The 57671-nt window shown below is 44.5% G+C and carries 48 protein-coding genes, 3 tRNA genes and 1 pseudogene (1 of these 52 running past the window's edge); 20 read left to right on the top strand and 32 right to left on the bottom strand.

Features of this window, described 5'->3' with window-relative positions; genetic code table 11:
* The 5 genes from earP to DVO77_RS07530 form a co-directional block, all read right to left on the bottom strand.
* Positions 1-1119, bottom strand: a 1119-nt coding sequence (gene earP, locus DVO77_RS07510) for an elongation factor P maturation arginine rhamnosyltransferase EarP (protein WP_119977912.1), incomplete at its 3' end; no start/stop codon positions are given.
* A gap of 129 nt (positions 1120-1248) precedes the next feature.
* A complete protein-coding gene (gene fldA / locus DVO77_RS07515) occupies positions 1249-1776 on the bottom strand; it encodes a flavodoxin FldA (RefSeq protein ID WP_119977913.1) in 528 nt (175 codons plus the stop codon).
* Positions 1777-1828: 52 nt separating this feature from the next.
* Entirely contained in the window at positions 1829-2101 is a 273-nt protein-coding gene (gene ybfE, locus DVO77_RS07520) for a LexA regulated protein (RefSeq protein WP_110457905.1), read from the bottom strand.
* Positions 2102-2113: 12 nt separating this feature from the next.
* Positions 2114-2335 carry a DUF2788 domain-containing protein gene (locus tag DVO77_RS07525; protein WP_110457904.1) on the bottom strand — a complete coding sequence of 74 codons (222 nt, stop codon included), beginning with the start codon at positions 2333-2335 and terminating at the stop codon, positions 2114-2116.
* A gap of 147 nt (positions 2336-2482) precedes the next feature.
* On the bottom strand, positions 2483-3277 hold the full coding sequence (locus DVO77_RS07530) for an alpha/beta fold hydrolase (RefSeq protein ID WP_119977914.1): 795 nt from the start codon (positions 3275-3277) through the stop codon (positions 2483-2485).
* Positions 3278-3553: 276 nt separating this feature from the next.
* Between DVO77_RS07530 and seqA the strand changes: the two genes are divergently transcribed.
* Positions 3554-4138, top strand: a complete 585-nt coding sequence (gene seqA / locus DVO77_RS07535) for a replication initiation negative regulator SeqA (RefSeq protein ID WP_119977915.1) — start codon at positions 3554-3556, stop codon at positions 4136-4138.
* Between the two features lie 210 nt (positions 4139-4348).
* Positions 4349-6016, top strand: coding sequence for a phosphoglucomutase (alpha-D-glucose-1,6-bisphosphate-dependent) (gene pgm / locus DVO77_RS07540; protein ID WP_119977916.1), 1668 nt, complete (start codon positions 4349-4351; stop codon positions 6014-6016).
* A gap of 108 nt (positions 6017-6124) precedes the next feature.
* On the opposite strand, the pseudogene DVO77_RS07545 reads toward pgm, so the two are convergent.
* The 3 genes and pseudogenes from DVO77_RS07545 to DVO77_RS07555 all read right to left on the bottom strand — a co-directional run bounded on the left by DVO77_RS07545 (position 6125) and on the right by DVO77_RS07555 (position 11796).
* Positions 6125-9317, bottom strand: a pseudogene (locus tag DVO77_RS07545) (efflux RND transporter permease subunit).
* Positions 9318-9322: 5 nt separating this feature from the next.
* The gene (locus DVO77_RS07550) at positions 9323-10510 is read right to left on the bottom strand and encodes an efflux RND transporter periplasmic adaptor subunit (RefSeq protein WP_119977917.1); all 1188 of its coding nucleotides are present in this window, start codon (positions 10508-10510) and stop codon (positions 9323-9325) included.
* Between the two features lie 263 nt (positions 10511-10773).
* Positions 10774-11796 (bottom strand): phosphotransferase, encoded by a 1023-nt coding sequence (locus DVO77_RS07555; RefSeq protein ID WP_119977918.1) that lies wholly within the window; start codon positions 11794-11796, stop codon positions 10774-10776.
* Between the two features lie 166 nt (positions 11797-11962).
* Here DVO77_RS07555 and DVO77_RS19370 point away from each other — a divergent pair, with 166 nt between their 5' ends.
* The 3 genes from DVO77_RS19370 to DVO77_RS07565 all read left to right on the top strand — a co-directional run bounded on the left by DVO77_RS19370 (position 11963) and on the right by DVO77_RS07565 (position 13192).
* Positions 11963-12157, top strand: coding sequence for an SDR family NAD(P)-dependent oxidoreductase (locus DVO77_RS19370; protein ID WP_308444038.1), 195 nt, complete (start codon positions 11963-11965; stop codon positions 12155-12157).
* Positions 12096-12668, top strand: coding sequence for an SDR family oxidoreductase (locus DVO77_RS07560; RefSeq protein ID WP_308444039.1), 573 nt, complete (start codon positions 12096-12098; stop codon positions 12666-12668). The genes DVO77_RS19370 and DVO77_RS07560 overlap by 62 nt, the downstream gene beginning before the upstream one ends.
* Positions 12669-12916: 248 nt before the next feature.
* Positions 12917-13192: a hypothetical protein gene (locus DVO77_RS07565; protein ID WP_110457898.1), complete on the top strand. Its 276-nt coding sequence runs from the start codon at positions 12917-12919 to the stop codon at positions 13190-13192.
* Positions 13193-13654: 462 nt separating this feature from the next.
* Here the strand turns inward: DVO77_RS07565 and gap are convergent, their stop codons facing one another.
* Both gap and DVO77_RS07575 read right to left on the bottom strand, forming a co-directional pair.
* Entirely contained in the window at positions 13655-14665 is a 1011-nt protein-coding gene (gap, locus tag DVO77_RS07570) for a type I glyceraldehyde-3-phosphate dehydrogenase (RefSeq protein ID WP_110457897.1), read from the bottom strand.
* A 230-nt stretch (positions 14666-14895) separates the two neighbouring features.
* Positions 14896-15738, bottom strand: a complete 843-nt coding sequence (locus DVO77_RS07575) for a DUF2989 domain-containing protein (RefSeq protein ID WP_239473302.1) — start codon at positions 15736-15738, stop codon at positions 14896-14898.
* A gap of 204 nt (positions 15739-15942) precedes the next feature.
* Between DVO77_RS07575 and DVO77_RS07580 the strand changes: the two genes are divergently transcribed.
* From DVO77_RS07580 to DVO77_RS07600, 5 genes are all read left to right on the top strand, one after another.
* A complete protein-coding gene (locus DVO77_RS07580; RefSeq protein WP_110457896.1) occupies positions 15943-17379 on the top strand; it encodes a glyceraldehyde-3-phosphate dehydrogenase in 1437 nt (478 codons plus the stop codon).
* Between the two features lie 242 nt (positions 17380-17621).
* Positions 17622-17697, top strand: a tRNA-Gly gene (locus DVO77_RS07585).
* A 34-nt stretch (positions 17698-17731) separates the two neighbouring features.
* Positions 17732-17805 (top strand) — tRNA-Cys (locus DVO77_RS07590).
* A 39-nt stretch (positions 17806-17844) separates the two neighbouring features.
* Positions 17845-17930: transfer RNA gene (locus DVO77_RS07595), tRNA-Leu, on the top strand.
* Positions 17931-18227: 297 nt separating this feature from the next.
* Positions 18228-19421: an amino acid aminotransferase gene (locus DVO77_RS07600; RefSeq protein WP_119977919.1), complete on the top strand. Its 1194-nt coding sequence runs from the start codon at positions 18228-18230 to the stop codon at positions 19419-19421.
* Positions 19422-19545: 124 nt separating this feature from the next.
* Here DVO77_RS07600 and yvcK read toward each other — a convergent pair whose 3' ends face one another.
* Positions 19546-20451, bottom strand: a complete 906-nt coding sequence (gene yvcK, locus DVO77_RS07605; RefSeq protein ID WP_110457894.1) for a uridine diphosphate-N-acetylglucosamine-binding protein YvcK — start codon at positions 20449-20451, stop codon at positions 19546-19548.
* A gap of 133 nt (positions 20452-20584) precedes the next feature.
* On the opposite strand from yvcK, the gene DVO77_RS07610 reads away from it, so the two are divergent.
* Together DVO77_RS07610 and DVO77_RS07615 are read left to right on the top strand one after the other, a co-directional pair.
* Positions 20585-21412 (top strand): glucosaminidase domain-containing protein, encoded by an 828-nt coding sequence (locus DVO77_RS07610; protein ID WP_119977920.1) that lies wholly within the window; start codon positions 20585-20587, stop codon positions 21410-21412.
* Entirely contained in the window at positions 21390-22019 is a 630-nt protein-coding gene (locus DVO77_RS07615) for a DUF2987 domain-containing protein (RefSeq protein WP_119977921.1), read from the top strand. Before DVO77_RS07610 ends, DVO77_RS07615 begins: the two co-directional genes overlap by 23 nt.
* A 130-nt stretch (positions 22020-22149) precedes the next feature.
* On the opposite strand, the gene ttcA is transcribed toward DVO77_RS07615, so the two are convergent.
* From ttcA to ccoN, 11 genes are all read right to left on the bottom strand, one after another.
* Positions 22150-23103, bottom strand: a complete 954-nt coding sequence (ttcA, locus tag DVO77_RS07620; RefSeq protein WP_119977922.1) for a tRNA 2-thiocytidine(32) synthetase TtcA — start codon at positions 23101-23103, stop codon at positions 22150-22152.
* A gap of 84 nt (positions 23104-23187) precedes the next feature.
* Positions 23188-24120: a universal stress protein UspE gene (gene uspE, locus DVO77_RS07625; protein WP_110457890.1), complete on the bottom strand. Its 933-nt coding sequence runs from the start codon at positions 24118-24120 to the stop codon at positions 23188-23190.
* A 94-nt stretch (positions 24121-24214) separates the two neighbouring features.
* Positions 24215-24964 carry an electron transport transcriptional regulator EtrA gene (gene etrA / locus DVO77_RS07630; protein WP_110457889.1) on the bottom strand — a complete coding sequence of 250 codons (750 nt, stop codon included), beginning with the start codon at positions 24962-24964 and terminating at the stop codon, positions 24215-24217.
* 55 nt (positions 24965-25019) lie between these two features.
* Entirely contained in the window at positions 25020-25712 is a 693-nt protein-coding gene (locus DVO77_RS07635; protein ID WP_119977923.1) for a sulfite exporter TauE/SafE family protein, read from the bottom strand.
* On the bottom strand, positions 25709-25891 hold the full coding sequence (gene ccoS, locus DVO77_RS07640; RefSeq protein ID WP_110457887.1) for a cbb3-type cytochrome oxidase assembly protein CcoS: 183 nt from the start codon (positions 25889-25891) through the stop codon (positions 25709-25711). The genes DVO77_RS07635 and ccoS overlap by 4 nt, the downstream gene beginning before the upstream one ends.
* Positions 25888-28287, bottom strand: coding sequence for a heavy metal translocating P-type ATPase (locus DVO77_RS07645; RefSeq protein ID WP_119977924.1), 2400 nt, complete (start codon positions 28285-28287; stop codon positions 25888-25890). The genes ccoS and DVO77_RS07645 overlap by 4 nt, the downstream gene beginning before the upstream one ends.
* Positions 28288-28294: 7 nt before the next feature.
* Positions 28295-28774 (bottom strand): FixH family protein, encoded by a 480-nt coding sequence (locus DVO77_RS07650; protein ID WP_110457885.1) that lies wholly within the window; start codon positions 28772-28774, stop codon positions 28295-28297.
* Between the two features lie 109 nt (positions 28775-28883).
* Positions 28884-29852: a cytochrome-c oxidase, cbb3-type subunit III gene (gene ccoP, locus DVO77_RS07655; protein ID WP_119978033.1), complete on the bottom strand. Its 969-nt coding sequence runs from the start codon at positions 29850-29852 to the stop codon at positions 28884-28886.
* A gap of 2 nt (positions 29853-29854) precedes the next feature.
* Positions 29855-30022, bottom strand: coding sequence for a cbb3-type cytochrome oxidase subunit 3 (locus DVO77_RS07660; protein WP_110457884.1), 168 nt, complete (start codon positions 30020-30022; stop codon positions 29855-29857).
* A gap of 15 nt (positions 30023-30037) precedes the next feature.
* Positions 30038-30643: a cytochrome-c oxidase, cbb3-type subunit II gene (ccoO, locus tag DVO77_RS07665; RefSeq protein WP_110457883.1), complete on the bottom strand. Its 606-nt coding sequence runs from the start codon at positions 30641-30643 to the stop codon at positions 30038-30040.
* Between the two features lie 12 nt (positions 30644-30655).
* Entirely contained in the window at positions 30656-32083 is a 1428-nt protein-coding gene (gene ccoN, locus DVO77_RS07670; protein WP_119977925.1) for a cytochrome-c oxidase, cbb3-type subunit I, read from the bottom strand.
* 266 nt (positions 32084-32349) lie between these two features.
* Here ccoN and DVO77_RS07675 point away from each other — a divergent pair, with 266 nt between their 5' ends.
* Together DVO77_RS07675 and DVO77_RS07680 are read left to right on the top strand one after the other, a co-directional pair.
* Positions 32350-32853 (top strand): hypothetical protein, encoded by a 504-nt coding sequence (locus DVO77_RS07675; protein WP_119977926.1) that lies wholly within the window; start codon positions 32350-32352, stop codon positions 32851-32853.
* A gap of 276 nt (positions 32854-33129) precedes the next feature.
* On the top strand, positions 33130-34446 hold the full coding sequence (locus tag DVO77_RS07680; protein WP_119977927.1) for a tyrosine-type recombinase/integrase: 1317 nt from the start codon (positions 33130-33132) through the stop codon (positions 34444-34446).
* A 2451-nt stretch (positions 34447-36897) separates the two neighbouring features.
* On the opposite strand, the gene DVO77_RS07685 is transcribed toward DVO77_RS07680, so the two are convergent.
* The 3 genes from DVO77_RS07685 to DVO77_RS07695 all read right to left on the bottom strand — a co-directional run bounded on the left by DVO77_RS07685 (position 36898) and on the right by DVO77_RS07695 (position 39589).
* On the bottom strand, positions 36898-37233 hold the full coding sequence (locus DVO77_RS07685) for a hypothetical protein (RefSeq protein WP_119977928.1): 336 nt from the start codon (positions 37231-37233) through the stop codon (positions 36898-36900).
* Positions 37234-37897: 664 nt separating this feature from the next.
* The gene (locus DVO77_RS07690) at positions 37898-39169 is read right to left on the bottom strand and encodes a Y-family DNA polymerase (protein ID WP_119977929.1); all 1272 of its coding nucleotides are present in this window, start codon (positions 39167-39169) and stop codon (positions 37898-37900) included.
* 12 nt (positions 39170-39181) lie between these two features.
* Positions 39182-39589 carry a LexA family protein gene (locus tag DVO77_RS07695; protein WP_110457635.1) on the bottom strand — a complete coding sequence of 136 codons (408 nt, stop codon included), beginning with the start codon at positions 39587-39589 and terminating at the stop codon, positions 39182-39184.
* Between the two features lie 373 nt (positions 39590-39962).
* Here DVO77_RS07695 and DVO77_RS07700 point away from each other — a divergent pair, with 373 nt between their 5' ends.
* A complete protein-coding gene (locus DVO77_RS07700) occupies positions 39963-42365 on the top strand; it encodes a Lon protease family protein (RefSeq protein ID WP_119977930.1) in 2403 nt (800 codons plus the stop codon).
* Between the two features lie 96 nt (positions 42366-42461).
* Here DVO77_RS07700 and DVO77_RS07705 read toward each other — a convergent pair whose 3' ends face one another.
* The 3 genes from DVO77_RS07705 to DVO77_RS07715 form a co-directional block, all read right to left on the bottom strand.
* Complete coding sequence (locus tag DVO77_RS07705; protein WP_119978034.1) at positions 42462-43382, bottom strand: manganese-dependent inorganic pyrophosphatase; 921 nt, start codon at positions 43380-43382, stop codon at positions 42462-42464.
* A 239-nt stretch (positions 43383-43621) separates the two neighbouring features.
* Positions 43622-46201: a M1 family metallopeptidase gene (locus tag DVO77_RS07710; RefSeq protein ID WP_119977931.1), complete on the bottom strand. Its 2580-nt coding sequence runs from the start codon at positions 46199-46201 to the stop codon at positions 43622-43624.
* A gap of 367 nt (positions 46202-46568) precedes the next feature.
* A complete protein-coding gene (locus tag DVO77_RS07715; RefSeq protein ID WP_110457638.1) occupies positions 46569-47123 on the bottom strand; it encodes a GNAT family N-acetyltransferase in 555 nt (184 codons plus the stop codon).
* Positions 47124-47310: 187 nt separating this feature from the next.
* Between DVO77_RS07715 and DVO77_RS07720 the strand changes: the two genes are divergently transcribed.
* Positions 47311-47754 carry an HNH endonuclease gene (locus DVO77_RS07720; protein ID WP_204165120.1) on the top strand — a complete coding sequence of 148 codons (444 nt, stop codon included), beginning with the start codon at positions 47311-47313 and terminating at the stop codon, positions 47752-47754.
* Positions 47755-47834: 80 nt separating this feature from the next.
* Here DVO77_RS07720 and DVO77_RS07725 read toward each other — a convergent pair whose 3' ends face one another.
* Both DVO77_RS07725 and DVO77_RS07730 read right to left on the bottom strand, forming a co-directional pair.
* On the bottom strand, positions 47835-48875 hold the full coding sequence (locus tag DVO77_RS07725; RefSeq protein ID WP_162924163.1) for a porin: 1041 nt from the start codon (positions 48873-48875) through the stop codon (positions 47835-47837).
* Positions 48876-48906: 31 nt separating this feature from the next.
* Positions 48907-50259 carry an FMN-binding protein gene (locus DVO77_RS07730; protein WP_119977933.1) on the bottom strand — a complete coding sequence of 451 codons (1353 nt, stop codon included), beginning with the start codon at positions 50257-50259 and terminating at the stop codon, positions 48907-48909.
* Positions 50260-50460: 201 nt separating this feature from the next.
* Here DVO77_RS07730 and DVO77_RS07735 point away from each other — a divergent pair, with 201 nt between their 5' ends.
* From DVO77_RS07735 to DVO77_RS07750, 4 genes are all read left to right on the top strand, one after another.
* Positions 50461-51657: an FAD:protein FMN transferase gene (locus tag DVO77_RS07735; protein ID WP_119977934.1), complete on the top strand. Its 1197-nt coding sequence runs from the start codon at positions 50461-50463 to the stop codon at positions 51655-51657.
* A gap of 717 nt (positions 51658-52374) precedes the next feature.
* Positions 52375-54231, top strand: coding sequence for a sensor histidine kinase (locus DVO77_RS07740; RefSeq protein WP_249038131.1), 1857 nt, complete (start codon positions 52375-52377; stop codon positions 54229-54231).
* Complete coding sequence (locus DVO77_RS07745) at positions 54224-54853, top strand: response regulator transcription factor (RefSeq protein WP_119977935.1); 630 nt, start codon at positions 54224-54226, stop codon at positions 54851-54853. The genes DVO77_RS07740 and DVO77_RS07745 overlap by 8 nt, the downstream gene beginning before the upstream one ends.
* 9 nt (positions 54854-54862) lie before the next feature.
* Positions 54863-56065: a serine hydrolase domain-containing protein gene (locus tag DVO77_RS07750; RefSeq protein WP_249038132.1), complete on the top strand. Its 1203-nt coding sequence runs from the start codon at positions 54863-54865 to the stop codon at positions 56063-56065.
* A gap of 172 nt (positions 56066-56237) precedes the next feature.
* On the opposite strand, the gene DVO77_RS07755 is transcribed toward DVO77_RS07750, so the two are convergent.
* Together DVO77_RS07755 and pssA are read right to left on the bottom strand one after the other, a co-directional pair.
* A complete protein-coding gene (locus tag DVO77_RS07755; RefSeq protein ID WP_119977936.1) occupies positions 56238-57002 on the bottom strand; it encodes a tRNA-uridine aminocarboxypropyltransferase in 765 nt (254 codons plus the stop codon).
* A gap of 144 nt (positions 57003-57146) precedes the next feature.
* Positions 57147-57671 carry the final stretch of a CDP-diacylglycerol--serine O-phosphatidyltransferase gene (gene pssA / locus DVO77_RS07760; protein ID WP_119977937.1) on the bottom strand. The gene runs 789 nt beyond the window's last position, so only the last 525 of its 1314 coding nucleotides appear in the window; its start codon lies off the right edge, out of view; the stop codon is at positions 57147-57149.

Here is a 57671-nt window from a genome sequence, read left to right on the forward strand (position 1 = left end):
GTCAATAGGCCATTGTTTTGCGTGTCGCATCATCGGCCTATTGGCTAAATTAAGTGTTTGCCACTGTTCAATCAATGTGGTGGTGTCGTCTTGATTGAAGGCCAAATTCAATGCTGTATAGCCCTTGGCTATTTCAGGGGGCAGATTATGACAATAAAGTTGCAAAAAGGCTCGTAATTTTATTAGGTGATAATCATCTTCTTGGGCATAAATATGCCATATGAAGGGTTTTGCCGCCCATTGAGCCCGCAAAAACGAGTCTTCGCCGCGAACGATGTTGATGTCGCAGCTCCATAACAAGCGATCGAAGCCGGTTTGATCTGTCATCGGCAGGATATGCAGGGTTAAATTACCTAATTCAAATTGCTGGCCAGCACGGGCGTTTGCCAATGCAGGTAACAATTGACTAAGACTGTTTAAACTGCGCCCTAGGGGGATAAGCGCATGGATCTTTTGTGCCGATGTCTGCCATAACTTGCATAAGGCATTGAGGCAGGGTGTCTCGTAGCTAAAGATACTCACCACAGTGTCTTGCGCTGCAATGCCGCTGAGTCCCAGTTGGTTAAACAAATCCAGTTTATTTTGTGGATCTGCCTGCCACTCATCTCTTTGTGTGAATAAGCTGCGCTCACAGATAAGCCCACCAGTTTTAGCGGTAAAGCCTGGGAAGTAGAAATACTTTTTTAAACCACTATGTTGCAGAGATGGCAGCCCATGACAGCCTTCGACCCAATCTTCTGCGCTTAAGTATTCAAGATTAAGCCAAACTGGCGGTCTTTGTTGGCTACTGCGATGGCAAGCTGTGATCGTATCAATCACCGTATCGGGCAGCTCGCAGGCAAAGGCTTCAATCAGTACTGCGCCGCAGCGATACTCAAGCACCAAGGGTTGATGCCATTGCTTGATGGTGACGCCATTAAAAGATTGTATCGCCAGAGTTGGGTTTAGACTGGGTAAAATATGCGAAAAACTGTGCAGATCATCGACCCACAAATTAATTTCAAGTTGATATTCTGCCGCCAATTGCTTAGCAAGGCGCCAAGTGACACCTATGTCACCATAGTTATCGACTACAGCGCAAAAAATATCCCAATGTTGAGGTGTGCTATTGTTATCCATCTTACCGTTGTCTTAGCTATCTACCAGAAAATGTGTCGGTTGAAATTGCAGTTGTTATCAATAGTCATGCACAAAAAAGCGGCTATAAGCCGCTTTTTACATATCTACCGTTATCCCGCTAGAGCAAAATTAATCTTCTAATTCAGCCAGGCACATCTCTTCGTAAATCTGCTTAACCCAAGCATCAACACGCTCTTCGGTTAATTCAGGCTGACGGTCTTCATCGATGCCAAGGCCGACAAAATGTTTATCATCGGCTAAGCCCTTAGAGGCTTCAAAGTTATAGGTGTCGGTTGGCCAATGACCAATGACTACAGCGCCACGCGCTTCAACAATGTCGTTAACCATGCCCATCGCATCAAGGAAATATTCGGCGTAGTCTTCTTGATCGCCACAACCAAAAATGGCCACCAGCTTACCATCAAAGTCAATTTGCTCTAATTCGGGGAAAAAGTCATCCCAGTCACATTGTGCTTCGCCGTAATACCAGGTGGGAATACCAAAAATGAGGAGATCGTAATCGGCGATCTGCTCTTTAGTACTCTTGGCGATATCTTTAACATCGACCATTTTTTTACCCAGTTTCTTCTGGATCATTTTGGCGACGGCTTCGGTGTTACCTGTGTCACTGCCGAAAAAAAGACCTACAGTTGCCATTGTCTTTCCTTTATCTAGTTCATTAATTTATTGATGCAAATTTGCAATGTATTCAGCGATCAACCTGCTGCTGCAAAATTGACTCGATTAACTGGCTGCGGCTGATGTTACTGGCCAATGCCTTTTCATTCAAGGCGTCATACAAATCTTGTGACACCTTTAACTCTATACGTTTTAAACCATTAGCCCTGTCGCGCTGAATTTGATTGCGCTTATTGACCTTTAACTGTTGCTCTCTGGATAACGGATTACTGCGAGGACGACCTCGACGCTTTTCAGTAGCAAACAGGTCTATCGTTGTTCTGTCTGATGATTCTTTTGCCATTGAAACTACATGTTAACCAATGCCTGAGCCTTCCCAGGACATCTGTATTAATCCTTTTGCTATAAATCCGGCGCAGCCGAGAAACAAAACCAGCCATACAATATAACGGCCAAACTTCGGGACCTTTCCCTGTTTTAGCACATCATGTATCGCCATACCTATGAAGAAAAATATCGCTGCAAAGAACAGATTTAAGCCTAAAGCCTCTATCTGTTCCATATACTGAGATAACATTGCTGCGTTCCCTCAGGTTAAAAAAAGAGGCGCGAATATACCATAGTTAATGACGGCCTGCTATACGATTTACGCAACGCCATTTGAAAATTATTACTGGCTTCTTAATTTACAATCATCGCAGTTATGTGGTTAATGCTCTTATGATTAGTGATCATTTTGAGTAATAAACTCACTAACAATACGGTTAAAAATGGCCGGTTTTTGTGCATGTAACCAATGCCCCGTCCCCGCGATAGTTTTGGCTTGAATTGCAGGGAACTGATTGAGAAAGGCTTGCCTGTGTTCGGCTAAAACATAATCTGAATCTGCGCCGCGAATACACAGACTTGGCCCAGTGTAGGGGACGGGCAGAGTATTTGCTGATGCAGAGTCATTAAAGGGCCAGCCAATAAGCTCCGCGTAACAGGCTTGCAGTCCGGCAAGGTTCATCTTCCAACTAAATCCAACATCAGACTTTTGTAAGTTTTTCAGTAAAAACAGTGCGGTACCTTCGTCAATACCAGCCTCTGTCAATTGCCCCAACGCCTGGGCCCGATTGGTTAATTGGCTTACATCTAGGCTTGTTAAGCCGGCAAACACGCTCTGATGTCGAGGTTGATAGGCCACAGGGGCAATGTCGGCCGCGGTCATACTGATCACGCGTTCGGGATAACGCAGTGCGGTTGCCATGGCAATTTTACCGCCCATCGAGTGGCCAACAAAATGAGCCGCTTCAATAGATAGTTCATCCAATAGGTCAACCATCGCCTTAGCCAAGCTGAGGTAATCCATCTGCTGCCAATGGGGGCTGAGGCCATGATTCGGCACATCAAGGCGGATCACTTGATGATTAGCTAAGGCTGTCCCCAATGCTTTGAGGTTATCGAGGTTACCAAACAGGCCATGAATAAGGATGACTGGAGACCCTTGGCCAGTGACGACATAATTGACAGTAGACATAAGTGTTCGGTGTTGAAAATTTGCGCCAAATTGTGCCTGCAAACGGGGTTAAATAACAGCACTATCCCGTGATGCTTGGCTTAGCTGCATGGTTTTTCACCGATTGGGCGACAATTTGCAGTGTAACTGGCTATATAGATCAAATTTAGCCACACAGGCCTTTATTCCCTGAGGGCAGATAGCATACACTTGAGAGGATCTGACAAATGGGTGTATGGATCGATAAGCAAACAATAATAATGGGTTAATTTTCACTGTTTAAGGAAGATTTTGGTCATGAAATATATTGAGATTGATGAAGAGTTGTATCGCCATATCGCAAGCAAAACTGAGCGCATAGGGGAGAGTGCTTCAGAGATCCTCCGTCGACTACTGGGCTTAGATATTGAGCGCGTTAATGTTGAAGCCGTTGCTACGCCGCCACCTGAAAAGATCAGTCAACCTGGCATGGACAGACAACAAGAAATGGCCAGCTCTGCTACCGCGCGTGTTGATGAAACCACGGCACCGGCTATCTCATTATCAACCTTGGTTAACCAACTAACGGATACAGAGGCGTTAGCGCAACAAAAAGGTGCTGTGGGTCGCTTCTTATTTAGTTTAGAAACCGTTTATAAAGCAATGCCACAGCAATTTGATCAAGTGTTGCAAATTCAAGGCCGCGACCGTCTCTATTTTGCCACTTCTAAGGCATCATTGCTTAAAGCCAGTAAGTCAGCCAACCCGAAAGAGATCGGCCAAAGCGGTTTTTGGGTAACAACCAATAATAATACTGCTAAAAAACGCACTATTTTAAGTGAAGTATTAACTCAGTTTGGGGTTGACCCAGAGCAAGTTGAACTGATTGTGAACCAAATTTAAGCGCTACACTTTACACGTTTGACAGCTTATCTGCGATAACATCATAAAGCATTTAAAATCATCGGATATATTTAGTTGGCTCAAGCTTGTGTATTACCGTTTGTAAATTAATATCTTATTAATTCAGTGAATTGCCATAGCAATACAGGTAGTGAGCTTGAAGCTTGGCATCGTATTTTCACCCTCAAAGATCAGAAACAGGATTCAATTTTGGCGATAGATAAACGGGCAGGACTTGCTGCAGCACAAATGGACTTGGTTAATATCCCTAAATTGATGAGCCATTATTATCGATTGTCTCCCGACGTCAATATCGACTCACAACGGGTTAGTTTTGGTACCTCAGGCCATCGTGGTTGCGCCTTTGCTAAGAGTTTTAATGAAAAGCATATTTTGGCCATAGTTCAAGCTGTGGTCGATTATCGTCAACAAGCTGGGATAACAGGCCCCATGTTAGTTGGCATCGATACCCATGCGTTATCACAAGCGGCGTTTGTGACCACCTTAGAAGTGTTAAGCGGCAACGCGGTAACCGCACGAGTGGCAGCCCATGATGAATTTACGCCAACGCCGGTGATATCCCATGGGATTGTTCGGGCGAACCGCGCTAAATCAAAACCGGGCGCGGCATTAACCGATGGCTTAATCATCACCCCATCCCATAACCCGCCACAAGATGGCGGTATTAAATATAATCCTCCCCATGGGGGGCCTGCAGAAGGTGAGATAACCGCCTGGATTGAAGCGCGCGCGAATCAGTATCTGGCTAAACAGCTTGAGGGCGTGAAACGGCTCACCTATGCATTGGCGACCAACACCAGTTTAATTCAGCCTGTCGACTTTATGACGGCTTATGTGGATAGCCTTGACGATGTTATCGATATGCAGGCCATCAGCCGTGCAGGAGTTAGAATTGGTGTCGATCCATTAGGGGGGGCAGGGATTCATTACTGGGACAAAATTGCTAAGCGCTATCAACTCGATATTACCTTGGTCAATGACAAGGTCGATCCCAGTTTTAGCTTTATGCCGCTAGATAAAGATGGCAAGATCCGTATGGACTGCTCATCCCCCTATGCCATGGCAGGCTTGCTGGCCCATCAACATGAGTTTGATATCTGTGTCGGTAATGATCCCGATTATGATCGTCACGGTATTGTGTGCCCGAGCACCGGCTTAATGAACCCTAATCACTTCCTCGCGGTGGCAATCGAATATTTACTCACCCATCGTCCGCAGTGGGCTGACAGCTTAGCCATCGGCAAAACCTTGGTCTCCAGCGCGATGATCGATAAGGTATGCCTTGAGCTAGGTCGACCATTGTGTGAAGTACCGGTGGGCTTTAAGTGGTTTGTTGATGGCCTGAGTGAGGCCACATTGGCCTTTGGCGGTGAAGAGAGTGCTGGCGCGGCATTTTTGCAACGTGATGGCCGCACTTGGTGTAGTGATAAAGATGGTTTTATTATGGCCTTGCTGGCGGCAGAGATCGTAGCGGTAACGGGGCAGACGCCTGCGCAGCGTTATCAGCAGATGGTTGAGCGTCACGGCGAGAGTTTTTATCAGCGCATCGACTCGCCAGTAACGCCCAAACGCAAAGCCAAATTTAATCGATTAATCACCCAAAGTGTCACTTGTGAGTTATTGGGAAGTGATACCTTGGCGGGCGATGCCATCACCGCTATCTTAACTCATGCTCCAGGCAATCAGGCGCCAATTGGGGGGGTAAAGGTGGTGACGGCGAATGGCTGGTTTGCTGCGCGCCCCTCGGGTACCGAAGCCTTGTTTAAGCTCTATGGTGAGAGCTTTGTATCGGCCGAGCATCTTGAGCAACTATTAGCGCAAGCGCAGCAGATGATAGAGACGATGCTGTCGGCATAACGGCCATTGCTTAAGACGGTCACATAAAAGGCGGTCAACATAAAAAAGCCAGCATCTCGCTGGCTTTTTTGTTGCGTCGTTAAACCGTCATCGACTTGCCTAAATCCTTTAAGATTGTGGCTCAGGCTGTAGATCTGTGGGTGACATTGCAGTATCTCCTGTCGATTTTGGCTGAAATAACGCCTTAATATCTTCAATCATCAGATAGAGGCAGGGGATCAATACCAAGGTGACTGCGGTCGCAAATAACACCCCAAAGGCTAAGGATACCGCCATAGGAATTACCATTTTCGCCTGCATGCTGGTCTCTGTCATGATAGGCACTAAGCCGATAAAGGTGGTCAGCGAGGTCAGTAAAATCGCCCTAAAGCGGCGACAGCCAGCATTGATCACCGCGACTTTCATGGTCACGCCGCTTTGGCGTGAGCGGTTGATATAATCCACCATCACCAAAGAGTCGTTAACCACCACCCCAGCGGCGGCAATAATCCCAAACAGTGACAAGGCACTTAAATCTATGCCTAAGATCATATGCCCCAGAACTGAGCCAATTACCCCAAACGGGATCACCGACATGATCATAAAGGGTTGCAAGTACGACTTTAACGGCACGGCAAGCAAGCTGTAGATCACCAAGAGCGAAATGACAAAGTCGCGTAGCTGAGTACTGGCGCTTTCCATCTGCTCTTGAATATTACCTGACACTTCACTCTTCACTCTTCACTCTTGGGTATTGCTTCAATAGGTCAGGAATAAAGTTATCACGAATATCCTGCGCTAATTTAAAGGGTTCAGCCTGCGCAGCATCGACGGTAGCCCACACATTGATGGTGCGATTACCGTTTTCGCGGCGAATGCCATTCACCCCTTGAGTGATTTCGATTTCAGCCAGCTCTGATAGCGGGATCTCAGCGCCTTGGGGCGTCTGGATCATCACCTCTGTCACATGGGTTATCGCATTACGTTGCGCCTCTGGATAGCGCAGCATCACCTTTATCTCCTCGCCGTTACGTAAAATCCGCTGTGCCTCCATCCCATAAAAACTGGCACTCACTTGGGTGGCAATATCAGCTAACGTTAAGCCGACACCGTTAGCGAGGGGTTTAAGCTTAAACTGCACCTCTTTAGCATTGGATTGGCGGCTATCATTCACATCGCCGACCCCTTTTAAGGTGTTCAGTTTCGCTTTTAACGCCAAGGCCGCGGCGACGAGCTGCGCGTCATTTTTCCCCTCTAAACGAAAGCTAATGTCACCGTCATCACGACCGCCACCAAATAAATTATCTTGTATGGTAAAGGACTTGACGCCGGCAATGGTGGGCATGGCTTGCCGCCAACGCTCGGCAAGGGCAAAGGTATCCATCGGCCTCATTTCAGGGTCGACCAATTTGGTCATGATATTGGCACTGGTACGGCCTTCAAGGTCAACCTGCATATCGGCTATCATTCTTTGCCCATATTCGGCTTCTATGGCTTTATCGACATCATATAAGGCCTGTTCGATAGCGAGCGCGGCCGCCAGAGTTGCTTTTTCCGAGGCATCAACATTCATCTCTACATTGACCCGCGGGAAATCATGGGGGATCTTAGGCTGACCTACATAGCGGATAATGCCACCAGAGTAGAGCCCAGCGCAGATTAAGATAAAACTGATAAACAGCATGATGACGGCGTAGCGATACTTTACCGCTAAGGTTAATGATGGATGATACCAATGGCGTATCACATATTGTAAGCCGTTATCGACTCGGTATTGCAGCGCGTTGACCGCCAATCTAAGCAAGTCTAGCGGCTTTTTAGAGCCGGGTTTGACAATGGTTTTGGGTTTCATGCGGGCTAAGTGTGCGGGTAAAATGAGCTTAGACTCCACCAGAGAGAATAGCAGACACAAGATCACCACATAGCCAATAGATTGGCCAAATGCCGAGGAGGGGCCATCATCGAGCGTAATAGGCAAAAATGCCGCAATGGTGGTCAATACGCCAAAGGTTGCAGGCATGGCAACCCGTTTCACTCCGCGGATCACATTGTCGATATTTTGCCCATGTTTTTCACATTCAGTATGGGCACTTTCTCCCATCACAATGGCATCATCGACCACAATCCCCAGCACTAAGATAAAGGCAAAGAGGCTAATGACATTGATGGTGACATCGATCATCGCCATGGGCATAAATAGTAAGGTGCCAAGGAAACACACCGGCAGCCCCATCATGACCCAAAACGCTAAACGTACCCGTAAAAACAGCGCCAGCATGATAAATACCAAGACGGCGCCACTCTTCATGCTGTCTAGCATCAGGTCGAGCCGGCCCTCAAGGTAGTAGGTCATATCGACCCAAGTTTCTAACTTGAGTCCAGCTGGCAAGGTTTGCTGTTTATCGTTAACATATTGCTTAACGACTTTGGCCACATCGGTCATGCTCTGATCGTTGGATGCGCCAATAAAGAAAGTGACCGAGTTTTTACCGTTAAATTTTGAGTATTGGATCCCTTCTTCAAAACCGTCGATAACGGTGGCCACATCCCCAAGCAACACATTAGTGCCATCTTCTAAGGTGATCAGCGGCAGGTTTTCAAATTCATAGCCCACATACGCCTGATTTTGTACCCTGAGATTGATATAACCGTTTTCCGCTTTAATTTGCCCAGCGGACATATTGCGCGAATAACCGCGCACTGCGCTTGCGACATCGCTAAAGGTCAGGTTATATTCACGCAGCCTATCTTTGCTGACCTCGATGGCAACTTCATAGCCTAAACCACCATAAAAATCAGTGATATTAACCAGCGGCAGTTGCATCAGCTCATCGTGGATCTTCTCACCAAGCTCTTTTAATTGTTTAGGTGAAACGTCACCATACAAGCTGATGTAAAACACCTCTTGCCTTAACTTGATGCGCTCAACACGTGGGCGCTCCATGCCATCGGGAAAACTGGAGATGGAGTCAATTTCAGATTTGATCTCATCGAGCACCACTTGTGGATCATAGGAGTCTTCGATACGAAAGTAGCCCGAGGCTGAATTACGGTTTGAATAGGTGATCACCCGTTTCAATCCTTGAACCCGCTCGAGGGCCTCTTCTACTTTTATGGTGATCCCTTCTTCAACCTCCTGTGGCGCCGCCCCAGGATAGAAAGCACTGAATTGAACCCAGTTAATCTCCACTTGTGGGAAGAACTGTTTACGAATGGTGTTGGCTGTCATTAAGCCACCTAGAATGATAATGATCATCAACAGGTTGGCTGCCACGCTATTACGTGCAAACCAGGCAATGATGCCTTTATTAGTATCAGGCATCCAAATTATTCCTTATCATCCATTGCCAGTTGGGTTGATGGGGTCAGGGTGTCTTCAGGTATCGGTTGTGGTGCTTCTAATGCCAGTGCCATGCCCGCAATGGGGTAGTCAAGGGGCGAGGTGATCACTCTCATACCAGACTCAAGTCCTTCGCTTATGACAACTTGAGCCCCTTGTTCACGTAGCACCTGCACCTTTTGATATTTAAGTTGGTTGTTATCATCGAGCAACGCAATTTTGTTATCGACAATGAGATGGCGTGCAACCGTCGTGACACTTTGGGCTTGGCGGCCTTTGATATTGGCTGTGATATAACTGCCAAAACGTAGCGGCTGTTTCGGCGATGCCAAACCGTACGGATCAATCACTTCGGCCACCAGATAGGTCATGCGACTACGGTCATCGATGACGCCCTCGCTGCGGACTATGGTGGCTTGCCATTGTTGTGGTAAGCCAGCAACATCACCATGTAGAGTGACGCTAGCACCTATGCCACGATCGTTAAGGTAGCGGACTTCTTTATCGGGTAGCGGTAAGCGGATCTCGGCTTTTTGGGTACTGAGCACATTGCCAAGTGCGGTGCCCGTACTGACATAAGAGCCAAGGCCAACGTGGCGAGTTTCAATTAAGGCATCGTAGGGGGCTTTGATAATGGTGCGTTCAAGATTTCGCTTGGCGCGCAAAACACCGGCTTCAGATGAATGCAGACGAGCTAACTCTTGTGCAAGCTGGGGTTTACGCAGGCTTAGGGGAGTTGGGACGCCATTTTCAATACGTTTCCACTCCTCTTCGGCGACTTTGCCAAAGGCTTTTTCTTGTACTAAGGTCGCCTTGGCCGATGCCAGTGTAGCTTCGGCATCAATTAACGCCGCCTCATAATCACTTGGGTCAATCTTTGCCAGCACTTGCCCCTGTTTGACAAAGCCACCTCGGACAAACGCATCGGCTAAATAAACAATTTCACCGCTGACCTGTGATACCAGCTCGGTTTCATATTTAGCCGCGACTATGCCATAAGAGTTAACAGCGAAGATCATCGGCTGCTTCTCAATAATATCAACCGCAACCACTGGGGTATTATCCACAACGGGCTTCTCTTGCGGAGGCTGTTTCATTGCTGCCATGACGGCGTATCCGCCAATCCCGGCGGCGAGGACGACAATAGGTAATATTATTTGTTTTTTACTTGCCACAAACGGCTTCCTCTTGTTGAAGCTAAGTTATGCTCATTGGACTCATAATTGTCTCCATAAGAAGACAATGATACGGACGTATTAACTTTAAGGTTGGAATGTTAGCCTAATGGCGTAATTGATAAAGTCTAATAATGTAAACAGGTGTGTAACAAGTTGGCAACCATGGCTGAGCAGTTCAGCTGGCTAAATATGTGGCGGCTTAACGATGCAGAGTAAGAACTAGATTATTGTGATCAATAGCCTCAGCTTGACAAGAATGGTTACAACAGAGCCAGCGCTTGGCGGGTCATCATGTCACTAAAACGATGTCGCTTATGGTGTGATGGTGCCCAGCCTGCTAAAAATCGTTCAAAATCAGCCCAAGCAAAAGGCAATAGTTGTTGCCATTCACAGATAGCTGCATCGATCACAGCCCCCGTTAAGGTAGCGCTAGCTGACTTGCGAAATTGACTAAAGTAATGTTCCATGAGCTCGTCATAATGTGTAAAGAGCATGGCTTCGTCCAAGCAGCTGCCTAAGAGGTAGATAACATCTTTAACCCCGCAACCTTTACCGACATATTGAAAGTCTAAGGCGGCAACACTCACGCTTGCACCGTGTTCAGCGGCATCATTGCGAAAGCAAAAGTTAGCCACTTTGGCATCGCCATGCACTAAAGTGTGAAATTGAGCTTGGTTGAGCCGAGCATCAATGGCGTGCGCTGCTTGTTTAAGCGCGCAGTCATCCATAGCGGCATATTCTTGCATACGTGTGGCCAGATACCAGTAGGTGCCTTGAGGCCATAACCCTGCTGGCCACTCCTTTGTGGGGTTATGGATCATAAATTGACCATGGAACGCCGCGAGCCAACTTAACACCGCCTTGGTTTGTGTAACCGTTAATGACTGATAACGCAGTGGATAGCCGGCAGTCCTTATATTACTGCTATCCAAATCACTGAGGACCATAACCGACTCGTTAGTATTATCACCTTGGTAGTGGGCAATATAAGTTGGCATTGGCGTGGCTGGCCCACACAAGTGCGCCCAGTGTCGATACCAATCTGCTTCAACTTGATAGGAGCGCATCTTACGTTGGTGAGCGATCGCATTATGCCACTGATAGGGATGGTCAACGTCAAGCGGGGGACTAATATACTTTACAATGACACTGCGTGGTTTTGCGTTGATCTGCAGTTGATAACGGGCGATTTCACCATAACCACTCCATAAGGTTTGTAGACTCGCCACTTTTACCACTTGAGTGGCATCTAATATCGATGCTAAATATTGGCAAATATCCAAAACAGAGGACCATCTAAAAAAATAAGAGGCTTATTGTGGCAAAAACATCTTTAGGTTAACAGAGGCGTTAACGCTAAATTAGATAGCATCTTGGTAAATACCAAATGTCATAAGGCGTTTTTTGAAACCCACAACGTGAAAAAGTAGACAACATAAGGAAGGGCATATGAGTCAACATATAGTGATCACCGGCGCCAATCGAGGCATTGGATTAGGATTTGTTAACCATTATCTCAAACAAGGCATGCGTGTCACCGCGTGTCACCGCGTGTTGCCGCGCGCCGCAACACGCCGATGCATTGCAGCGTTTAAGTCAACAGTATCCACAATTAAGCTTGGTGAGACTGGATATTACCGTTAAAGCCGAGATGAATGCGTTTATTGATAGCCTTGTTGGAGAACCAATCGATCTGCTGATTAATAATGCCGGTGACTATGGTCCTAAAGGGGTCACATTTGGCCATTGTGACGAGCAGGAGTGGCTTAAGGTGATGCAAGTTAATGCCATCGCCCCCATCATGCTGACACAAACCTGTTATCCGTTATTAAAGCAAAGCAGGCAGAGTAAAGTGATTTTCATCTCCTCTAAAATGGGCAGTATTGCCGATAATAATAGTGGCGGGGCATACCTGTATCGCTCATCTAAGGCGGCGCTTAATGCCGCTGTAAAAAGTCTCGCCATTGATTTGCATGTTGATGGTATCGCCTGTGCTGTATATCATCCTGGCTGGGTACAAACCGCTATGGGAGGCCCTAATGCGCTTATCAGTGTAAAGGACTCTGTCGCGGGCTTAAGCCATTGTATTGACAAGTTAGTATTAACTGGTAGTGGTGGCTTTTATAATTATGATGGTAATCCACTGCCTTGGTAAGCAAGTTATACACACGAGCTGAGATGGCGATGCTGTAAAGCTCAGCCGGGCATCAGCCCATACATTCAATATGCGAGTCAATGTAGGGCATTGAAAGCTTCGCTTGTTAAGTCTTGGGCGGTAGAGGTATTGTTAACGCTCTATATTTGGTACAATTTAGGACCGCATGCAATTTGGATGAGATGTTATATAATTTTTTATTGTCATTTTCGTAGGTTTACATTTTCTCATCGTAAAAAGGTCTGGTTATGAAACATGTTGTAGATAAAATGCTCGATAAACATGATGGTTTAGTGCATTCAGAAGGAGTGAAAATTCTTTCTCATACTCAAAGAGAAACCGACGAGTGGGTACAACATACGGTAATGATTGAAGGCTGTGATGCACCGTTTAAATTTAAGCGCACTAAAAAATACCGTAGTTTACAAGGGCAGAAGGTGAATATGACCTACTACCCTGAGGTTGAAACAGTTGCTGGGCTGGAATTTGAGGTGATGAAAGTCGTGCGGATAAAACGCTTTTAAATACATTTAAACCTTATCAACTGCTAAGGTCATGACTTTTAAATTATTATTGGTTAATTGCTACCGATAAGATTGTGAGGCGCAGGTTGATCAACGGGGATATCGGCCCCCATTTCCCCCTCGGCCGGTTTATTTTCGAGTGCAATTTTTCTCTAAATTCAATGTATGCTCAATCGTTACAGTAACTCTATATATTGCCTCATCTATACTGGCTGAATAACGTTTACAAAAGCCATACACTCATCTGTCTCTTCGCCACTAAAGTAACGATCTGCTAGGTAACTGATATTAAGTTGCTTCATCAAATGATGAGCAGTGACTCTTTGCGAAATGCTTGGCTGGTGGATCGGTTGTCAGAATGCATGAAATGAAAAAGGAGCCTAATGGCTCCTTTTATATGTTTATTAACTTATCTAACCCCTAACTTATTTAATCCCAATAGTGGTTAGTGAGGCTTACTTATCACTTGGCATTCATCAGGGCAACGGCGTTATCTAACATGCGGTTGCTAAAGCCCCACTCGTTATCGTACCAAGCCATTACCTTGACTAGGCGACCATTTACGCGAGTCTGCGTTGCATCAAAATTAGATGAGTAAGGGTTATGGTTAAAATCGATAGAAACCAGTGGCTCATGATTAACCGCCAATACTTCACTCATTGGTGCAACACTGGCTGCTTTTTCGATGATGGCATTGATCTCTTCAACCGTGGTATCACGGGCTGCGATGAAAGACAGATCGACCAATGATACGTTTACCGTAGGTACGCGCACTGCGAGTCCATCAAATTTGCCTGCTAATTCTGGTACTACAAGGCCAACAGCCGCCGCTGCCCCCGTCTTTGTTGGGATCATCGACATAGCCGCAGCACGGGCACGGCGTAAATCAGTGTGATACACGTCTGATAAACGTTGATCATTGGTATAAGCGTGAATTGTGGTCATCAGACCCGACTCGATACCAATTTCGTCATTTAACGGCTTAGCAAAAGGTGCTAGGCAGTTTGTGGTGCAAGACGCATTGGAAATTACCGTCATATCTGGAGTAATAATGTCATTGTTGACGCCGTATACGACAGTCGCATCGACATTTTTACCTGGGGCAGAAATAATCACTTTCTTCGCGCCCGCAGTTAGATGCGGTTGCACCGCTTCTTTAGACGTAAAAATACCTGTACATTCAAATACTACATCGATATTTAACTCTGCCCATGGTAGCTTGCCCGGATCACGTTCAGAGAAGGTAAGGATTTTATCTTGGTTTACATAGATAGCCTCATCATCATGCTCGACCTTGGCATTAAAACGGCCATGTACAGAATCGTACTTGGTGAGGTGAGCATTAATAGAAGCATCGCCTAAATCGTTAATGGCAACGATTTGGATTGGATAGTCTTTTTCGCTTTCATAAAGCGCGCGAAGTATGTTTCTACCGATACGGCCATAGCCGTTAATTGCAACGCGGATAGTCATCTCATATCCCTCAAGTAAATGTATAAAAGTAATCTGGTAGTAAAATTACCAAAATGACAGCTATCGTCAAGCGATATCGGCTGATATCGGTTAAATAGCGTAACAATTTCGCAGTTTTCTATACAAAGATCAGGTTTTTTACAGAAAAATGGGCTTAACCTGTAAAAAAAATACTATATATTACGAATATATTGCCAACAAAACGGGTCGACAAGTCACTTTATCACCTTTCATTGCGCATTTGGGTGTAATTGCTGTCGAATATCACTAGAAGCGTAGTCGCCTCGGTTAAGATGCACAACTAGGGTTTGTGCTTGCTCTGTTAAGACGGCCTCAAGCTGTTTATTACCATTAACTAAGGCACTCATTTTTTGCGCCGAGGCGGTATTGTCGGTCATTAAGACGTTGGCCTTAGAAAACAGGTAGGTTTTTTCTAAATCGCCTTGCTGCTGATAAAGGCTAGCGAGTCCCAATAGCCAGTCAGGATTAAACTGCTCAGGGCTGGTGGTCTCTAACAAATTAAAATACAGCGTCATTGCCTTTTGGTTATCTGATTTTTGATAGTAGGCGGCCAATTGCGCCAAAATCAGTGGATCGCTTATTTTGCCTGCGCGCTCAGCCTGAATCACTCGTGCCTGTGCCTGTACATCGCTTAAACGGGTCCAGTGGTAAAACGACAAATAGATGTCGGGATTATTTTTGGTTGTGGCTTGCAGTTGCGAGAGATTTTGCGCGCTGACACCAAAGGCTTTGGCGCGATCATTTGTACGCTCTGGATGCAAAATATGTTGAACACCTGCAGCCAGTTCGATGCATTTGTTGTAATTTTCTAGGTTGATCAGCTGTTGATAAACTTGCTCACCAGAGGGCGACGGGCTGTTTTTTAAGACATAGCGTTGCTTGATCAAGTCTGCTTTTTCATATTTACACCAACTATCGCGATGTAAATCGTCACAAAGCTCAGGATTATTTTTACAAATGGTGGTGGTATTAACACCATTATCACAGCCGAAAAGGGTGAAAACGCTTAAAACCGACAATAATGGTGTAATGATTACAAATTTTATACGCAAGTCGAGTTCCTTTGGTGATTTTATCTAATATTATTACACGTTTACGGAAAATATCTTACTAGATCGAAAGCCGTGTTTTCATTACAATAGCGCCGACCAACAAGGGGGATTTTGTACTGATAAGACTAGATTATTGGGCTTTTCTCTTTGTTACTCAAATATTTCTACAAATAAAGTAGTTAAAGTGAGATAAAGGATCTGTAAATGACCGCTGATAAACACCTACAAAGTTGGCAAGAACGTTTTGAAATGGCAGAGGCGATGCAGCCTCTGTTGGGTAAGCTGTACCGTAATCAAGGTGTAGAAGTCGTTCTATACGGTAAACCCCTTCTTAATGCTTCGACTATCGAAATCATTAAATCCCATCGTTTAGTACGCCGTCATGTTGGCGAAAAACTCAGATTGCGTGAAAGCTTCCCGTTTGTAGAAGCACTTAGCAAGCTTGCTGTAAAGCAATGCAAAGTTGATATCGGTAAATTAGCGGTCAACTACTGGCGTGAACACCAAGATGCGAGCCAGATTGAAGCCTATATGAGCCAAGAATTGGCAAGTGCCATCGATCATGAAGATACACAGCAAGCGCGTGATGTGGTGTTGTATGGTTTTGGTCGTATCGGACGCCTATTAGCGCGTCTATTGATTGAAAGAACGGGTGTGAGCAACAAATTATGTTTACGTGCTATTGTGCTTCGCGGTGGTCGTAAGGGCGATTTAGAAAAACGTGCCAGCTTATTGCGTCGTGACTCAGTTCATGGACCTTTTAATGGATCGGTAGAAGTCGATGAAGATAACAATGCCATTATTGCCAACGGTACTTATATTCAAGTCATCTACGCTAACTCTCCCGATGAAATTGATTACACTCAATATGGCATTAATAATGCGCTAGTGGTCGACAACACCGGGATTTGGAAAGATGAAGACGGTTTAGGCCTTCATCTTAAATCGAAAGGTGCGGCAAAAGTATTGCTTACCGCTCCCGCGAAGGGGGCCATTAAGAATATCGTTTATGGCGTCAATGAGAATGATATTTTAGATGAGGACACTATCGTATCGGCGGCAAGTTGCACTACTAATGCGATAACGCCAGTACTCAAAGCGGTCAATGACAAGTACGGCATTGTTAATGGTCACGTTGAAACGATCCATTCGTATACTAACGACCAAAACTTAATTGATAACTATCATAAAGCAGACCGTCGTGGCCGCAGCGCACCATTAAATATGGTGATCACCGAAACGGGTGCCGCCAAAGCGGTGGCTAAAGCGCTCCCGGTTTTAGCTGGTAAGCTTACGGGTAACGCTATTCGTGTGCCTACGCCTAATGTCTCTATGGCGATCATCAGCCTAAACCTTAATGGCGAAACTAACAAAGAAGATATGAACGAGTATCTGCGTAAAGTTGCCTTATCGTCTGAATTACAAAACCAAGTTGATTTTACCGAGTCAACTGAAATTGTGTCGTCAGACTTGGTTGGTTCTCGTTACGCGGGTGTCGTTGATTCACAAGCCACGATTGCCGAAGGTAACCGTACTATCTTATATGTATGGTACGACAATGAATTTGGCTACAGCTGTCAGGTTGTAGGCGTAATGCAAAAGATGTTGGGCTTACAATATCAGTCATTGCCTAACCTTTAACTCATTAGTTAAGCATCATAAAAACGCCTGAGTCTTTGATTCAGGCGTTTTTTTATGCGGTTATTAACTTGGGTTGGTTAACAAAAAACCACAGCGACCAATATTGCAGCAACCAATTAATTAATCTCGATTATTGCAAAATTTAGCGTTGACTCTTGGGCTTAAATCGGTAGAATGCCATTCCGCAGTCAGGGGAAAGCTTCTTAACTAGAACTTGATTGAGATTGAAAGCATTAAGACCTGCGACATTAGCTCAGTTGGTAGAGCGATACCTTGCCAAGGTATAGGTCATCGGTTCGAACCCGATATGTCGCTCCAATCTTAACGATTGGCCTTAACGCCTTCGATATAAGGCGCGATGGCAGAATGGCTATGCTGCGGATTGCAAATCCGTCGATCTCGGTTCGACTCCGGGTCGCGCCTCCACTTTCAGTTTTAGCGCAATAGCGGTAAAACGCACACATTGCCCGTGTGGTGGAATCGGTAGACACAAGGGATTTAAAATCCCTCGCTGAATAAGCGTGCCAGTTCAAGTCTGGCCACGGGTACCATCTTAAGATGACAAAAAAGCCTCAACTTAGTTGAGGCTTTTTTGTTTGCGTCAATCTGCTTAGTCATAAAACGCCATGGAAAACAGTGATAGAGTGTCATCGCTAGGCAATTAACCGATCGTAAAAATTTTGGCTATATACTGAAATATCGATAGTTATTAGCCAAAAAAATGAGATAAACCTTATCGCAACGCAAAAAAACAGATGCTGATGAAAATCCGCTATGAAGCCGTCGTCGACAATGGTATAAATGGCGGCGAACTCCCTACATTTACTCTAATTTTTAGGAATGCTGTCATGATATTTAACCAGGTAGAACTGGCTCCTGCCGATCCCATTCTTGGCCTTACCGATGCTTTTAAAGCCGACCCTCGTTCAGATAAAGTTAATTTGGGAGTAGGGATCTATAAGGATGAGTCAGGTCAAACTCCTATTCTTAAGTCGGTTAAATTAGCAGAGCAAAAACTGCTTGATAATGAAACAAGTAAAAGTTACCTCGGTATTGATGGCGTACAGGCTTATAACAGCGCGGTACAAACATTGCTTTTTGGTGAGCAACATCAAGTATTGCAACAACAACGTACCGTGACCGCGCAGGCGCCAGGCGGTACAGGTTCTCTGCGAGTGGCTGCTGAATTTGTGGCACGTAATACTGACTCAAATACCATTTGGGTCAGTAATCCTACATGGGCGAACCACAACAATATTTTTCAATCTGCGCAGCTGCAAGTGAAACAGTATCGCTATTATGATGCGCCAACTCATAGCATGGATTTTGACGCTATGCTGGCTGATTTAGCCACCGCAAAAGCAGGGGACTTAGTGCTGTTGCATGGCTGTTGTCATAACCCAACGGGTATCGATCTTAATCAGAGCCAATGGCAAACCATTGCTGAGTTATGTTTACAAAAAGAATTAGTACCCTTATTTGATTTCGCCTACCAAGGGTTTGGTGATGGTGTTGAAGAAGATGCCCAAGGGTTACGTTTGGTGGCCGATATCGTTCCTGAACTGATTGTGGCTAACTCATTTTCTAAAAACTTCGGCCTCTATAACGAGCGTATCGGTGCTGTTACGTTAGTAGCGAAAGATCAAGACACAGCTAAAACGGCATTTAGTCAGGTGAAGAGCACTATTCGAGGTAATTATTCCAATCCTCCGGCTCATGGCGCGCTGATCGTGGCCACCATTTTAGGTGACAATGAATTAAGAGCGATGTGGGAAGCTGAACTACAACAGATGCGTGAACGTATCGCCCAGATGAGGGTTCTGTTTGTTGATACCCTAAAAAGCGTGGGCGTTAGCCAAGATTTCAGCTTTATTTCGACGCAAAATGGGATGTTTAGCTTCTCGGGACTGAACAAAGCACAAGTCGAACGTTTACGAGAGGAGTTTGGTATTTATATTGTGGGCTCTGGCCGTATCAGTGTGGCGGGGATGACCCGTGACAATATGCCTGCAATTTGTCACGCTATCGCGCAAGTGGTGTAAATTAGCGCAAGGCTAAGTACTGATCCCATGTGCTCTTCATAAAACGGTTATCGCCTTATGCGTTAACCGTTTTTTATCGTCAGTATGGTGTTTTTTGCGAATATGAGAGTGTGGTGCTAACCCCTTAAGATTCGAGCGCTGGAAGCTGAGTGATAAAGGAGATAGCTTCAGCTAAGGCGCTGCGATCATGTAGGCCTACATGATGCTTACTGCGTAGCGGGAAATAGGTGATATTACCGTCAGTATGGCACTGCTCACCATGACATAACACATGATTGACGACTTTATTGCCTAGCACTTGCTCGCACCAATGTAAGCGCTTTTCGAGATTAAAATTCACCGTTGATGACGGCTCGGCAGTTAAGTTATCGATAAAAATCACCTTGGCGTTACTGTTTGCCAAAGCTTCGCTTAAGATAGGCAGTAATAATGGCGGCATGATACTGGTGAGAAAACTACCAGGGCCTAAAATAATCAAATCGGCGGCTTTTATCGCATCACAGGCTTCGGCGGTTGCTTCAACCATTGGTTCAAGTGATAAAGCGATAGGCGACTCCTGCATGCCATCGACCTCCACTTCGCCCAGAATCTTAGTACCACAAGATTGTATGGCGACTAAATGGGTGGGCTCTTCAGACATTGGGATCACTTGGGTTTCGATATTGAGCAACTTACGGATCAAGTTAACCGCATCGAGAGGGCGGACACAAAGTTCATCGAGCGCCAATAAAATTAGGTTGCCAAGGTTATGGTTGTTCAACTCATGCTGGCTACTGAAGCGGTATTCAAATAATAGCGAGCCTACAGATGGCCGCGATGCCAGTTGTGATAAACAATTGCGTAAATCTCCCCATGCAATGCAATCTTGCTGCTGTCTTAATCGTCCCGTTGAGCCACCATTATCAGTGGTGGCCACAATGCCTGTCAGCCTAGGGCCTAAAAATGATAATGCAGATAGCACTCGTCCCAGCCCATGACCGCCACCAATGGCAACCACATTTGTAAATTGATTAAGTGCATAGTTGTGCATGCGGGTTTTTCCTTCCTGAATCCCCAATATATCGCCACATATTATAGCGAATAATGTCTTGGGGCATAGTGGTTTTGTTTCGTGGCATAGATCGCATATAATCACCTCCTAAACCCTTAAAAGAGTTAGCAATTTGAAAACAGGTAGTGTGAACAAAGTTATCATAGCGTTGGCTGTTGTGGTGGCGTCCCTATTGGCGGTTAAGCTCTTGTTGGTTGACCTGCAACCAAGCGAAGAGAGCAGCCAAGGCCAGCTGTTAAAAAATACACGCCAATACAGCCAGATCCCGGATTTTGAAGCGATTGCCGATGTGGCTGAAAAGAAAAAAGCCTTCTTTGATTTCTTACGCCCTGCAGTACAGCACCACAACAATATTATTGCAGAAGAGCGCAAGTTTCTGCTCGCCTCACTACAACATCTCGTAGATGGTGAAGTGCTTTCTGAAGCGGAGCAGTTTCGTATTCAGCAATTAGCCAGTAAATACCAATACAGTATGCGCAGCGTGACTGTTAATAATCTTAATCAGTTACTTAGACGGGTCGACATTATCCCCGAAGACTTGGTATTAATTCAGGCTGCCAATGAAACAGGTTGGGGCAGTAGCCGCTTTGCCAAAGAAGGGCTCAACTTTTTTGGCCAATGGTGCTTTAGAAAAGGTTGTGGTCTTGTGCCACAATCACGCAGTGAAGGAATGAGCCATGAAGTCGCCGTTTTTAACAGTGTCGATGACTCTGTTGGATCTTACATGCGTAATTTAAATTCGAACGCTGCTTATTCGCTATTACGATCTATCCGAGCCGATCTGCGTGCACAAGGGGAGCCCATTAGGGCTGACAAATTAGTGTATGGTTTGCTCAATTATTCTGAACGGCAAGAAGCTTATATCGAAGAATTACTCGATATGTTACGTCACAATAATCAATTTTTGGTGGAAAATTATGAACAAGGCTCTGCTGTTTAGTTGCCTATTACTTGGCAGTATGACTGCCCAAGCAACGCCGATATCTCTGGAATATCAAGGTTTTTATCAACGTCTTAAACAGGTGAATAAAGGTCATTATCCGCTGATTGAGTTAACTTTTTCAGTACCTAAAGCACAAGGCTGTGTGATAAAAAATGGCTATATTGCAACCGAAAAAGAGCAGTTCCCATTAACCATTACTGACTCGCAGCGCATCTTTCTTCCTTATGATGACAGGCTTAAATCGGACAGGGCATTAGTGCATTTAGAGATGGAAAATGACGCTAGCCAATGTGGTATTGCCATGCAAATACGCGCCAAGCAAACGCAGCCGCAATATCAACAAGCTGACTTAGTCATGTTGCAAGTACAAATGGATGATCTACTGCATACCATGCAAGGCTTCCCTATGCGTTATTTTACTGACGATATTCGCGGGCTTAATTTTGAATTTGATCAAGCCGCGACGGTAAAGATTAATGGCGAAACCATTGGCTTTGATGGTGTTTTTCGATTGTCTCGAGAGCGTATCAATCAGCTAGATAGCATTAGCTTCGATCGACGCCCAGATGTCGTCAGCCCTTGGGTAAGCTCTAGCGATAAATAACAGATAGGTGTTATTCATCCCTTGACTGATTGTTTTACACAGAGAGTTCACCCTCGATAACAGCTCAAAATGACAGACATAAAAAAACCTCCATCGGAGGTTTTTTTATGTCACGCTTCGCAATTTAAAGCTAAGGCGTATAAGTACTGACGACGTCAATTTTTAAAGCATCGGTATTGCGCTTCGCCGCATCTAAGTCGATATGGCCGTTATTGGCAATATCGAGAAAATCAAAGGCGGGCAGATCTGACTCGGCCACATCGCCTTTCATGGGGGCGTCGGGATCACGAGTCAGCGAGGTAAAGTCGAACTGTGCTCTGTCGACACCCTGTGATGGGCTGGTATTTTGCATGGCGGTAAAAATAGTTTCGATACGGCCAGGAAACTGCTTATCCCACGTACTAAGCATCTCTTTTACCGCCGCGCGTTTAAGGTTTTCTTGTGAACCACACAAGTTACAAGGGATGATAGGAAACCCTTTTAAGCCTGCGTACTCGGCAATATCTTTCTCTCGACTGTACGCCAAGGGACGAATAACCACGTTAGCGCCATCATCTGAGAGTAATTTAGGTGGCATGGCTTTTAGTTTGCCCGCATAAAACATGTTTAAAAACAGGGTTTCGATAATGTCGTCGCGGTGGTGGCCAAGGGCAATTTTGTTGGCACCTATCTGCTGCGCGAAGCCATATAAGGTACCTCGGCGTAAGCGACTGCACAAAGAGCAGGTAGTTTTACCTTCAGGGATCTTATCTTTAACGATAGAGTAGGTGTCTTTTTCAAGAATATGATACGGCACATTCAACGTATCGAGATACGCTGGCAAAATATCTTCAGGGAAACCCGGTTGCTTTTGATCAAGGTTGACCGCGACCAGTTTAAAAGAGATCGGCGCACGCTGCTGTAGATTAAGTAATATATCGAGCATGGCGTAACTGTCTTTGCCACCCGAAAGACAACACATGACAGTATCACCGTCTTCAATCATATTGTAATCAGCGATAGCGCTACCCACTTCACGTCTAAGACGCTTCTGTAGCTTATTTAACCGTGTGGTCTGTTTTTTTAAGAGAGTATCATCAGACATAATAAAAAACGCGCCTAGTATCATCAAATTCTGGGCGCGTAGTATAGCTTAAATCAATTGTCTAAAGAAGCGGTGCGTTAGTTGTTACTCATCTTCAAGCGGCGACTTGTAACCATCTGGTTTGACAGCTAATAGATCACAATTAATGCTGTCGATTACATGCTCCGCGGTATTACCAATTAATGCAGCCGAAAATCCAGTACGACCAACGGTGCCAAGGATCACCAGTTCCGCATCGAGTTGCTCAGCCAGCTCAGGGATCACATCTTCAGGTAACCCTTCTTTAACATGACAGAAATCGGTTGAGATGCCATATTGGCTGGCCAAGTGCCAAACTCGTTGTTCATGCTGCATGCGAATGGTTTCGCTATAGGTATGTGCATCAAAGTCGGGCAGTTCAATCGCTAAGTTTACCGGTGTGCCGGGATAACCATTAACGAGGTGCACTTTAGCGTCAAACTTCTTGGCTAAGTCTTGGGCGTGTTCGATTATCTTGCCGTTAAGGGTTTGATGATCGTCATCTTCTGATGCCACATTGATGGCACACAGTATCTTACCAGCCACTGGCCAGTCATGTTCTTTAACGAGCAGCACGGGCACGGGCGCTTTACGCATTAAGTGCCAGTCGGTTGGGGTAAAGATCACCGATTTAAGCTTATCATGCTGATGCGTACCTTTGACGATTAAGTCAAACTTCCCTTCGATTGAGTGCAGGATGATGCTTTCGAACGGGCGGTTATGCCACACAACCTCACTCTGAATGTCGATACCACTGTCTTTGTATTGCAACAAAATATCGGCTAACCAGGCTTGTCGTTGAGCTATCACGCCTTGACGCATGGCTTCACGTTCTTGGCCCGATAAGATGGAGGTCATCTCGTAGGAAAAATCGAAAATAGACAAGAATACCGTAATGGCAGCCTTGTTTTTTATGGCAAGTTTAACCGCTCTTGCGAGTGCAGGTTGTTCATCGTTTGTAGGGTCCACTACAACAAGGATTTTATGATAGTCCTTCATAGATCATTCCTTTATCTGACGTTGTAATTTAATAATGGTCGATAACGGGTAAATTGCCTTGTCTTAGATCAACTTTACCCATTAAAACGCTTATTTAGCGACCGATTCTATTGTTACCGGCTAGCTTATTAAGGGATTCAAAATCGATGATAGTAATATATTTTCCTTTTACTTCAATCAATTCTGATTTTTGAAAACGACCCAGTAGTCGGCTAATAGTTTCGACAGTCAAGCCGAGATAGTTGCCGATATCACCGCGGGTCATGGTTAAGCGAAACTCTTTAGGAGAGAAACCACGATTACCAAAACGGTTTGCGAGATTACTGATAAAAGCGGCGAGGCGCTCTTCGGCATTTTTCTTACTCAATAGTAAGATCATCTCTTGGTCGCTTTGAATTTCATTACTCATTAAGCGCATGATCTGCTGACGTAATTTAGGCATGGTGCCAGATAAGTCATCAAGGGTTTCATAGGGGATTTCACACACCATTGAGGTTTCTAATGCTTGGGCGAAACTCTGATGAATTTGTGAGTGAATACCGTCAAAACCAATCACGTCGCCAGCCAAATGAAAACCTGTGATCTGCTCATCGCCTTGCTCGGTAATGGTGAAGCTTTTAATGGTACCTGAGCGAATGGCATAGAGAGATTTTAGTGCGTCGCCAGATTTAAAAATCTGCTCACCTTTTTGGATAGGCTTTTTACGCTCAATGATATCGTCGAGCTGATCTAATTCATTGTTATTTAATGTGAAAGGTATGCAAAGGCTACCCATACTACAGTCATGACAATGTATAGCGCATCCCGGGGCTGCCGAACGACGATTTTTAATGGTATCCGTCATAATGTCTCTCGAATTTCACAGTTATGCCCATGTTAAACTAATTTAATAGTGTGAGCTAGTTTAGCTGCGCAATTGCAATATACAAAGTGTGTATACCAAAGCCAACTAACAAAAGGCCGCTGATCATACGCACCGAGTTTCGTAACACGAATTGGGCAAATACTTGCGCCGCGACACCAGCACTGAATAGCGCTGGCAGGGTACCTAGTCCAAATGCTGCCATGATCAGCGCCCCTTGTTGCGCCGAATTTGCCGCGACTGCCCAGGTCAAGGTGCTGTAAACCAAACCACAAGGTAACCATCCCCAGATTAAGCCGGCCACAAAAGCTTGTTTTAAACTTTTAATGGGCAGTAAGCGATTAGCTATGGGGCCTAATACTTGCCAAACCCGTTTTCCGAGCCGCTCGACTTGCACAACGCCAGACCAGATTTTGGCGATATATAATCCGGTAGCAATCATCATGACTCCGGCTAAAATACGCATACTCAGCAAATAGATATCTAAACTAAACAGGGTACTGAGTAAGCTGGCCGAGCCACCAATTAAGGCGCCAGCTAGGGTATAACTGAGGATACGTCCGGCATTATAACTGACAATAAATTGCAGTTTACCAACCAGTACATTGCCTTTAGTTTGCGTGGGCATCTGCTGTGATATCGCCCCCACGAGTCCACCACACATACCGATACAATGACCTGCGCCCATTAACCCGACCAAAAAGGCACCAGTAACAGTAAAATCGATCACTGCGGTTTGCTCTCATCGTCTTTTGGCGTTGACGGTTTTACGTCATCATCAAACAAAATCGATACGCTTTGGCGATCAAGATCATCAAACTGCTCAGATTTTACTGCCCAGAAAAAAATCCCCACGGCAATAAGCACAAACAACATCGCAATGGGAATTAACACATAGATAATACTCATACTCGTACCTTCAATAGTCTAAGGCTGTTCGCCACGACAATAAGTGAACTGGCTGACATGCCAATGGCTGCAATATAGGGCAAAACGTGACCCGTTACCGCTAACGGAATAATAAACAAGTTGTAGCCCAACGCCCAAAGGAGATTTTGTTTAATGATTTTGTCTGTTAATTTGGCAATCGCCATCGCATCGGTAAAGCGGGCGAGTTGATCGCTTAATAAAATCAGATCGGCACTGTTTTTGGTTATGGCTGCGCCGCTGCCCATGGCAACTGATAAGTTGGCGCCAGCCAATACAGGTGCATCGTTAATGCCATCGCCAAACATGGCCACTTGTTGTGTTTGTTGCAAGTGTTGAATTAGGCGCAGTTTATCCTGCGGCTTCAGCGCTTTATGCACATTGGTTATGCCCATGGCTTGAGCAATTTCATCAACATGAGCCGAGCTATCGCCACTGGCAATGCTCACATTGCAGCCCGATCCACGTAGCTTGTTAACGGTTACCAAGGCATCGGGGCGAATGCTATCAATCAATTCGAAACTGGCTATGAGCTGATTATCGCGGCTAAGGTATACGCATTGCTGTGTGCTAGGGGGACAGTCAATACCAAGACGCTGGTGTATGAAATCGGCACTGCCAATAATAAAGTGCTGTTGATTTATCACCCCTTCGATGCCACACCCTGCAAAATTACGCCCATTATCGACCCGAACATCATCGGCGCGATAAGGTTCAAAGGCTCGGGCAATGGGGTGCAGTGACGTGGACTCTAGGGCCGCCGCTAACGCTAATGCTTGCGTTTGGGTAATGTCACTGTGTAACCGAGTGTTAGCCACCGTCAGACTGCCACAGGTGAGGGTACCGGTTTTATCAAACACTACATGATTAATTAGCGGCAGCTTTTCAAACACTCCAGGTTTACGTGCCACAACTCCCATTCGGGTAAATAATCCTGTAGCACAAGTGATCGCGGTAGGCGTTGCGAGCGCAAGCGCGCAGGGACAAGTTGCTACCAGTACTGATAAAGTGACCCAAAAAGCATCTTCAGGCCAATAGGCCTTCCACACTAAATAGGTTAACAAGGCGATGATTAAAATCGTCCAGGTAAAATAATTTGAGATGGTATCAACGTGTAGCGCAACTGTGGGTTTATTATTGGATGCGGCTTCTTGCAGTCGAATGATCTCAGCGACTAATTGATCTTGTCCGATGGCGGTGACACGCACCTTAATAGGATGGTCTATATTGATTGTGCCAGCAAATACTTGGCTCGATACACGTTTAGTCACAGGCATCTGCTCGCCAGTTAACATCGCTTCGTTTACACTACTGCTTCCTTCAATAATATCACCATCGGCACTGATGGCTTCCCCCGGTTTAATGAGGATAATGTCGCCAATGTGTAAACGTTTCGCCGGGACTTCCTTGTGCTGGCCGTCCGCATCCACTAAATGCGCAGTTAAGGGGATTAGTTTATGTAAGTTGTTGGAGCTGACGGACGCTTTTTGTCGCGCGTTTTGTTCAAGGTAGCGCCCCAACAGCAAGAAGAAGGTGAACATGCTGACCGATTCAAAATAGACCTCTCCTTGACCACTGACGGTCGCAATACAACTGGCAATATAGGCACCGCAAATAGCAATCGACACCGACACGTCCATATTTAGCCGCCCCGATAACATAGACCGAATGGCACTAAAATAGAAAGGTTGCGCCGAGTAAAACACCACTGGCGCGGCAAACATCATGCTTACCCAGCGGAAATAGTCACGGTATTCGACATCGAGATCGGTAAAGTATTCTGAATACAGGGCGAGGGCGAACATCATCACCTGCATGGTGGCAAAGCCAGCTAGCCCTAGTCTTAATAAAAACTTACGGCTATTTTTTTTGGTTTGGATCTCTTCATCATCGACTTGGTAAGGGGCCGCTTGATAGCCGATGTTACTGATTAAATTAAGAATATTACTGAGTTTAATGCGGTTATCATCCCATGAAACAAAAGCGCGTTCGGTGGTGGTGTTGACCGCGATGCTCACAATCCCATCGACCGATTTTAACTTATGCTCTATTAGCCATGCACAAGCCGCGCAGGTGATACCGTCTATGGTTAACGAAACCTGACTGATATTGTCCTGATGGTGGACAAAATCTTGCTGCACTTCTTTAAGATCAAAAGCTGAATTGACGTTTAACTCTTCCGGCACCAGTGCCGTTTGTTTGTTACCCGGTTCGGTGCGATAGCGATAATAATTGCTCAATCCCGCATCGATGATAGCCTTTGATACCGCTTGGCAACCAGGGCAGCACATAGGTTGCGGCATATTATCTATCATAGTGATAAATTGTGAGCCAGTTAATACTGGCTCACCGCAATGAAAACACTCAGGGGTATTCATGATAAAGCTAATTTAACCAGTATTGGGCATCGTCTTTAAGGTCAAGGCGTTGTTGAATACGCCAGGTTTGATCGAATCCTTCGAGTCTGACTTCCCATGCACCAGAAATAGGTTCTGCCAACTTAATACGGTAAACCTGATTGCCATCGGCTGTTGCCACTTGACTAAAATCGTGTTGTTTTAAGGTTGGGTGGAAAAACGATATGCTTAATGCTGCCAAATAAGCCTCACCACCGTGTTGTACAATACGGATTTCATCGTCATTTACTAACATCTCAAACTGCAAACCTAATTGTTTAGCGTGCTTAATTTTACGCAGATCCATATTGATGGCTTTACCATCTTTATAGTAATCCTCTGAGACGAGTGAGTCTTGCGTATCGATGGCGACCATCAGCAAATTAACGCTGGCAATGACGGCGCACAAGGGCAAAATAATAAGAAACCAAGGCCAAAATTGTTTATACCAAACTTGCGGTGTATTCATGAAAACTACCTGTTTAATTTGTTGAGCTCATTTTACCGATAATTGAGTAAAAGCACAGCTAAAAAAAAGGCCTCGAGCATCTCGAGGCCTTGATGTTACCTATATGTAACTACTTGTTTGACAAGCTATAAATGTAAGCTGTGATCACGTGAACTTTCTCTTCACCTAAAACGTCTTTCCATGCTGGCATTACACCAGAACGGCCGTTTTTGATGCTTTCGACTATCACACCACGACTACCACCATATAACCAAGCAGAGTCAGTCAGGTTAGGGGCACCCATAAACTTGTTACCGGTACCGTCCATGCCATGGCAAGCAAAACAGCCTTTCATGAATGAGCCTTGACCTTGAGCAGCAAGTGCGGCGTCGTGTTCACGACCAGAAAGCTTAACCACATACTCAGCTAATCCTTCAAGTTCACTATCATCGATAGGTAACCCCCCTTTAGGCGGCATCATACCGTGACGACCATTCATCAGTGTCGTTTTGATAGTGGCTAAATCACCACCGTATAACCAAGCATTATCTGTTAGGTTAGGAAAGCCAGTACTACCACGGGCATCACTACCATGACATTGTGCGCAGTTTTGTAGGAAGAGGCGACCACCGACTTTCAATGCATCTTCATCTTTAACCAACTCTTCCAATGGGGTTGCAAGGTATGCAGCGAAGATAGGGCCAAACTTTTCGTCAGCTTGCTTCACTTCTTGGTCATACTGTACCCAACGGCCTTCTTTCACTGCTAGTTCAATCGCGGCTGCAGAATCAGCTTTAATGCCATTCTCTGTACCAATACTTTGGTTTGAGCTTGACCAACCGAGTAACCCTTTATAGTTACCAAGACCTGGATAGAGGGCAAGGTAAATCACACTAATGACGATAGTCAGATAAAACATATAACTCCACCACTTTGGTAGTGGGTTATTGAGCTCTTCAATACCGTCAAAGGCATGGCCCATTGACTTGCCTTCTTCAACACCCGTGGTGTTTTTAGAGACTAGTCTTAATAGGATAAAACATCCTGCGATTACCACGATTGTGAGTACGGTAATCCAAATACTCCAGAAGCTACTCATCATCACTTATGCTCTCCTGAGTCCTTGCTTTTCTCGTCATCCGAGAAAACAAGGTTAGCGGCTTCGTCAAATTGATTCTTACGACGACCGCTATAAGCCCACGCAAAAATACCGACAAACGTCAACATAACAACAATGGTGATAATCCCTTGTATTGTGCCGTAATCCATATTTATGCCTCCAATTTATTTCAGTGCGTGACCTAACGACTGTAGGTATGCGATCAGTGCTTGCATCTCAGTCTTGCCTTCAACCGCTTTTTGAGCATTGTCGACATCTTCTTGAGTGTAAGGCACACCGAAACCACGGAACACTTCCATCTTTTTAGCCGTTAACTTACCGTCAAGTACGTTTTCAGCTAACCATGGGAACCCAGGCATATTTGACTGAGGTACCACGGCACGAGGATCGATTAAGTGCACTTCGTGCCACTTGTCACTGTAACGTCCGCCTACACGAGCAAGATCAGGACCAGTACGTTTAGAACCCCAAAGGAATGGGTGTTCCCACACTGACTCACCAGCTACAGAGTAGTGCCCATAACGTTCAGTTTCTGCACGTAATGGACGGATCATTTGACTGTGACAACCAACACAACCTTCGCGGATATAAATATCACGGCCTTCAAGCTCTAGCGCTGTGTAAGGGCGTAATCCATCAACAGGTTCAGTGGTATCTTTTTGAAAAAGTAGAGGAGTGATCTGTACCAAGCCACCGAAACTAATTGCAATAACGGTAAAGATGCCTAGCAGACCGATGTTTTTCTCAACTATCTCATGATTAAATTTCATCTAATCTACCCCTTATGCTTCAGCAAGTGCTGGCAAAGATTCTTTCGGTGCTTTTACGGTCTTGAACACGTTATATGCCATTAACAGCATACCAGTTACAAAGAACACGCCACCTAAGAAACGAACAAAGTAGAATGGATACGATGCTTCCAAACCTTCAACAAAGCTGTAGGTCAAGGTACCGTCAGAGTTAACTGCACGCCACATAAGACCTTGCATCACACCCGAGATCCACATAGATACGATGTAAAGTACGGTACCGATAGTTGCCAACCAGAAATGCACGTTGATCAACTGAGTGCTGTACATACGGCCGTGACCATAAACAGAAGGAATCAAGTGATATAACGACCCAATAGATACCATTGCTACCCAACCCAGTGCACCAGAGTGAACGTGACCAATAGTCCAGTCAGTGTAGTGAGAAAGGGCGTTAACTGTCTTAATCGCCATCATTGGACCTTCGAAGGTAGACATACCATAGAAAGACAATGAAACCACAAGGAAGCGTAGGATAGGATCGGTTCTTAACTTATGCCAAGCACCTGATAGCGTCATGATACCGTTGATCATACCACCCCAAGAAGGCGCGAATAGAATAAGCGACATCACCATACCCAGTGATTGTGTCCAATCAGGCAGCGCAGTGTAGTGAAGGTGGTGAGGACCAGCCCAAATATACAATGCAATCAATGCCCAAAAGTGAACAATAGATAAACGGTATGAGTAAACAGGACGACCAGCTTGCTTAGGCACGAAGTAGTACATCATACCTAAGAAACCAGCTGTCAGTAGGAAACCTACCGCGTTATGTCCATACCACCACTGAACCATGGCATCAACTGCGCCTGAGTAGAGTGAATATGATTTGAACATGCTCACTGGTATCGCCATAGAGTTAACTATATGCAGCACGGCTACCGTAATAATGAAGGCACCAAAGAACCAGTTCGCGACATAAATGTGTGAGGTTGTTCTTTTTACGATGGTGCCAAAGAATACAATCGCATATGTTACCCAAACGACGGCAATAGCGATATCGATAGGCCATTCTAATTCTGCATACTCTTTAGTACTGGTTAGGCCCAGTGGCAGAGTAATCACGGCTGATAAAATGATGGCTTGCCATCCCCAGAAGGTAAATGCAGCTAATTTAGGTGCAAATAAACGGGTTTGACAGGTGCGCTGAACGATATAGTAAGATGTTGCAAAAAGTGCTGAAGTACCGAACGCGAAAATCACAGCGTTTGTGTGCAGAGGTCGAAGACGACTGTACGTTAGCCATGGAGTATCAAAGTTCAGTTGTGGCCATATTAACTGGGCCGCGATCAATACACCGATTGACATACCAACGATTCCCCACAAAACTGTGGTTAATGCAAATTGGCGGACAACGGTGTAATTGTAATCAGCGCCTTGAGGCTGGGAATGATTCATCATATTGCTTCCACTGCTTATTACTTGTACTTATTGTTAGAGTAAAGCGACACTTTACCCGTTAGAAAATGACGTTAACAAGCCTGCTTCCTACGAAACAAACTTGATTGAGTCAACGTGTTGCTCAACATTAATGCAAATTAATGTTAAGTATCGCAATGATACTTGAGCAATATCAAAAAAGATAGGAATTATGCGGCATGCAACATTGATCCAGATCAAAGTCCCCGTATAGAATGTAAACACTATGATTCAAAAGGTTAAAAATTGTGCTAAGCAAGCAAATAACTCGCTTTTTTATCTTAACTATTTCAGTGCTAAATATCATCTTACTGACGGCATGCTCTGAAGGTAACGATAGTACTGTTGTTGCTCAAAATACTACTGAATACTCAGCATTCTCAATAGATAATAACTTGTGTCAATTCGCACAAGCACCTTGTCAACAAACAGTAAATGGTATTGATATAAGCCTGAGCATCACACCTGAGTCGGCTCCCAGTGAAAAACCGTTAGCGGTATCATTAAGTTTTTCTGAATCGGTGCAATTATTGGGTGCTCGAGTCGAGGGTAGAGACATGTTTATGGGGGTTATTCCGTTAAATTTAACTGAAACCGCAGAAAGTCGCTATAATGGTACCTTAGTCTATGGCTCATGTAGTAGTAATTACATGGTTTGGCGGATGTTTGTTAGCTTTAACGTTAAGGGACAACAACAGCATGTAATGTTCGACTTTTTGGCCGACAATCACCCTGTCGATAATGCACGCTAAACCATGTTGCGTCGATTGACCATTATCATGATTACGGCTAACGACGAAACATAAGCTCAGGCCTTGTTCGCTGTAAGCAGCGTACTAATTTGCTGTTGGGATTTAATATTGGGTAAGTAAAGCACGATAACCTTAATTGTCCTGTGTTAAGCTTTGATTCGATGTTTTCCGTTTAATCTAAATACTAGAATTGATTCATTAAATTAAGCATATTAAATGCATGACTCATGATAAAATCAGCGGTAACACTTGCTACACTCTTCAAGTAATTTGCTAATGCCAAATAATCACGCTCAATCAATCACATCATTGCCAACCGTACTGCCTTTATTTGAGTCAAAAGACTTTCTCGAGCAAGGCAATCCCATTATTAATCAACATATCACGGCATTGAGTATTAATGGCATTGAAGATGCGGGCTTTATTTATGAGCTCTCTTGCGATCTATTATTTTCTCTGCGTGACAATGAAAACAGCTATAAAAGCTATCGTAGTGAACTCAGCTGCTTTTTGCATTGGTGTTTTGATGTGGTTAAACAATCACCCGCGCAGATCTCACGCCGAGATATTGACAAATTTGTTGCCTATTGCCAACAGCCACCTAAAGCGCTTATTGGCTATTATAATGTGGCGCAATTTAAACTTGATAAAGCAACGGGACAGCGTCTACCTAATCCGCTTTGGCGACCCTTTGTCGGTAAAAAGCGACTTGGCGTCGAACAAAATTATGAGTTGAGTGACAATGCTTTAAAAACCAAAATGGCAATTTTATCATCCTATTATGGTTTTTTAATGGCCGAAGATTATTGTGAGCGTAATCCTGCGCAAGCTTGGTTGAATCACTCGCGATTTGCCAAAAAACATAAATTTTTAGTCAATCATGACGATATCGACAGCTTGGCTTTTACCGAACTGCAATGGTCATATGTCATTAGCAGTGTGGAAGGGCTTGCCCAAACTTCTCCAGAGACTCATCAACGCAGTTTATTTTTAATTAAGCTCATCTATTCCTGTTATTTACGAGTATCAGATGTCAGCGCAAGAGCTGGATACAGCCCCATCATGGGGCAATTTACTCAGAATAAACAAACGGGTATTTGGCGCTTTAATATTCCGCAGAGCAAAGGGGGCAAACAGCGTTCGGTGCCTTTATCCAATGCATTACTCGCAGCATTAATCCAATACAGGCAATATTTAGGTTTAAGCGATCTACCAAGTTCTAATGAACAAACGCCACTATTTGTACGTCATCGCGCTGCTGGCCGAGGTAGAGAAAGCGGACTGATCAACGCTAATCTTGGTATTCGCCAGGTGAGGGAGGAAGTGCAAAAAATCATCGAGTATAGTGCCGACTGCGCTGAAGCTGATGGTATGACAGAAGATGCCAAAGCGATGCGATTATTAAGTGTACACAACATACGCCATACCGGGATCACGCACGATATTAATTTACACGGTAGACCGCTTTCACATGTGCAAGCCGATGCCGGACATGAAAGTATCGATACCACATCGCAATATTTGCATACTAGTCAATCGGATAGGCATCAAAGTGCCGCAAATAAACCAATTGATACCTTATCGGGAATATAATAAGTAAATGAGAAGGGCAATGTAGTGTTAATTCCTAGCGCATTGATCGTTGCATAAGGTCTTTATCTGTCATAAGACTGCCTTTATGGTTATCCTTTCACTTTTAATCATAGTTAACAGCAGAAGTTAAACGGGAAGCCATGGCAAAAAAGTGATGAAGAACAGTGAGCGACACAAGTTGATGGTCAATGCCCAGACAGTAGATTTCTGGGTGAGGGCAGTCTAAATTAACACAACATTGTTATGGGTTCAGTTCCCCCTTTATTATTCATCACTAAATAATGAATACAATTTTAAACTCATTAGCGGGCAGGGGAATCGCAATAAAACCACATGTAATATAATAAGTTAATTACCCCACACAAAAGCATTTGATGCTATCGCTAAAAATATGTTTTTCAATGGATGTAAATGTTTAATGAATAATTAAAATATTCCATTAAGTTCATTTCATAGAGCGCAGAATGAATAATTTACTAACTTAAATCATTAATACTAGTCCGCCATGCAAACCTGATTTGTTATAACAAACCACACATTCAAATTGACACTTTAATGCCGATAATGATACTTATCGGCATTAAAGACCAATGTTCATGTCTTGCTTATAGCTATTATCTCGTGGTTCTTCAATCAGTTTGGTAGGTTGTAATTAAAAGGAATAATAAAGCAAGCCTAAAGTTGCCTACGTTCAATAATATAAAGATGGATTTTTGCAATGACAATTGTCAATTACTTTGGTTTTTACTCAAGCGTCATAGGAAATTAAATGCACCACATACGACTTGAATCATTAGCTTTTTATGTGTCAACCTTTGGTATATTAAATGTTGGCTATACATTTTAAGTAAAGATGATGTTTTATTCAATTTACTTATGGATGCTTTAAACGATTTCTAAACTCAAGTAAATAGTGCACCAATCATAGTAAATACTAATACTCATAAGTGCAGCACTGTGAGGTTAAAATTAAGGCGTCGCTACGTGCATACAACAAATCTGTGTGGGTAAAACCACGCTAGATTTCACGTAGCGATGCCTTTAAAAGACTCAGTTGAGTGCCAACCGATTAATGTTCGCTACAGTGTTGACGATAAGAAATACTGTTATACGGAATTAATTGACCAAACGCCTTAGACATTAGATGTGTTCATAGCTCATTTGCGGTATTCAACTAAGCGGATTACTACTGAGTGATTCGGTTAATGGTCATGGTCACAGACAATTATCGGTAGCATTGATCTATCTAAACACTCAATGTTGCGTCGCTTGGCAGCCCAACAACCAAACCAATAAAAATTGTTTGACTCGATAGCGTTAAGGTAATTATGCCTGACCGATGTTTATATATGGTAAGGCGCTATCTATCGACTCATGATTCAAACCATGACTTATGGGCGTGGAATGCTTATCTTTAAAATGTAATGGCAATTACCACTACACAATTCCATTTCTACAGCCTTACACCAAGATGCGCACAATGTATATTATGTTAAATTTGGTCTGGTTGTGATTTAGTACATGTATGATCTAGATCAATACCTTACATGAAATCCGTTGTCATTTGACTCAGCGAAATCTCTATGCGTATATTCGTACATAAAGCACAAATCTACGAGTAGTAAGTTGATCATGTACAAAGTTGAAAATTGTAATGGCGAGTTTTACTGCCTGATGGATGTGTTGACCACTATGCCCCCATTGTTGGCGTTAAGGTGGTTAGAAGAAGAGTTAATGCAAAAAGCACTTGGAACTCAAAAATCTTATCTTGATTCGCTCAAACTGTTTTACGATTTTTGATTGGCAAAACATTGCGTATCTCTCGATTTCTCATTTCATCAAAGTGAGTATCGAGATGTAGAAGCTTTGACCCATGAGTTGCAGCGTTCTGGGATTACCTACTTTAAGATAAGCAAATTTCTAATGTGGTTATGCTTCCACAGCCAACTAACAAGCAACACACTCTCACGCAGAAAAAGCGAACCGCTGCAAAACATTTCCAAGTTGTTTGTAATTTCATTTCGTATCTTTCTCGCACTTATCTAACTACAGCGTACCGAGATGAAGACCCACTAATACTTAGACGATACCGGACAGACGTACAACTACGACTTAAAGACGCCACGAGCAAGTTTTCTAAATGGCAGAAATCAAGCAAAAAATCTTCTGCTTATGACTCTTAGTAGTTTGACCTCTCAACAGTATGAAGACTTTATTCGTGTTCTTACGCCTGATGTTATGAAGCCTTCCCACGTTAAATTACCTAATGGTAGTGACGAGGTCAGCTTTTCCTTGATAAATAAGAACGAGTTCAACCCAATAGTCAGCTATGAAGTGCAAATGCGGAATTATCTTCTGACCAATATTTTATTTCCATCGTTAAATCATTACATATTGGCCTACTAAAAAGGACGCAAGGTTATGCGTCCAGTGATGTAGCATGTGAGAAGATTAATTTTGCCGGATAGGAGTCAATCCTTTGTTGCGGCTCTCAACCGCATCCTCTAAATCGAACCCAGAATCACGCCAGCTCTTCGCTTCTTGAGGTAGAAACTTCTGTCCCCCCCACGCCATTGCATCTTCTAAATTAAAGCCCGCGATGTTCCAATCTGATGCTTCAGCAGCATTAAAACCGCTAAGATGCCATTTTTGAGCTAATGCAGAAGTAAAGCCTGCTGACTTCCAAGCTGAGATCTCATCCGCTGACATACCAGACCAATCTTTTGGCATAGAACTACATGCAAACAATATTAAACAAATCAATAAACTAGAACCAACTTTAAACATAGCGCCTCCACAGATTTTATCATTAACACTATTAAATATTGCAGTTTAAATATCACCTAACATTCTGCCATCGTTCAGCGAAAGCATGGTTACTCCATAAGCGAAGCTGGCAAAAGTAAAAACGCTCTATCACTGCCTAGTGTTCTTGCTATTTCACTATTGACATCCATCGTTTCACGTTCCAAATCAGCTTTCTATTCAGATGTAACACATCCAAAAGAAAGACCCATTAGATACCCAAACTTCTTCAAACCCTCATCTACTTTGAGTATTGTTCAGTGAAATACTACAAAAATAGCGTAGTCTCGGTCGTGAGTTTATGCTAATTTTCTTGGTGAAATATTTATCTTGTCAGTAACTTGACCTGACTTTTGACCTCGCGAATTCAACTTCAAATGTAGCATTTTTGTCGTTTGGGATAATTCTCTCTCTATAATCAACTACGCCGTAAGCCGATAATCAAAACTCACTCGATGAGTGACCTCATTGTTAGATTTTACGCTCTAAATTCGAACTAACTAAACTAGAAACCACCATCGCCATATAAAAACGCCAACGATTGACTCTAAGTACATTTATAGGTCTGCGCGATGAGAGTCACAGGATTGATTCAACCAGCTGATAAAGCTCTGCCTTATCGCCGTTGTGTCATAACTAGAATATATCAACATTTTATCTGTGGCACTGAGTGCCATTTGGTGGTGTATTGTGGTGTAAGTAAGTCACGGCGCATCATCCATTTGGGTTCAATACCTTGAGCGGCAAGAAATACTGCATCGGTTCCATAACGTTGATTAATACCATCTAAGGTTTGCATGAGGGGTAAATTAGCTTTTGAGACAGTAAATAAATCGAGCTGACAGTATTTGTCACTGGTTAACTCAAGTAAACCTATGCCAATTTTGTAATACCGTACCCCTTCCCTAAATAACTTATGTGCCGCTTGGGTCATGGCTTTGGTTAGCTCAATGCTGCAATTGGTGGCACAAGGCAACTCGACTAAGGTTTTAAAGCCAGTGGTTTTAAATCCTGTGGGTTGGTCGTCATAGGGAGAGTTATTGGCAAATAGCAGCATGGTTTGACAACATAAGCCTTGCTTGCGCGCTTTTGCTGCAGCAATGGCAACATGTTTACTTAAGGCTTGTAATAACGATGACTTATCGCAAATGCGTTGCCCCATACTTCTGGTGGAGAAGATCTGCTGCTTATCAGCTCGCGCTTCATCCCACACTTTACATACCTGGCCGTTGAGTTCTCGCACGGTGCGCTCAACCTCGATACCAAATTGTTTACGGGCGGCGCCTGGTGGCATAGTGGCAAGTTCATATGCGGTGGTTATTTGCATTAATTGCAGCCGTTTACTTAGCCGCCGTCCAATTCCCCATACATCACTCACTGCCAATTGCGTTAAAATGGCCACACGTTCCTGCTCGCTATCGATAACACAAACTCCTTGATAGCCTTCAATTTTCTTTGCGGCATGATTAGCGATTTTCGCCAATGTCATTGTTTCGCCCATACCAACACAAACCGGTAAACGGGTTTCTTTCCAAACGGTACGGCGGATGAGTTGGCCTTGGGTTCGTAGGCATGGAATTGCCGGATAACTCTTTTTAAAGGAGAGAAATGATTCATCAATCGAATACACATGCTGCTCAGGAGCAAAACGGCCAATGATATTCATCATTTTATTGGATAAATCAGCATACAACTCATAGTTGGACGAGCAGGCAATGACCCCGCGCTGCTCACACAATGATTTCACTTTAAAATAAGGCACAAATTTTTGGATGCCGGCTTCTTTTGCCTGTCGATTTGCGGCAACAACACACCCATCGTTATTACTTAATACTACGATAGGTTTACCGCGCCAATCGGGACGAAAAACCTGCTCGGCACTGCAATAAAACGCGTTGGCATCGATTAAGGCAAACATAAAAACATCACCTTAATGATCCACCAGTAGTGGGCTTTGACGGTGACAACGAATCGATCGAGTGACAACGCCTTCGATATTAAAAATATCGTGGTCGTGAATGCTAATAGGTTGATATTGTTGGTTACATGACAGCAATAAACGTCGCTGGGTGTCGATAATTTTACAGACAAACTCACCATTGAAGTTGGCCACTATGACATCGCCACTGCGGGCGCATTCATGGCGGTCAACAATAATCACATCACCATCAAAAATGCCGACGCCTTGCATTGAATCCCCCTGTGCCAACCCGATGAAAGTCGCGTTGGGATGTACTATCAGTAGTTCATCTAAACTTAAGCCTAATTGGCAATACTCAGCCGCAGGGCTTTCGAATCCAGTAATGCCAGCACTTGCTGGAAAAGGAATAACACGCATAGATAAGACCCAATAAGTACACTGTATATAAACACAGTTATTTTAGCAGCCAGCTACAAAGGCGCAAGTTTATTTATCAGCGGGGTTAGGTTTGACAACAAGTAATGTCATTCAGCAGGCCAATAAGTTATGTGTGTGTGGCGTGAAGATGACACGATTTTTATCTGGATCATTCACTTAAGTATCACCTACTGGCGTATTTTCCTCTAAAGGATCCACTATAAATCATAGGGAATAGATTATTTTTAGTATGAAAAACAATCAAACGAACCGGTTTGTTAATAATATGGCCTTAATTGAGTAAATGACTGCTGTCATTTGTGTGACCGCTGTTTACACTGAAGTTAATATTTTCATATGAGATAGTTAGCGTATGCCAATCTCCCCTCTTACCAGTGCCGAACTTTACCTACCATCCCTGCTAAGCAGTTTAGATGCCAAAGTAAAATCGACTAAAAGCCTTAACCCGTTAGATAAAATCGTTGGCCAAGAGCGGGCCCAAAGTGCCGTTGAGTTTGCCATGTCGATGCAGGACAAAGGCTACAATATTTACGCCATCGGCCGTAATGGTTTGGGTAAGCGAACGATGGTGATGCGCTATTTAGACCGTTATGATCCTGGTCTGCATCATCCGCTTTATGACTGGTGTTATGTGGTTAATTTTACTGACGCTCGCACCCCCAAGGTGCTGCAACTGCCTCAGGGTAAAGGCGCCCAATTTAAAAAAGATATTGAAGAGTTGATGAAACGACTCGTCAAAGCCCTGCCCTTGGCATTCGATAACGAGATTTACTATACCCGGGCAGACAAATTAAAAGCACAACTTGCCAGTAAACAAGAAGCGGCATTAAATAAGATCACTAAAGAGGCCGCGGCTAAACACATTAGCTTAAGCATTACCGCTCAGGGCAGCTATGAATTGCTCGCCATGAATGGTGATGAACCCCACTCTGAAGCCACATTTGCAGCATTAAGTCATAAACAGCAACAGACGCTTGAAAATAACATCAGTGAAATAGAATCAAAGCTGCGTGAAGTGGTGCGTAAATTTACTGCTTGGGAAGAGCGTTATAGCGATCAACAACAAAAGCATGACGAACAGGTGGCTCAAGATGTCTTAGTGCATTTAATGGATCCATTAAAGCTAAGCTATGCAGACTATCCCGTGATTAAGGCCCACCTGCATGATATGCATAAAGATATTATCGAAAATCTGGATATTTTCTTAGAGCAAAATGAAGAACAAGTTGCACTTGCTTATGCGTCGATGCAGAAAAAAATGCCCCGCCGATATCAAGTGAATGTACTGGTTAATCAAGCCGATAAAACCATGCCTATCGTGGTGGAAGAGAGCCCTAATTATCACAATATTTTTGGTTACATCGAGAATGCGACCTTTAAAGGCACTATTTTTTCTGATTTCTCTTTGATCCGCCCAGGCAGCCTACACCGCGCCAACGGTGGAGTGTTGATGATCGATGCCATCAAGGTATTAGAGCAGCCTTATGTGTGGGATGGATTAAAGCGGGCACTGCGATCACGCCAGTTAAGCTTAAGCTCACTCGAACGAGAGGTAACCTTATCGGGCACCATTTCGCTTGATCCCGAGCCAATGCCGCTCAATGTTAAGATTATTCTCTTTGGCGATTATCAAACCTACCAGCTATTACAACATTACGATCCTGAGTTTAAAGAGCTATTTAGAGTGACCGCCGACTTTGAAGACGAGATGCCACGCACCGCACAATCTGAGGCGCTTTACGCCCAATTTATCTCCAGTATTGTCCGTGGTAATAAGATGCTGCATTGCGATAGAGGGGCCATAAAACGGATCATCGAGTTTAGTGCGCGTCAGGCCGACTCAAAGCATAAATTATCCCTACACTCAGCCGACATTGCTAACCTATTACGTGAAGCTAATTACGTAGCAAAATCCAGCAACGCCAATATGATAAGAGTTAGTCATGTAGAGCAAGCCCTCTATAATCATGAGCTTAGAGTGTGCCGCTTAAAAGATAATGTGATGCAAAGTTTTGTCGATGGCACCACTCTTATCGACACGGCCAACAAGGTTGTCGGTCAGATAAATGCGTTATCGGTTATTGCCACCTCGGATCATCAATTTGGGGTACCTAATCGTATAACGGCCACCACTGCCTACGGTGAAGGGGCAGTATTTGATATTGAACGCAAGGTAGATCTTGGTGGCAGTATTCACTCAAAAGGGGTGATGATCTTAACCGCTTACTTGGCAACCTTGTTTGGTCAAACCGATAAAATCCCTCTGTCGACTCACCTCACCTTCGAGCAAAATTACGGTGGCGTCGATGGCGACAGCGCATCGATGGCCGAGTTATGTGCTATTTTATCGGCGTTTTCGGGCCTGCCATTAAGGCAAGATATTGCGATCACAGGCTCGATGAATCAATTTGGTCATGCTCAGCCTATCGGTGGCGTTAATGAAAAAATCGAAGGTTTTTTCGATGTTTGTACCATAAAAGGACGCAGCGATAGCCAAGGGGTGATTATTCCACAGGCCAACGTGCAAAATTTAATGCTGCGCGCCGACATAGTGACAGCGGTTAACGAAGGACGTTTCTCTATCTGGGCGATTAATCATGTTTCAGAAGCCATTGAATTACTCACAGACATAGCTTGCGGCGAGCGGGACTTTGAGTTTGAAGATTATCCGCCGCAGACAGTGTTAGGTATAGCGGATAAACGCCTGCAAAAATTACGGCAGCATGCGAAGCAACAAGCCAAAAAAGCCGACTAAGCCATAGGCCTTAACACGCGCCACAAAAAAAGCCGGCAACTGCCGGCTTTTTTACAACTGACTATCAATACAAGTTATCAATATAAGGGAGTAGCTTTATGCTAGCGCATCTTGTAATGGCGGCACCACCTGCTTTTTACGGCTCAACACACCATCAAGCCAAACGCGGCCATTTTCGGTCGCTTTGCCATAGGCGCGGGTGGTGAGTTCGCTGTCATCAGACACCACCAACATTTCAGAGCCTTCTTTCATGATATCGGTGAGCAACAACAGCACACTGTGACGGTTACCTTCCGCTTTTAAGGCGGCAATATCGGTTTCAAGATCGGCTTTGATGTCGTCAAATACTGACAAATCGATCACTTCAAGCTGACCAATACCGATGAGTTTACCATTCATGTTGAAGTCTTTAAAATCGCGCATCACCAGATCGCGTACTGGCGTGCCTTCGACCGCAGACTTCACCTTAAACATCTCCATGCCTAGGGCTTTGTAATCTTCAATACCGGCAATGTCAGCTAGCGCTTCAACACATTTTATGTCGGCAGTGGTGCACGTCGGAGATTTAAAGATCACTGTGTCACTTAAAATAGCACATAGCATGATGCCAGCGATATCTTTAGGAATTTCAACACCATAGAAATCGTACATCATCTTGATCACTGTGTTGCTACAACCCACTGGGCGGATCCAGCACTCAAGCGGAGTCGATGTGGTTAAGTCACCCAATTTATGGTGATCGACAATCCCCACAATCGTGGCTTGCTCAATATCGTCAGGCGCTTGAGTTAATTCAGAGTGGTCAACAATATACACTTCTTCGCCAGCATAACTTTCTTTAAATTCAGGCGCGTCAAAACCAAAACGCTCCAGAATAAAGGCCGTTTCCGGTGAAAGTTCGCCAAGACGGGCTGCAATGGCCGCTTCGCCTATCTGATTTTTAAGGTAAGCGAGCGCGATTGCACCGCAAATAGAATCTGAATCAGGGATCTTATGTCCCACAACGTACATTGGCATAATTAACTCTCGATGAAAATTTTGCGGCATTTTATCAAAGTCGACATCAATTTACAGTAGCTTTACGCGATAAAATAGCAGTGTTGGCCATTAACTGCACTCGCCGCCTAAATCATACAGCCAGGCCCAATTGCTCTGGTGGCGTTATTTTATCGTATCGCTTATTTAACAACCATCAAGCTACGCAAAAAAAAGCCCACACATGCGGGCTTTGGTCATAATAAGTTATAGCTGAGTAGCTATTGCTGCTGAAGAAAACTCACCACACTGGCCTGCTCGCGCTGTTTTAATATAACGCAGTCATTAACCTGCTCATTAAGTTTAGCTAAACTGCGGCCATAACCGGCGACTTGTTCAACTTTTGGGGTGAAAAACACCTCAGCACGCTCAAGTGGTGCAAGCTCACAACCACTGGCGAGGTAACCGGGTAAGCGAGGCAGTGCAAACGGCGGTAATTTACTGGCTATGGCAGCGTAATGTGCATAGGCCCAATCACGAAAAGCTTGTTTGCGATCATCACGATACAACTGCCCCGCATAAAGATAACTCAGATCCGGCGCGGTTATCGCATCGGTCAGACTGTAAGCCAATATCTGTTGCTGCAACTTGCCCGCAGGCGCATAACCTAAGGCATACAATAGATGAGTGCGTTGTTGAGCATCTTTAGTGATTTCAAACTGACGCTGCATCTGCTCAAGCAAGGTGTCATCGCCATTAAACGCGGCTATCTGCAGATAAGTACCAATCAGGTAGGGATCGGCCGCATCGCTTTGCGTTAAATACGCCTGTGTCTGTTTGGTTGCTGTTGCAATGACATTGGGATCTTGTCCCTCAAACCCAAGCAGCGCAATCAGTGTTGGGCGCAATTTGCTTATCTGTGGATCTTCGCCATCGACGGTCGATAAACCATAACGCTTGACCGCTAACTGGGCTCTGGCGGTCACAAACTTAGCCCATAGCTGATGATTGCTAGCGTCGATAAAGGTCTGTTTTTGTGCCTGCAACAGCCCTAATGCACTGGCGACCACCTGTGGATGCTGATCATCGACAAATTCGCCGACAATATTGAGCAGTGCGCCGCCATCAATAAAGCCTGCATCAAGCAGAGCATCGGCGCCCGACAGCAACGCGAGTCGCTCACGTGGATTGAGTGCCGTTTTGGCTGTGGCTAATAATGCACTCAGTTGTTGCTCAGGCAGTAACCAACGGTAATAACCCATGCCGTCGGCATCGGGGAAGACCCAAGTGGGGGCAAAGGGCAATGTAAAAGTTTGACTTGGCTTATCAAGCAGTAAAGTTTGTTGCTGACTCTGTTTAGCATCGCCAAACTTAAGCGACACAGGCACTGTCCAGATTTGCGCCGGAGCTTGCGTCCCTGCACTCACAAAGCGCTGCTGAGATAAGGTTAGTTGATCACCATTAAGACTGACTTTCACTAGTGGGTAAGATGATTGCTCGATAAAAGTGCGTAGCACTTGGGGGACATCTTTACCTGAGGCTTTCGCCAGCGCGTTCCACAGATCGTCGGCGGTGGTATTTTTATAAGCATGATCTTGAATATATTGACGAATACCCGCCTTAAAAGCGCTTTCCCCAATCCAGTTTTCAACCATGGCGAGCACGGCTTCCCCTTTGCTATAGGCTAAGCCTAAGCCATCCATAATATCGGCCTCATTATTAATCGGCTTGCGAATGGGCTTGGTCGATAAACGCGCATCTAGGCTCATGACGCGGTTTTTGGGCAAACGCAAGTTGGACTCAAATTCTGGATGAGTCTGATGGGTAATTTTAGCGGCCATCCAACTAGCAAACGCTTCGTTTAACCATAAATCATTCCACCACGCCATGGTCACTAAGTTGCCATACCACTGATGGGCTAGCTCATGGCCTACGATAGAGACCGTACGTTGACGGGCACTTTGGGTGGCGCTGGCATTATCGAGTAACAAAATATCTTCACGGTAAGTGACTAACCCGGCATTTTCCATGGCGCCAAACGGAAACTCTGGTACGGCGACAGAATCGAGTTTTGCAAAAGGATAATCAACACCAAAGTAGTCCTCCAATGCTCCTAATACGATAGGCATCTGCTCGGCGGCATATTTGGCTGACGCAATTTTACCTTTAGTGGTGATCACCCGGCCAGGGACACTCATGCCCTTCACTTCTATCTCTTCAAATTGTCCCACCGCAAACGCCACTAAATAAGAGGAGATGATCTGCGTTGGCGCAAAGGTATGTATGGTCATGCCATCTTGCTGCTGAGTGCCGACCTCCGGAGTATTGCTATACACCTTTTCGCTACTAGGAGCGCTAATGGTGAGCTGAAATGGAATTTTATACTCAGGCTCATCGAATAGCGGAAATGCACGACGTGCATCACTCATCTCAAATTGGGTAAACAGATAAGGTAAGTCGCCATCGATAGTCTTATATAAGCCGACAGATTGCCGATTATAGGGGGCGGTAAAATCGAGCGACAAGGTGTATTCACCTGGGGTAATAGTATGCGGGCAGCTGAGTTTCACTATGCCGGTGTCGAGCATGGTGGCCGACATTTCACAGGGCTTATTGCCACTCAAGGTCACATTACTGGCAGTGTAGGCCAGCCCATTGATGTCGAGCACCTTAGTGGCGTTGAGCACGTTAAGGGAGATTTGGGTCGAACCTGAAAAATCATCACGGGCCGGATCCAGTGACAGCTGCACCGCTTGAGAGATAGGTTTAGCGACTTTACTTAATACAAATTCATTGGCACTTAGGCTAGTGCAACTGAGCAAGGCTACGGTCACGAGTCCGCCGTTAACGATACGGTACATGAAATCCCCTTTTTTTAGAAATAGAGTGATGATTAGGTGGTATCGCCGTTCACTCACAGGCTGAAATTTATGTTATACGACTAAATATCAGTAAGTTATGTTATTACGGCTAACCATTTATATTGATGATTGTTAATTAATCTCTGCTGCTGGCTATGCTGCTTTAAACCGCGAGGCAATATAGGTTGTGGCAAATTTGTAGCGAATGTTAACAAATGTGCACTTAGCATAGCTAGCAGACGACACATCTACTTACTAAAAGAGCAATGATACTTGCTGTGGATGTACGCCGCTGAACCCCGCTTTACTCAATGTGCGGGCATGCGACAATCATATCGGCTAATGTCGTTAGGCTGACAATGCCAGCCTAACGAACTTGTTTTTGGTAATACACAACGGGCACCTCGCCAGTTGGTGTTGAGTAAGGCGCGACTTTTTGATAGGTCATGCCGAGTTTTTGCATGATGTTAATCGAGGCCATATTGTCTTTATCGGCCACGGCAGAGATATGGCTAACCCTAGGTTGCAAGATTATGGCATCACTCACTGCGCGCGCCGCTTCAGTGGCGTAACCCTTGCCCCAAGTGCACTTTTTAAAGCGCCAACCGAGTTCAATATCATGATACTTGGGCTTATCGCTAAAAAAATCCATAGGACGCACTAAAATCCAGCCAATAAAGGTCGATGGTAAGGTCGCATTGTCACTTAATGTCGTGACCTTCCATATGCCCCAACCTTGCTCTGGATTGGTATAAGCATTGAGCCGTGGCAGTATGACATTAGTTATCTCGTCCATGGTGCTAGGCTTACCGCCGTTAATGTAGCGCATCACCTCTGGGTCTTGATCCAGCTCAAACAGCAACGGGGCATCATCTTGGGTCAGCATCTCAAAACGTAATCTGGGGCTATTGGCGATGTTCATATGTGGCTCCTTATCCATATTTTATTGAGTCGACTGCCATTTCATGGCTATACATAATAGCCTTAAATTTAGCCAGCTTCCAAAGGTAAGTTAATGAAAAATAGTTAAAACTGTTTTATGCTGCGCCAGTTAAGCCATACGTTAAGTGGCAGCTAAGTGCCAATCAATGAAAAGTAGGAGTCAATAAATGGAGCGATATTTTAGCGTCACGTTTAGGATTGCCAATAGCATTCGCACTAAACACTACAAAACGGAGCAAAGCGCGATGCGTGGCATTGGCAAGTGGTTGGTTAAACATCAAGATGAATGCGATATCAACGCCTCATTTTTCAGTGACACCCAAGGTCACTTAAGTTTTGACGCTCCTTTTGAAGCATCACCATTAAGCGACAGCGTCGATTTTTATAAAAGCAAAGCCTGGCTAAAGCTGCGTTTAGAGGCCTTAGAACGCTATGGCCGCCGCTGCGTATCTTGTGGAGCATCGGTGCAAACGGGCGTGGTACTGCATGTTGACCACATCAAACCCAGATCGCGTTATCCGGAACTGGCGCTAGATATCAACAATTTACAGATTTTGTGCGAAGCATGTAACTTAGGCAAGATGGCATCGATGGAGCAAGATTGGCGATAAGTGATATTGATGTTCGATCTCAGGGGGCGCACATCCATGTGCAGCTCTGCAGGGAGATAACAGAAAGAATGGTGTATCCGTTAGAAGTCGTAACGCAGACCTAAACTCACAATGGTGTCGTCAAAGTCTGAGTATTGTTTAACATCAAACTGGCCGATTTCGGTGTGAATACGGGTCGATTTAGCTAAGCGGTACTCAGCGCCAACAGCCCACTGGCTGACTTCAGGCACAGCTACTGCCGCGTTACCAAGTGCATCATAAACGCGATGCGCAATCTTACCCGTACCCGAATCATCATTGCCGTATTGCGCTTTTAGCAATAGTTGGTCAATTTGATATGTGGCGCTGACGATAAAGCCGAAGCCATCACGATCTTCATAACGCGGTTTGCTCGGATTCATCAACTCAGTTTGTTGCATTATGGTGCCAAGCTTTAATTTATCGAGCTTGATATGGCCAACAACGCGCGTCGCTTTAATATCTTCGATACCGTCAGAGTAACCCGCGTTAAGGTAGACGTTACCGCTTTTAAAGAACTTATCACCATAAGTCACAGCCACTTGATAGTTAGGGTTGTCTTTGCGAACATCAGATTCGGCAAAGTAGTTGTCTTCCATCAAATAGCTAGCGCCTAGTTGTAATTTGTTCCATTTAGGGCTCTTATACTCGAATGAATCGCCATGGCGTTTGTCACCCGGCATAAGACGATCGTGCTTTAGGCTGTAGTTATCAAATGCATCGGCAAAGCCTTTGCCCATCTTAAATACAGAGTCGATACGACCTACCGCAAGTGCCCCTAAACTGTCGTGCTTAATACCGATAAACGTTGGACGTGCAGAGAACGGATTGTTTGACTTGCTTTGTGATGCGCCGTTAACGCCCACTTCAACCTTGTAAAAAATTGACCAGTCTGGATTAAGCGCCGTTTCGCCTTTAACCCCAAGACGGCTGAAGTTGTTTTCTAAAATAGTGCCACTTTTACCGTCGTGAGTTGCGCTACCCGAATCTGAGTTTGTCACTGAATAGTCTAAACGACCATAAAAATTAACCGTATCATCAGCAAACAACTGTGGTGACATAAGTAGACTGGTGGCTAATAAAGAAAGCGTAAATGTTTTCATAATCATCATCTCTTATCTTTGTATAAAGGGGTTATTTAGTCGCAGGACGTTTATGTTCCACAATCACACCATCGGCGCGCATCTGCTTATACAGAATATCGGCATGTTTTAGGTACAGATCCCATGAGCTTGAACGCTTAGTGAAACCGGTTGCCGCGTAGCTGCCGCTGTCACCTGTTGCAGGTAAGTCATTGATGTCAAATAGTGATCCACCAGCCTTAAGGTGTTCGTTAAGCGCATCAAACATCACGTTAAAGCCGATGCGTGCAGGCTCAACATAATTGATCGAGTCATACTTTGATTGGCGGTAATACTTCTTCATTGAGGCATCTGCTATCTGCGCTTTTTCATCGGCGAAGATCTCATCAAACTGCGCCTTAGCAATCTGTTTAGTGTTGGTGTCGACCACGATACGTAACATGCCAGTGATCCCGGTCCATTTGCCTTTGCTGTCTAACACTTTTTCGGCGTGTTGATAGAACTTGTAATGGGTACCTTGAGTTTGGATTTGATCATAAATCTTGGCCGTTAATGGGATCATCGACTGCTGAATACTGTTAGATGCGCCCGCAACAATATCGATACCTAGGTAGCGTAAACGGTTCGGCTCTTTTAGCTTGTTAGCCAATTTAGGATCGTGATTTGGGTTAGGTTCGAAGATGAGTTGGTCTTTGTCCATCATCAACTTTTCCATGGTCAGTGCTGACTGCACCCACGCCGTGCCTTTTTTCTTACCCATAGTGAAGTTGTATTCAGACATACGCTTAGGTACATCTTGGTATAAACGGGTGTAATAGTTAGGACGGCCGCTCTCGTTAAACTCGGCTAAGATAACGTCATCTTTGTTGGCGCTGTTAGTGACGACGGTCATGCTGCCTTTATGGCCCTGACGGAAGCGAGCCTCTTCATAGTAATAGTCACCTGAGATTAAGCCCAATTGTGGTTGAATCGACCATTTCAATTTAAAATCATCGTCACCAGAGGCTTCTTTTGAACCCACAGCCACATATTCAGGTTGAATACCGTTAGCGCGTGGTAGCTTATTAACCGCTTTTAAAATACCGTTTGATGAGTAAGTAGCACCAGAAACTGCATCGATACCCTCATGACCATTATTTTTCAGGACTTTTGCCAATAAACGTTCGGCATTAAGAAATAATGATTCAGTTTCATTATGAGACTGGGTTTTAATATCGACGATATTCCCCTGCTCCACTTTGACTTCGAGTACAATTTGGCTTTTTTTACCTTTGGCTTGTACTTGATGCACGCCATCAACATATTTACCTGGCGCAACTTGAGTGGCACAACCGACAGTAGTTAAGCTAGCAAGCGTTATAGCGGTGAAAATAAGGCTTTGTTTAAAACGTTTATGAGTGGTCATCTTTTGATTGCCCTTTTTTATTTAATCATTGGCAATCAGCATAAACCGACCAGATATTTCGACAATTGCGGAAAACCGCAGGTTTGCAACTTAACGTTAATAACTTTGAACAAGGTAACATTTCTCGCGAATATAATAGGTAGCACCATTAATTTAGTGATACTTCTTATAGCAGGCTAAATAATCAAATAAAGATGCACTATGAAATATTCACTCCCCACATTATTCGCTTCGGCGATTATTTTATGTAGCAGTGCTGCTGCGTTAGCAAGTGATGTTAACGCGGCAAAACTATTACCTAGCAATAAATATTCGCCCGAGACACTAACGCAATTTTATCAATGTGAAGCCAACGGTTTAATCAGTTTTGATGACAAGGTCGCGACACTCAACACGGTTAAGTATTTTGGCACCTCGGTCACTATCAATCTGTACAATATGGATAATGTACGAGCAAAAACAGCGCTGTGTAACGCATTAGCCGTGATCCAGGAGTACCACTATCTGGCATCCAATTACAACACCTACCCCCATGTCACCAACATCAAAACCATTAATGAGTCTCCCAATAAAATCCATAGTATCGATCCGCAGCTGACCGACCTTATCGCATCAGGTATCGATTGGTATAAGCAAAGCAATGGCTATTTTAATATTGCCCTGTCGCCGGTGATTGACCTGTGGCGCAATCATCGTTTTGCCTGCATTAAGGCTAATAATGATCCCAGCCAGTGCAGTATTCCGACACCTACAGAATTAACAGCTGCAGCCAAATTGACTCACATCGAAGCGATACAACTCGATAGGCAGGCCAATACCATTCAACTACAAGATGGCATGAGTATCGATTTAGGCGGTATCGCCAAAGGCTGGATGGCCGAAAAGGTGTATGACCAATTAAAAATCGATGGCGCACAGCAGTTTATGATCAATGCAGGCGGTAATATTCGTCACTTTGGTCTGCATCCTGAGGGGCGTCAGTTTGTCACTGCGATTGAAGATCCGCTATGTAAAAAAAGTGACTATCAATTGCCTAAATGTGCCAGCTTTGAGGGACAGTTCCATGAAGTGATAACGGGTCAAAACTTGACTATCGTCAGTAGCGGTAATTACTTACGTTATTTTGAGGTGAAGGGGCAGCAATATCATCACTTAATAGATCCTACCACTCTTTATCCTAAGCCGAATGGTATTGCCACTACCGTGGTCTTAAATGATCAACAGATTTATGCTGATGTGATCTCAACCATGTTATTTTTGATGCCGCGAGATAAAGCACTAGACTTTGTGAATCAGCATGATTATGTCGAGGCCATTTGGTATTTAAACGAACAAGGCGATAAAGTTGAATCTAACCGTTTTAACCAATTTAGGTTGAGCCCTAAAAATGAGAACTAGATCTCAAATCACTCTATATTTGCAGTACAACTTGAGTTAGTAATGGGATCGAAATCATAAAGCCAATTTAATCGATTAAGTTGGCTTTATTTTTTAAATCAAAAAACGCATTCACCATAATTAACGATAAGTGAAGATTTTATTTATCATCCGCCATTGAGTTTTAATAAACCAATCTTGTGGTTAATTGAATAAATCATCCAGATAAACTAATAAAAGCAACCAATAAAAAGCAACTAAAGCAACTAAAGCAACTAAAGCAATAAGCCTATAAACTAATTACTTTATTACCCATAATAAGTGTGTCATGTTAATTAGACCGAGCTAAATATGACGCAATCATATGGCTTAATATGCCAGTTCTATTTTATGGGCCATTCATGGATGCGTATTAACTTAGTGCTTATCAAGGTCAATGGTAGCAAAAAATTTGCTGTGTTTATCAGCCAGTGTTGTCATCTTAGTTTTAAACTTGTCCATTAGCCGCTTTACTCTGTTTGTTGGATCCTTTGGGTGATGAGTTCGCGATACGGGTAAGCCCCTGAGACGCTTGTGAGCCAGATCACCTCTTGTAATTAAGCAATTAAGAAAATAGCTCAAAGTAAGTCATAATGCTGACTATGATATTTGTAATTGGCCTTTGAAATGAGTTGGCGCACGCAAAACCCACTTTTCCTACAATCAACCCACATTATCTTCAGAGCTATGTTTAGGACAATGTTCAAGAGCATCATCCTCCTACTGCTGATGGTGCCCATGGGGAGGGGCTATGGCGCAAACGACATCACATTAACAGTCACTCAAGCAGCACAAGGTGGTGTGGTCAATGACCGTAAAGTCACCCGAACTCGCCCCTTAACTGTGGGCGCGCTGGCTTTTTCTGCACCAGAGGTGGTCTACCAACGCTGGGCGCCAACCTTGGCGCGGGTGAGCAAAGAAACTGGGCTGCCATTGACATTAGTGCCACTCACGCCCGATCAGTTGGTCGCAAGAGTCGCCAATAACGAGCTTGACTTCATTATTGGTAACGCACTCATTACCGTAGCATTTAAAAAAGATTATGGCGTAAGCCACCTGTTGACCTTAGTCCCTCACACTCGAGCAACGCCTGAACACGCCATAGGCTCAGCCTTAATCGCTAAAAAAGATTTTAATATCAATAGTCTTAACGATCTTAAACAGCTTAGGGTTATCTCAACAGATCCCAACGCCTTTGGCGGTTTTCAAATTATTGCCGCAGAGATGGTCGAACAAGGTATTGCCCCACTTAGTGACCTTAAGCAGCTAGATTTTGTTGGTTTTCCTCAAGATAAACTGCTCAACTATATTATTGAAGATCGTGCCGATGTGGCCATTTTGCCCAGTTGCGTGTTAGAAAGCGCCATTAACAGGGCAACAATTTCGGCCAATAAACTGCACGTGTTATTACCCCAGCTGCACAGCAACTTTCAATGTCAGGTATCAAGCAAACTTTACCCCTCGTACGCGTTTTCTAAACTGGGGCACACAGATCATCGTATTGCGACCCAGGTGGTACGCGCCCTGTTGGCTATCGAGGCTGGCGATAATGAAGCGATTAGCGGGCGTTACCAATATTGGTCAGCGCCAGTGCAAGACAATCACGTCTTTGCCTTACTCGAACATCTAGATCGCTGGCCCTTTGTTACCAACTGGCAGCGACTGGTCGCGGATTTAACGCCTTGGGCCATGCTCACTGGCTTAGTGTTACTTTTGGGATACTTACACCACCTGCGAGTGAAACGATTAGTGGTGAAGCGCACTCAAGCCTTAAGCGATGAAATGGCGCAGCACAAAAACACCCAAAAGGCGCTATTTGAACAACAAAAACAATTTTATAAGGCGCAGCGAGTGCTATTAACCGGTGAAATGGCTTCAGGTATCGCCCATGAACTCAATCAACCGCTCGCTGGGATCCGTTATCTCACCCAAGGATGTATTTATCGTCTTGGAGACGGTCATGATGAGTTAAAATCGGCCCTTACTAAAACAATACAACAAGTGGACCGAGCGCAAAGTACCATCAAACGCTTTCGCCAGTTTTGCCACCAGCCCAGTGTGCTACAAGATTGTGACTTGCAAGAGCTTATCCAAGATACCCTTAATTTAATGCAACCAGACTTTAATCGAATGAAGCTGCAACCTCAATTAAGGCTTATGTCACTGAGCGTGTGTATTGACGTGAGCTTGATGCAGCAAGTACTGGTTAACCTGCTGCGCAATGCACTTGATGCCATGGAAACCATAGACCGACCTCAGTTAGCGGTGTTAATTTGTCAAACTGAGCAAGCCGCACATATTGCCATTACCGATAATGGCACAGGGTTAAGCGAAGCCTCGCTGCAGCGACTATTCTTCCCTTTTGAAACGTCAAAAGTGCATGGACTCGGATTAGGCATGGTGGTGTGTAAACGCATTATTGAAGAGCACGGAGGAAAAATCCGCGCCATGAATAATCGCGAACTCAATAGCAGCGACGCTCCCTGGGCAACCCCACACCCACGTGGTGTAACCATACTCGTAACACTTCCACTTAAGGCAAACACTGATGTGTAAATTATATTTGGTCGACGATGACCAAGATGTATTGGACTCTTTGAGCTGGATGCTCGATGGACTGGGCCTTCAAACTCACAGTTTTCGCTCGGGCGAGGCGTTTCTTGCCCAAGTCGATTTACAACAGCCAGGCATTGCCATATTAGATATTCAGATGCCCAGTATCGACGGTATGGAGTTATTAGATAGGATAACATCTACTCACAGCCCGATTGCGGTTATCATGCTAACAGGCCATGGCACTATCAATATGGCAGTGCAATCGATTCAAAAAGGGGCGCTCGATTTTCTCGAAAAACCGGTTGATGGTGATAAACTCCACAACTTAATCAAGCTGGCGGAGCACAATACCGCCAGTTGCTATGCGCAGCGTGCCCAACAAGCGAGCGTGAGCGAGCGCATCGACAGCTTAACGCCACGCGAGCGGCAAGTGATGTATAAAGTCTTAGAAGGTAAACTCAATAAGGTGATCGCCAATGAACTTGATATCGCCCAGCGCACCATTGAATTACATCGACAAAAAGTGATGCAAAAGATGCAAGTTAGCAATATTGCAGAGTTGGCGTATCTGATGGCGAAAAGTGATGCCGACATCAAGATACCTCGTCCATCACCTAAATAGGAAAGCGGCATGAATGTAAAACGGGTTTTAGCCACTCATAGCATCGCGCTTATTATCATGTCTACATCGACCTGCGCCCAGACATCACCCGCTCGACTCTCGGCTTATGACGCAAGCAATACAGTAAAAGCCTCTGCATACCTAGATGTGGCGGAGAACTTTAACCACCAATTTCACCGAGAACTAAAAAATAATAAGGTACCTGGCGGCGCAATGGTTATTGTACAAGGTGATGAAATTATCACCCTCACAACCTTTGGCAAGCGCAGCAAAGACAGCAGTGAAAAAGTTAATGCCGATACCGTGTTTCGCCTCGCTTCGATATCAAAAACCTTCGCCGGCACCCTTGCCAGTTTATTGGTACATGAACACGGTCTTAGCTGGCAACAACCAATAGTCACTTATGTGCCCAAGTTTCGCTTATCTGATCCCAAGCAAAGCCAGCAAATCACTCTAGGTCATATCGTGGGCCAAAGCAGCGGCCTTATGCCTAACAGTTACGACAACTTGATCAATGCCAATGTGCAATTGGATAAGGTTATCAACCAATTTGCTAAACTTACGCCCATCTGCAATCCCGGCATATGTTATAGCTATCAAAATATCGCCTTCTCATTTATTCAGCAGGCTATCGAGCAAGAAAGTGGCCAACCCTATGATGAGCTCATCAATCAGCGGCTATTTACTCCTTTGGCAATGGACACCGCCTCCATTGGATTTACGGCATTTAATGATGCCGATAATCGCGCTGAGCCGCATATCAAAACCCGTAGCGGTTTTAAGCGCGTCAAGGTTAAACCTAATTATTATCAACTAGCGCCCGCTGCTGGGGTAAATGCCAGCATCAAGGACATCAGCAAATGGCTTATCGCTAACATGGGCTATCGGCCCGATGTGTTGCCCATGCGAGTAATTGAAGATATTACGACACCAGGTGTGCGCTCCACCAAAGAGCTTAGACGGCGAGATTGGCGAGCCTATCTTGACGATGCCCACTATGGTAAAGGGTGGCGCATCTATCAATTTGAAGGGCAAAAGCTGATATATCACGCGGGCTGGGTCGCGGGTTATGTGGCAGAAATTGCCTATTCTCCTGAACTGAAACTGGGGATGGCGATTTTACTCAATGGTGAATCGAGAGTAGTAAGCGAGCTTAGCGCACACTTCTGGCATCAAGTATTTAACCTTCATAACCATAAGGGCGCACCATAACCGACTTTTGCCGACAGTAACTCTGCTTGCACTGGGGATGCATAAAAAAACAGGTTTATGCAATTTTAAAAATATAACCCCGAGATATTTTTAACCCATATTCACATTCAAGCATAATCATTCAGCATGTATCATCAACAGCCCATTGATATTCTTGTTAGCTGCCATCGTTTCAGGGGGTTCGGTCGAGGCTCAGCTCAAATGCATCTTGCAAATCTTGTAGCGGCGAGAGATCTAGGGTGCTTTTACGGCTACGGCTGAACAGTGATGACTCAATAAACAATGAGAACCAAGCATTAAGGCTATTAGCATTGGCGACTTCGCCTGCGCTCGCTAGCGCTAAAGCGGCCACTTCGGCGGTGCCTAGCTGGAAATCGCGACTGCCCTTACGTAAACCATAACGCGCAGCCGTCTCTGGGGTAAAAGATAATAGCGGCAGTTGGTGCAAATAAGGGCTTTTACTGAACATTTTAATCGCCTCTCGCCAACTGCCATCGAGTAACACAAATAATGGCCGTTTTGTTGAGGTAAGCGGTTCAGCTTGAGCGGCTTGAGTCACCGACTCGACAACCGCTTGACCCGGTTTAGCGTATTCACTGGGAAACACCACATAAGGTTGATAGTGCGGTGAGTTAAGCAAGTGCAATAATTTTCGATTAGCGTAATTACGCGACCAAATATAGGCATGGGTATCGGGAATGAGATCGGCAATTAAGCGTCCAGAATTACTGGGCTTTAGCACTTCATCGTCATACATGATCAATAAAAAGCTGACATTGGAGTCAAGCTGTCGACGAAATTCACAGGTACAAAACTGCTGCGCCAATAAGCAGGCCTCGCAGCGTAGCAAGTTTTTACCACGTGCATTGTAGGGTCTGGTCGAGATAGCTTTACGATATTGGTAGCGCTGGTGGATAGCGTGAGGTGTAAAACCCATAATCTATTTTTTGCCTTTAAAAAATTTCAATGCAATGGTGACGTCACATCTGTCGTTGTATTTATGATACGCCAATCGTTTCTCTATTATAGAGGACAATAAAAAAGCGAGCATCTGCTCGCCTTTTTGATGGATTTATCATGACTAGAGTATGCGACGCAGTAAAAAATCAGCCTTAATGCGACGGATACGGTTCATAATTTTACGCACCGGCGCTGGGTAATCTTTTAAGGTTTCAATCTGACTGTAGTGATACAAACGTTGAGTATGCTCAAGTATATGCGCCTGTTCCTCTGCAAAATGTGATTGCCAGCAGCCTTCTTTATCATGGATAAGCAAGCCATTTTCTAAGTCCAGCGCCCAAGCACGCGGATTAAGATTAGAACCTGTGATCAGATGATACTGTTCATCCGAGCTTATTCCCTTAAGGTGATAGCTATTACGTCCATGTTTCCATAAATGAATGTTCAGTTGACCTGAGTCGATAGCCCACTGCTGGCGCTTAGCAAATTTACGCAGTGCCTGTTCATACAGGTAAGGTAGTGCGCCAATGGTGGAAAACTGCTCTTCTGGCGGAATAAAAAAGTCATTAGCGGTTTTATCACCCACTACAATATCGATGCGTTTTCCTTGCTTAAGGTGCTTAGATAAGGCGCGAGACAAAATATA

The organism is Shewanella algidipiscicola (genome assembly GCF_003605125.1).
Taxonomy (GTDB): domain Bacteria; phylum Pseudomonadota; class Gammaproteobacteria; order Enterobacterales; family Shewanellaceae; genus Shewanella; species Shewanella algidipiscicola.

Coding starts and splice junctions, on each gene's coding strand:
- DVO77_RS07750 (WP_249038132.1), top strand. CDS start 54,863: ATGAATGTAAAACGGGTTTTAGCCACTCATAGCATCGCGCTTATTATC.
- DVO77_RS07755 (WP_119977936.1), bottom strand. CDS start 57,002: ATGGGTTTTACACCTCACGCTATCCACCAGCGCTACCAATATCGTAAA.
- ttcA (WP_119977922.1), bottom strand. CDS start 23,103: ATGTCTGATGATACTCTCTTAAAAAAACAGACCACACGGTTAAATAAG.
- DVO77_RS07700 (WP_119977930.1), top strand. CDS start 39,963: ATGCCAATCTCCCCTCTTACCAGTGCCGAACTTTACCTACCATCCCTG.
- DVO77_RS07600 (WP_119977919.1), top strand. CDS start 18,228: ATGATATTTAACCAGGTAGAACTGGCTCCTGCCGATCCCATTCTTGGC.
- DVO77_RS07730 (WP_119977933.1), bottom strand. CDS start 50,259: ATGACCACTCATAAACGTTTTAAACAAAGCCTTATTTTCACCGCTATA.
- fldA (WP_119977913.1), bottom strand. CDS start 1,776: ATGGCAACTGTAGGTCTTTTTTTCGGCAGTGACACAGGTAACACCGAA.
- ybfE (WP_110457905.1), bottom strand. CDS start 2,101: ATGGCAAAAGAATCATCAGACAGAACAACGATAGACCTGTTTGCTACT.
- gap (WP_110457897.1), bottom strand. CDS start 14,665: ATGACTATCCGCGTTGCAATTAACGGCTATGGCCGTATCGGTAGAAAC.
- DVO77_RS07565 (WP_110457898.1), top strand. CDS start 12,917: ATGAAACATGTTGTAGATAAAATGCTCGATAAACATGATGGTTTAGTG.
- ccoN (WP_119977925.1), bottom strand. CDS start 32,083: ATGATGAATCATTCCCAGCCTCAAGGCGCTGATTACAATTACACCGTT.
- yvcK (WP_110457894.1), bottom strand. CDS start 20,451: ATGCACAACTATGCACTTAATCAATTTACAAATGTGGTTGCCATTGGT.
- DVO77_RS07650 (WP_110457885.1), bottom strand. CDS start 28,774: ATGAATACACCGCAAGTTTGGTATAAACAATTTTGGCCTTGGTTTCTT.
- DVO77_RS07525 (WP_110457904.1), bottom strand. CDS start 2,335: ATGTTATCTCAGTATATGGAACAGATAGAGGCTTTAGGCTTAAATCTG.
- DVO77_RS07710 (WP_119977931.1), bottom strand. CDS start 46,201: ATGTACCGTATCGTTAACGGCGGACTCGTGACCGTAGCCTTGCTCAGT.
- DVO77_RS07735 (WP_119977934.1), top strand. CDS start 50,461: ATGAAATATTCACTCCCCACATTATTCGCTTCGGCGATTATTTTATGT.
- DVO77_RS07645 (WP_119977924.1), bottom strand. CDS start 28,287: ATGAATACCCCTGAGTGTTTTCATTGCGGTGAGCCAGTATTAACTGGC.
- DVO77_RS07680 (WP_119977927.1), top strand. CDS start 33,130: ATGCCAAATAATCACGCTCAATCAATCACATCATTGCCAACCGTACTG.
- DVO77_RS07725 (WP_162924163.1), bottom strand. CDS start 48,875: ATGAAAACATTTACGCTTTCTTTATTAGCCACCAGTCTACTTATGTCA.
- ccoS (WP_110457887.1), bottom strand. CDS start 25,891: ATGAGTATTATCTATGTGTTAATTCCCATTGCGATGTTGTTTGTGCTT.
- ccoO (WP_110457883.1), bottom strand. CDS start 30,643: ATGAAATTTAATCATGAGATAGTTGAGAAAAACATCGGTCTGCTAGGC.
- DVO77_RS07695 (WP_110457635.1), bottom strand. CDS start 39,589: ATGCGTGTTATTCCTTTTCCAGCAAGTGCTGGCATTACTGGATTCGAA.
- etrA (WP_110457889.1), bottom strand. CDS start 24,964: ATGACGGATACCATTAAAAATCGTCGTTCGGCAGCCCCGGGATGCGCT.
- DVO77_RS07740 (WP_249038131.1), top strand. CDS start 52,375: ATGTTCAAGAGCATCATCCTCCTACTGCTGATGGTGCCCATGGGGAGG.
- ccoP (WP_119978033.1), bottom strand. CDS start 29,852: ATGAGTAGCTTCTGGAGTATTTGGATTACCGTACTCACAATCGTGGTA.
- DVO77_RS07530 (WP_119977914.1), bottom strand. CDS start 3,277: ATGTCTACTGTCAATTATGTCGTCACTGGCCAAGGGTCTCCAGTCATC.
- DVO77_RS07715 (WP_110457638.1), bottom strand. CDS start 47,123: ATGAACATCGCCAATAGCCCCAGATTACGTTTTGAGATGCTGACCCAA.
- DVO77_RS07690 (WP_119977929.1), bottom strand. CDS start 39,169: ATGTTTGCCTTAATCGATGCCAACGCGTTTTATTGCAGTGCCGAGCAG.
- seqA (WP_119977915.1), top strand. CDS start 3,554: ATGAAATATATTGAGATTGATGAAGAGTTGTATCGCCATATCGCAAGC.
- DVO77_RS07720 (WP_204165120.1), top strand. CDS start 47,311: ATGGAGCGATATTTTAGCGTCACGTTTAGGATTGCCAATAGCATTCGC.
- DVO77_RS19370 (WP_308444038.1), top strand. CDS start 11,963: ATGAGTCAACATATAGTGATCACCGGCGCCAATCGAGGCATTGGATTA.
- DVO77_RS07580 (WP_110457896.1), top strand. CDS start 15,943: ATGACCGCTGATAAACACCTACAAAGTTGGCAAGAACGTTTTGAAATG.
- DVO77_RS07660 (WP_110457884.1), bottom strand. CDS start 30,022: ATGGATTACGGCACAATACAAGGGATTATCACCATTGTTGTTATGTTG.
- DVO77_RS07685 (WP_119977928.1), bottom strand. CDS start 37,233: ATGTTTAAAGTTGGTTCTAGTTTATTGATTTGTTTAATATTGTTTGCA.
- DVO77_RS07745 (WP_119977935.1), top strand. CDS start 54,224: ATGTGTAAATTATATTTGGTCGACGATGACCAAGATGTATTGGACTCT.
- DVO77_RS07705 (WP_119978034.1), bottom strand. CDS start 43,382: ATGCCAATGTACGTTGTGGGACATAAGATCCCTGATTCAGATTCTATT.
- uspE (WP_110457890.1), bottom strand. CDS start 24,120: ATGAAGGACTATCATAAAATCCTTGTTGTAGTGGACCCTACAAACGAT.
- DVO77_RS07615 (WP_119977921.1), top strand. CDS start 21,390: ATGAACAAGGCTCTGCTGTTTAGTTGCCTATTACTTGGCAGTATGACT.